General features: G+C 73.5%; 38 protein-coding genes and 3 pseudogenes. 27 read left to right on the forward strand and 14 right to left on the reverse strand.

Annotated features, from left to right (window positions below):
* Positions 1-456: 456 nt before the first annotated feature.
* From ACZ3IG_RS33505 to ACZ3IG_RS33520, 4 genes are read right to left on the reverse strand one after another with little or no spacing between them, the layout of a single operon-like run.
* On the reverse strand, positions 457-1,233 hold the full coding sequence (locus tag ACZ3IG_RS33505; protein ID WP_467436835.1) for a fumarylacetoacetate hydrolase family protein: 777 nt from the start codon (positions 1,231-1,233) through the stop codon (positions 457-459).
* 13 nt (positions 1,234-1,246) lie between these two features.
* Complete coding sequence (locus ACZ3IG_RS33510; protein WP_467436836.1) at positions 1,247-2,164, reverse strand: TIGR03619 family F420-dependent LLM class oxidoreductase; 918 nt, start codon at positions 2,162-2,164, stop codon at positions 1,247-1,249.
* A 5-nt stretch (positions 2,165-2,169) separates the two neighbouring features.
* Positions 2,170-3,846, reverse strand: a complete 1,677-nt coding sequence (locus tag ACZ3IG_RS33515) for a GH3 auxin-responsive promoter family protein (protein WP_467436838.1) — start codon at positions 3,844-3,846, stop codon at positions 2,170-2,172.
* Positions 3,847-3,884: 38 nt separating this feature from the next.
* Complete coding sequence (locus tag ACZ3IG_RS33520; protein WP_467436839.1) at positions 3,885-4,880, reverse strand: zinc-binding dehydrogenase; 996 nt, start codon at positions 4,878-4,880, stop codon at positions 3,885-3,887.
* A 638-nt stretch (positions 4,881-5,518) separates the two neighbouring features.
* Between ACZ3IG_RS33520 and ACZ3IG_RS33525 the strand changes: the two genes are divergently transcribed.
* From ACZ3IG_RS33525 to ACZ3IG_RS33595, 15 genes are all read left to right on the forward strand, one after another.
* The gene (locus tag ACZ3IG_RS33525; RefSeq protein ID WP_467436840.1) at positions 5,519-7,543 is read left to right on the forward strand and encodes a CoA transferase; all 2,025 of its coding nucleotides are present in this window, start codon (positions 5,519-5,521) and stop codon (positions 7,541-7,543) included.
* Entirely contained in the window at positions 7,540-9,159 is a 1,620-nt protein-coding gene (locus ACZ3IG_RS33530) for a thiamine pyrophosphate-binding protein (protein ID WP_467436842.1), read from the forward strand. Before ACZ3IG_RS33525 ends, ACZ3IG_RS33530 begins: the two co-directional genes overlap by 4 nt.
* An 11-nt stretch (positions 9,160-9,170) precedes the next feature.
* Entirely contained in the window at positions 9,171-9,989 is an 819-nt protein-coding gene (locus ACZ3IG_RS33535) for an alpha/beta hydrolase (protein ID WP_467436843.1), read from the forward strand.
* Positions 9,986-11,158: an enolase C-terminal domain-like protein gene (locus ACZ3IG_RS33540; RefSeq protein ID WP_467436845.1), complete on the forward strand. Its 1,173-nt coding sequence runs from the start codon at positions 9,986-9,988 to the stop codon at positions 11,156-11,158. Before ACZ3IG_RS33535 ends, ACZ3IG_RS33540 begins: the two co-directional genes overlap by 4 nt.
* Positions 11,155-11,907: an SDR family NAD(P)-dependent oxidoreductase gene (locus ACZ3IG_RS33545; protein WP_467436846.1), complete on the forward strand. Its 753-nt coding sequence runs from the start codon at positions 11,155-11,157 to the stop codon at positions 11,905-11,907. The genes ACZ3IG_RS33540 and ACZ3IG_RS33545 overlap by 4 nt, the downstream gene beginning before the upstream one ends.
* Positions 11,908-11,934: 27 nt before the next feature.
* Positions 11,935-12,720, forward strand: a complete 786-nt coding sequence (locus ACZ3IG_RS33550; RefSeq protein WP_467436847.1) for an SDR family NAD(P)-dependent oxidoreductase — start codon at positions 11,935-11,937, stop codon at positions 12,718-12,720.
* A 135-nt stretch (positions 12,721-12,855) separates the two neighbouring features.
* On the forward strand, positions 12,856-13,584 hold the full coding sequence (locus tag ACZ3IG_RS33555) for a thioesterase II family protein (protein ID WP_467436848.1): 729 nt from the start codon (positions 12,856-12,858) through the stop codon (positions 13,582-13,584).
* Between the two features lie 69 nt (positions 13,585-13,653).
* On the forward strand, positions 13,654-15,555 hold the full coding sequence (locus ACZ3IG_RS33560; protein ID WP_467436849.1) for a non-ribosomal peptide synthetase: 1,902 nt from the start codon (positions 13,654-13,656) through the stop codon (positions 15,553-15,555).
* 123 nt (positions 15,556-15,678) lie between these two features.
* Positions 15,679-17,445, forward strand: coding sequence for an acyl-CoA dehydrogenase family protein (locus tag ACZ3IG_RS33565; RefSeq protein WP_467436850.1), 1,767 nt, complete (start codon positions 15,679-15,681; stop codon positions 17,443-17,445).
* Positions 17,446-17,455: 10 nt separating this feature from the next.
* Positions 17,456-22,366, forward strand: coding sequence for a condensation domain-containing protein (locus tag ACZ3IG_RS33570; RefSeq protein WP_467436852.1), 4,911 nt, complete (start codon positions 17,456-17,458; stop codon positions 22,364-22,366).
* Positions 22,363-28,308: a type I polyketide synthase gene (locus ACZ3IG_RS33575; protein ID WP_467436853.1), complete on the forward strand. Its 5,946-nt coding sequence runs from the start codon at positions 22,363-22,365 to the stop codon at positions 28,306-28,308. Before ACZ3IG_RS33570 ends, ACZ3IG_RS33575 begins: the two co-directional genes overlap by 4 nt.
* Positions 28,305-29,579 (forward strand): MFS transporter, encoded by a 1,275-nt coding sequence (locus tag ACZ3IG_RS33580; RefSeq protein ID WP_467436854.1) that lies wholly within the window; start codon positions 28,305-28,307, stop codon positions 29,577-29,579. Before ACZ3IG_RS33575 ends, ACZ3IG_RS33580 begins: the two co-directional genes overlap by 4 nt.
* Positions 29,580-29,838: 259 nt before the next feature.
* On the forward strand, positions 29,839-30,600 hold the full coding sequence (locus ACZ3IG_RS33585) for a thioesterase II family protein (RefSeq protein ID WP_467436856.1): 762 nt from the start codon (positions 29,839-29,841) through the stop codon (positions 30,598-30,600).
* Positions 30,597-32,474, forward strand: a complete 1,878-nt coding sequence (locus ACZ3IG_RS33590) for an amino acid adenylation domain-containing protein (RefSeq protein WP_467436857.1) — start codon at positions 30,597-30,599, stop codon at positions 32,472-32,474. Before ACZ3IG_RS33585 ends, ACZ3IG_RS33590 begins: the two co-directional genes overlap by 4 nt.
* On the forward strand, positions 32,471-33,703 hold the full coding sequence (locus tag ACZ3IG_RS33595) for an argininosuccinate synthase-related protein (RefSeq protein ID WP_467436859.1): 1,233 nt from the start codon (positions 32,471-32,473) through the stop codon (positions 33,701-33,703). The genes ACZ3IG_RS33590 and ACZ3IG_RS33595 overlap by 4 nt, the downstream gene beginning before the upstream one ends.
* 651 nt (positions 33,704-34,354) lie before the next feature.
* Here the strand turns inward: ACZ3IG_RS33595 and ACZ3IG_RS33600 are convergent.
* Positions 34,355-34,999, reverse strand: coding sequence for a TetR/AcrR family transcriptional regulator (locus tag ACZ3IG_RS33600; protein ID WP_467436860.1), 645 nt, complete (start codon positions 34,997-34,999; stop codon positions 34,355-34,357).
* A 69-nt stretch (positions 35,000-35,068) separates the two neighbouring features.
* Between ACZ3IG_RS33600 and ACZ3IG_RS33605 the strand changes: the two genes are divergently transcribed.
* On the forward strand, positions 35,069-36,004 hold the full coding sequence (locus tag ACZ3IG_RS33605) for a zinc-binding dehydrogenase (RefSeq protein ID WP_467436862.1): 936 nt from the start codon (positions 35,069-35,071) through the stop codon (positions 36,002-36,004).
* Positions 36,005-36,364: 360 nt separating this feature from the next.
* Here ACZ3IG_RS33605 and ACZ3IG_RS33610 read toward each other — a convergent pair whose 3' ends face one another.
* Complete coding sequence (locus ACZ3IG_RS33610; protein WP_467436863.1) at positions 36,365-37,090, reverse strand: SDR family NAD(P)-dependent oxidoreductase; 726 nt, start codon at positions 37,088-37,090, stop codon at positions 36,365-36,367.
* Positions 37,091-37,195: 105 nt separating this feature from the next.
* On the opposite strand from ACZ3IG_RS33610, the gene ACZ3IG_RS33615 reads away from it, so the two are divergent.
* Both ACZ3IG_RS33615 and ACZ3IG_RS33620 read left to right on the forward strand, forming a co-directional pair.
* Entirely contained in the window at positions 37,196-38,149 is a 954-nt protein-coding gene (locus ACZ3IG_RS33615; protein WP_467436865.1) for a helix-turn-helix domain-containing protein, read from the forward strand.
* Positions 38,150-38,866: 717 nt separating this feature from the next.
* Positions 38,867-39,832, forward strand: coding sequence for a hypothetical protein (locus ACZ3IG_RS33620; protein ID WP_467436917.1), 966 nt, complete (start codon positions 38,867-38,869; stop codon positions 39,830-39,832).
* Between the two features lie 57 nt (positions 39,833-39,889).
* Here the strand turns inward: ACZ3IG_RS33620 and ACZ3IG_RS33625 are convergent.
* A pseudogene (locus tag ACZ3IG_RS33625) lies at positions 39,890-40,035 on the reverse strand (IS630 family transposase); the annotation flags it as partial.
* Positions 40,036-40,068: 33 nt separating this feature from the next.
* Between ACZ3IG_RS33625 and ACZ3IG_RS33630 the strand changes: the two are divergent.
* From ACZ3IG_RS33630 to ACZ3IG_RS33645, 4 genes and pseudogenes are all read left to right on the forward strand, one after another.
* Positions 40,069-40,959, forward strand: a complete 891-nt coding sequence (locus ACZ3IG_RS33630) for a LysR family transcriptional regulator (protein WP_467436866.1) — start codon at positions 40,069-40,071, stop codon at positions 40,957-40,959.
* Positions 40,960-41,210: 251 nt separating this feature from the next.
* Positions 41,211-42,125, forward strand: a complete 915-nt coding sequence (locus ACZ3IG_RS33635) for a TIGR03564 family F420-dependent LLM class oxidoreductase (RefSeq protein ID WP_467436867.1) — start codon at positions 41,211-41,213, stop codon at positions 42,123-42,125.
* A 50-nt stretch (positions 42,126-42,175) separates the two neighbouring features.
* Positions 42,176-42,631 carry a GNAT family N-acetyltransferase gene (locus ACZ3IG_RS33640; protein ID WP_467436869.1) on the forward strand — a complete coding sequence of 152 codons (456 nt, stop codon included), beginning with the start codon at positions 42,176-42,178 and terminating at the stop codon, positions 42,629-42,631.
* A 191-nt stretch (positions 42,632-42,822) separates the two neighbouring features.
* A pseudogene (locus ACZ3IG_RS33645) lies at positions 42,823-43,061 on the forward strand (IS481 family transposase); the annotation flags it as partial.
* 2 nt (positions 43,062-43,063) lie between these two features.
* On the opposite strand, the pseudogene ACZ3IG_RS33650 reads toward ACZ3IG_RS33645, so the two are convergent.
* Both ACZ3IG_RS33650 and ACZ3IG_RS33655 read right to left on the reverse strand, forming a co-directional pair.
* A pseudogene (locus ACZ3IG_RS33650) lies at positions 43,064-43,210 on the reverse strand (IS982 family transposase); the annotation flags it as partial.
* Positions 43,211-43,246: 36 nt separating this feature from the next.
* Complete coding sequence (locus tag ACZ3IG_RS33655) at positions 43,247-44,062, reverse strand: helix-turn-helix transcriptional regulator (protein WP_467436870.1); 816 nt, start codon at positions 44,060-44,062, stop codon at positions 43,247-43,249.
* On the opposite strand from ACZ3IG_RS33655, the gene ACZ3IG_RS33660 reads away from it, so the two are divergent.
* Positions 44,061-45,404, forward strand: a complete 1,344-nt coding sequence (locus tag ACZ3IG_RS33660) for an MFS transporter (RefSeq protein ID WP_467436871.1) — start codon at positions 44,061-44,063, stop codon at positions 45,402-45,404. The two genes, ACZ3IG_RS33655 and ACZ3IG_RS33660, sit on opposite strands and share 2 nt — an antisense overlap.
* Positions 45,405-45,751: 347 nt before the next feature.
* On the opposite strand, the gene ACZ3IG_RS33665 is transcribed toward ACZ3IG_RS33660, so the two are convergent.
* Both ACZ3IG_RS33665 and ACZ3IG_RS33670 read right to left on the reverse strand, forming a co-directional pair.
* Complete coding sequence (locus ACZ3IG_RS33665; protein ID WP_467436873.1) at positions 45,752-46,909, reverse strand: DUF4185 domain-containing protein; 1,158 nt, start codon at positions 46,907-46,909, stop codon at positions 45,752-45,754.
* Between the two features lie 89 nt (positions 46,910-46,998).
* A complete protein-coding gene (locus ACZ3IG_RS33670; protein ID WP_467436874.1) occupies positions 46,999-47,316 on the reverse strand; it encodes an SH3 domain-containing protein in 318 nt (105 codons plus the stop codon).
* 218 nt (positions 47,317-47,534) lie between these two features.
* On the opposite strand from ACZ3IG_RS33670, the gene ACZ3IG_RS33675 reads away from it, so the two are divergent.
* The 3 genes from ACZ3IG_RS33675 to abc-f all read left to right on the forward strand — a co-directional run bounded on the left by ACZ3IG_RS33675 (position 47,535) and on the right by abc-f (position 52,897).
* The gene (locus ACZ3IG_RS33675) at positions 47,535-50,417 is read left to right on the forward strand and encodes an nSTAND1 domain-containing NTPase (protein ID WP_467436876.1); all 2,883 of its coding nucleotides are present in this window, start codon (positions 47,535-47,537) and stop codon (positions 50,415-50,417) included.
* A 162-nt stretch (positions 50,418-50,579) separates the two neighbouring features.
* Positions 50,580-51,029 (forward strand): spore-associated protein, encoded by a 450-nt coding sequence (locus ACZ3IG_RS33680; protein WP_467436877.1) that lies wholly within the window; start codon positions 50,580-50,582, stop codon positions 51,027-51,029.
* A gap of 215 nt (positions 51,030-51,244) precedes the next feature.
* Positions 51,245-52,897 (forward strand): ribosomal protection-like ABC-F family protein, encoded by a 1,653-nt coding sequence (abc-f, locus tag ACZ3IG_RS33685; RefSeq protein WP_467436878.1) that lies wholly within the window; start codon positions 51,245-51,247, stop codon positions 52,895-52,897.
* A 909-nt stretch (positions 52,898-53,806) separates the two neighbouring features.
* Here the strand turns inward: abc-f and ACZ3IG_RS33690 are convergent.
* Complete coding sequence (locus ACZ3IG_RS33690; RefSeq protein ID WP_467436880.1) at positions 53,807-54,679, reverse strand: LysR family transcriptional regulator; 873 nt, start codon at positions 54,677-54,679, stop codon at positions 53,807-53,809.
* 179 nt (positions 54,680-54,858) lie between these two features.
* Between ACZ3IG_RS33690 and ACZ3IG_RS33695 the strand changes: the two genes are divergently transcribed.
* A complete protein-coding gene (locus ACZ3IG_RS33695) occupies positions 54,859-55,749 on the forward strand; it encodes an aldo/keto reductase family oxidoreductase (protein WP_467436882.1) in 891 nt (296 codons plus the stop codon).
* Between the two features lie 545 nt (positions 55,750-56,294).
* Here the strand turns inward: ACZ3IG_RS33695 and ACZ3IG_RS33700 are convergent.
* Together ACZ3IG_RS33700 and ACZ3IG_RS33705 are read right to left on the reverse strand one after the other, a co-directional pair.
* Entirely contained in the window at positions 56,295-56,879 is a 585-nt protein-coding gene (locus ACZ3IG_RS33700; protein ID WP_403540507.1) for a TerD family protein, read from the reverse strand.
* A complete protein-coding gene (locus tag ACZ3IG_RS33705) occupies positions 56,860-57,492 on the reverse strand; it encodes a hypothetical protein (RefSeq protein ID WP_467436883.1) in 633 nt (210 codons plus the stop codon). Before ACZ3IG_RS33705 ends, ACZ3IG_RS33700 begins: the two co-directional genes overlap by 20 nt.
* Positions 57,493-57,671: the final 179 nt, after the last annotated feature.

The following is a 57,671-nucleotide window of genomic DNA, read 5'->3' on the forward strand; positions in this document are numbered from 1 at the left end:
CCTCGGCCAGGCCTCCTGTTGTCAGCACGCCACAGCCTCGGGGGCCTGTTCGACGGCCCGCTTGTCCGGGCGCTGTAAGGACACCCCCCCCCCGCTTCAGGTACGTGCCCGCCCCTGATTCGGTCAGCCGCGCCCCGCGCCGCTTCAGAATCAGCTCGCCGATCAGCCGTCGCGTCCGCAGCTGCCCGCTCAGGCCCACGTCACCGGGCCGGTGATCGAGGACCGCCGGACGCACGGCGGCCCGCTCGGCTCCCCCAGCACGTGATGCGCCCCGACCGGCTAGCCCCTCGGCCGCATGACCAGTGCCTCCCCACGGCCGGCCAGCCACTTCGCCCGCCACCCGTCGACCGCCTTCAGCGACACCCCGAGCACCGCCGCCACATCCTCACGGCCCCACCCGCGGCCACAGGGCCTCCTGCGCCGACGGCGACATATCAGGGTGGAGATCGGCGTCCGTCAGGTCCGGGGCCGGGCCGCGCTCTCAGCGGGGCGGTGGTCCTCCACCGGGTGGGACAGGGAGCCGATTCCTTCGATCTCCACCGTGAGTTCGTCACCGGGGCGGAGTACGCCCGCGCCCGACGGGGTGCCGGTGAGGATCACGTCGCCGGGGAGCAGCGTCATCAGGGTGGAGCAGCGGGCCACCAGGGCGCGAACGTCCCTGTTCATCTCCTTCGTCGAACCGTGCTGGCGCACCTCACCGTTGACGGTCGTGCGCAGCACCAGGTCGGTGGGGTCGATGCCGGTGCGTATCCAGGGCCCCAGAGGGCAGAAGGTGTCGAAGCTCTTGGCCTTGGTCCAGTGGCCGTTGGCCGTCCCGATGTCCCAGGCCGTGACGTCGTCGGCGCAGGTGTAGCCGAACACCACATCGTCCGCGGACGCCTCGGGCACGTCCCGGCAACGGCGCCCGATGACGACGGCGAGTTCGCCCTCGTAGCGGACCTCCGCGGCTTCCGGGGGCAGCCGGACGGGGCTGCCGGGGCCGACGACCGAGGTGGAGGGCTTCATGAAGACGACCAGGTCCGGCGTGACGACGGCGCCGTAGTTGCGGCCCGCCACCAGTATCTTGCTGGGCTCCACCGGCGCGAGCAGGACGACCCCCGCCAGCGGCAGGCTCTCCCCCGTGGGCCGGACGCCGTCGAAGGGAGCGTCCGACAGCAGGTGAACCCGCTGGGTGCCGGTGTCCACGCGGGCGTAGGCCTGCCTGTCACCCACCGCGACGCGCGCGATCAGCATGGAGTTCTCCCTCTCACCAGGTGCCTGGGGCCAGTTCGCTGAGCAAGCTGTCGACGCGGTCGGTGTGCGCGGCGGCCGGTGCGTCGGGGGACCCGAACTCGGGGTCGAAGTTCGGGTCGACGAAGATCTCGGTGACGCCGGTGTCCGCAAGGCCGGCGAGGTCGGACCGGACCTGTTCCGCGGTGCCGGTGAACAACGGCCGGTCGGCGCCCGCTCGCGCGCGGACCCGTACCGGAGCACGGCAGACGAAGCGCAGGGCCGAGCTGTCCCGGCCGGCCTCCTCGGCGCTGTCGCGTACGGCGGCGACGGCCTTGCGGATGGTGTCGGGGGCCGCCTTGCTGCCGGCGATCCAGCCGTCGCACAGCCGGCCCGCGCGGCGCAGTGCCGCTGCCGAGGTGCCGCCCAGCAACAGCGGCGGATGCGGCCGCTGGACCGGGCCGGGGGCGAACACGGCGGGTGGGACGCGGTAGAAGGGGCCGTCGTGCTCCACCGGTGTCCGCCCCGACCACACGGCGTGCAGACAGGCGAGGAAGTCGTCCGCGCGCCGGCCCAGCTTCGCCGGGGTCACACCGGCCGCCGTGTACTCCTCGTCCACCGAACCGTTGCCCAGGCCCACGTCGAGCCGGCCACCGGAGAGCACGTCGAGCGTGGTGAGCTGTTTGGCGAGCACGGCGGGTGCGTGCAGTGGCATGGCCAGGACGGCGACTCCGAGGCGGATCCGCGTGGTCCGCGCGGCCAGGAACGACAGCGTGACCAGCGGATCGTGAACGCTGCGGTTCGCCTCGCCCCGGGAGCCGTCGGGGACGCCCAGGACCCGTTGGTAGGTCCACAGCGAGTCATATCCCCAACGCTCGGCGGCGAGGGCGACGTGCACCATGTTCTCCGGCGTCGACCAGGCGCCGGAGACCGGAGCGGCGAATCCGATGCGCATCCCTGTCACTCCCCCGCCGGACCGGGCCTGACCAGGCCGAGTTCACGCAGCGTGTCGTGGAAGGCCGCGTCCTTCTGCAGCCAGTGGTGTTTGATCTGGGCCCCGGCGGCACCCTGGCTGAACCTCCGCTCGGCGACCTTCCTGAACGCCCCCGGCACCAGCGGCGCCACCCGCACCGGGCGCAGCCGTCCGCTGCGCCGCTTGTCCGCGTACTCCACGTTCACCTCCTGGAGCACGGCGTCGATCCGGCCCGCGACGTCCTGCGGGTCGAGGGTCTCGTAGGCGCCGGCCCACTCGACGGCGACCGTGTAGAACGGCGGTGTGTCCCACACCGGGATGCCGGTGAAGTGGGGGTGGTCGACGATTGCGCTGCCCAGGACCCGGATCACCGCGGTCTGGATGTCGGACTCGGTGAGCTTCTCCCCGGTGAAGGAGCTCTGGAAGCCGGCGCGTCCCAGGAACTCCAGCCGGGGTGTCGAGCCGACCGTGCCCACGACGCGGTAGACGTCGCCCACGTCGTAGCGGTAGAGACCGTTGGCCTGGCTCATGACCAGCCGGTAGTCGGCGCCCGTGTCGAGTTCGTCGTAGGTGAGGGTCGGACTGTCCGCGGGCAGTGGTCTGCCGTCGTCGAGTTCGCTCCACGGCACGAACTCGAAGTGCCCCTGGTCGACGGCGAGCGGACCGGCGGAGGGGTGGTCGTCGACCGGCAGCGTCACGATCCCCTCGGTCCCGGTGGTACTGAAAGGCAACGTTGCCACGCCGGGTGCCAGCCGTGACAGCCACGGGCGGTAGAGCGCCGCGGAGGCGGAGTTCCAGCACACCAGCAGGCTCAGGCGGGGCCACAGGTCGGTGAGGAGGGGGCGGCCGTCCGCGCGGTCGAAGGCGACGGTCAGTCGGCGGGCGAGGGTGGGATCCGCCTCCGTGGAGCGGCCGTCGTGCAGCTCCCGCAGCAGCCGCTCGGCGTTCTCCCGCAGTGCCTCGGCGAGCGACACGATCTTGGACGGGTTCACGGAGACGATCAGCCGCAGGCCGCGGTGGGCCAGCCGCAGCAGCTTGCGGTAGAGCAGGGTGTCCATTCCGGCCGGCTGGGTGTCCCGTGCGAACCAGCTCTCCGCGCGCCACGGCGGGTCCCAGTCGCCGGGGTCGTCGGGGACCGGTCGCTCGGTGATCCCGTACACGGGGAAGCCGCCCACCTGGTCGCGCGGGGGCGCCGGCTCCCAGGACAGGTCGAGGACCTCGTCGCCGTCGTAGTGCTCGGTGCCGAGCTGCTCGAAGTACAGCCCCCATTGCGCGTACAGCGCGGGTCCCCGGTAGGCGCGGCGCCAGTGGGTGGTCGTGGGCACCAGCTTGGCCCGTCCGGTCGAGCCGGAGGTGCGCAGGAAGGCGTAGGGGTCGTCGGTGGTGAGAACGCGGCGCTCGCCGGCGAACTGCCGTCCGACGTAGGGGGCGAGTTCGTCGTAGCGGCGGATCGGCACGGCGTCCCGCCACTGCGCGGGCGTGCGGACCGCGCGCAGGCCGTGCTCGTGCCCGAAGGCGGTGTCGCGGGAGACCGCGAGGAGGTCTTCGAAGACCCGCTCGGCCGTCTCCGCGGGTTGTGCGCAGATCTTGCGCTGCACCGCCAGCGCGCTCTGGGTCCTGCGCAGGAAGTCCCGGTCTTGTGCGGTCTTGCCCGTCGTGGCCAAAGCTGTCTTCCTCCTGGGTCGGGCCGGCGGGAGTGGGGTCACGCGACGCGGACGACGACCTTCCCGAACGCCCGGCGCTCCTCCAGTTCGGCGACCGCCTCGTGGACGCGGGACAGGTCGAAGTGGGCGTGCACCGCGGGTCGGAGGGCGTCGGTGGTCACCAGGTCGAGGACGGTGTGCAGGTCCTGACGGCGCCAGGCGTTGGAACCGAGGATGTCCAACTGGCGCGACCACACGTACCGCAGGTCCGTGAGCGCCTCGTACCCGGTGGTCGCGCCGCAGGTGACGATGCGGCCTTCGCGGCGGGCACAGCGCAGGGAGAGGGGCCAGGTGTCCTTGCCCTGGTAGTCGACGACCACGTCGGCGCCGCCGTCCGTGAGCCGTCGGACCCGGCCGCGGATGTCGTCGGCGGCCGGGTCGAGTGTCTCCGCCGCGCCGAGCGCGCGCAGCCGTGCCCGTTTGGCCGGCGATCCGGAGCAGGCGATGACACGGGCGCCGGCGCGCACCGCGAGCTGGACGCAGGCCACCCCGACGCCGCCGGTGGCGCCGAACAGCAGGACGGTCTCGCCGGGCCGCAGCCGCGCCCGGGTGAACAGCATGCGCTGGGCCGTGCCGTAGGCGATGGGCAGGGCGGCGTACCGCGCCGGGTCGGAGCCGTTCGCGGCGGGCAGCGGGATGGCGTTGCCGGCGGGAACCACCACGTACTCGGCGAGCCCTCCCCAGTGGTGTTCGCCGAGGATGCCCCGGCCGATCATGGGGTCGAGCAGGACGCGCTCGCCCAGGAGGCGGTCGCCCGCCTCGTCGGTGGCCTCCTCCACGATGCCGACGACGTCGCCGCCGGAGACATGGGGGAGGTTCAGCCGGACACCGGGCAGTCCGTTGCGTACGTGGATGTCGAGGTGGTTCAGCGCGCACGCCTCGACCCGCACCCCGATCCATCCGGGTGGCGGGGCCGGCCGCGCGACCCGGTCCAGGGTCAGCCGGTCGGGACCTCCCCAGGCCCGTATCACGGCGGCCCGCATCAGTCGCGTCATGCGCCTGGCGTCCGTCGACGGGCGACGGAACGCGGCCGTCGCGATGCTTTGATGGGTAACGAAAGGCAAGGGCGCTTCTTCGTCATCACATCCGCCGGTAAAGGGAATTCAAAAAGCATCCCCTCGGGCCTCCTGTCGATTACCGAGGCCGTGAGCACATAAGCGGAACCTCGTGGAAGCAACTCCCATTCACCGTGGCAGTCGCTCCGGAGAGCTGTCAAAGCGGAGCGCGTGTGACCACCCTCACAAAAATTTTGCCCTCGGTGACGCAACTGATCGGCGCTCTCACCCGTGACGGGCGGGAGCGGTTCCCTGGCGAATCCGGAACCAAACTTCAGCCGGCTACAGACTCTCGAATTGGCCAATGTCGGCTTCTCTTCCCTCCCTTCAGGTGGTGTGACCACTGGTTCCGAGGAAAAACGGAACGATGGTTTCTCGCCGTCTTCGACACGAAGGGTCGACACCGGCCTGAAGCAGCGGGTTCTAATTGCTGCGAGGAACCGCTGCCGGAATACTTCGCTGACCTGCGGCCGCTGACGACCGAAGTCCCTTTCACGGCGGAATACCCGTCATTCCACAACCGACTGCCAGCCGGCCGCCGTCCGCGGCCGGTGCGCGTTTGCGCGAGGAGGACCCACATGACGGCAGCAGGGCCGCTCCAGGGCACCGAGGTGCTCCTGGCCGGCCGGCGCACGTCGGCCGCGCTGCTGGGCAGGCTGCTGGCGGACCTCGGCGCCCGCGTCGTACGGCTCGGTCCGCCACCCGAGGGCGACGGACCGTTCACGCGGTGGCTGCGCGCCGCCGCCGAACCGGCCGCCGAACCGGACGGGACGGCGCGGTCGCTGCGGCGAGCCGACGTACTGGTCCTCGACGCCGAGGGCGACACCCGCCTCACCGGCCTGGGGCTGCCCCCCGACGAGCTGACGCGGCGCCATCCGGACCTCGTCACCGTGCGGCTGAGCGCCTTCGGCCGCACCGGTCCGCTCGGCGGCACCCCGGCCACGGAGGTCACCCTGCAGGCGCTCGCCGGGCTGACCGCGGCGACCGGCGCGGAAGGGGACCCGCCGGTGACCTCCACGGTGGGCCTGGCCTCGCGCACGGCGTGTCTGTCCGGCCTGATCGGCGTCGTGGCCGGACTGGTGGGCCGCGAGCGCGGAGGCGGCGGCGACTTCCTGGACATCGCCGAGCTGGACAGCCTGCTCGCCCTCACCGGCACCCTGTTGCCGAGTGTGGCCCTCACCGGCAGCCCGCCGCGGCGCACGGGCAACCGGCACGGCATGGCGGCCCCCTGGAACACCTACCCGTGCCGGGACTCGCCGGTCGTCATCTGCACCATGGGCGACCCGATGTGGCGGCGGCTGGCCGACGTCACCGGCCACGGCGACCTCGGCGAGGACCCGCGCTTCGCCGACACCGGCGCCCGGGTCCGCAACGCGGACGAACTCGACAAGCTGATCGGCGAGTGGACCAGGGTCCGGCGGGCGGCGGACGTGGTGGCCCGCCTCCAGGCCTCGGGCATCCCCTGCGCGCAGATCGCCACGCCCGACGAGGCGCGCCACGGGGCCGCCGCCCGCCGGCGCGGCCTGGCCACCGGCGCGTCCGCCGCGCCGGGCAGCCCGCTGTCCTCGCTGGTCCCGAAGGTCACCGACGGCCCCTCGCCGCGGCAGGGACGGCTGTGGGAACGGATCCCGCGCGGCGCGCCTCCGCTGCGGGGCCTGCGGCTGCTGGAGCTGGGCTCGTACACGGCCGGGCCGCTCGCGGGCAGGCTGCTGGCCCAGCTCGGCGCCGACGTGCTGAAGGTGGAACCCCCGCACGGCGAGGGGTCCCGGCGGCTCGCCCGGCCGGTGGGCGGGGTCGGCTACCTCTACTACGTCAACAACGCGGGCAAGCGCTCCTGCCGGCTCGACCTGGCCGACGCCGGCGACCGCGGGACGTTCGACCGGCTGCTCGCCGGCTCCGACGTCGTCCTCACCAGCCTCGCCGCCGACACCCTCGCCGCCCAGGGCATCTCCCCCGCCCAGGTGCTCGCGCGCCACGGCACCGTGCACTGCACGGTCACCGGGCACGGCCTGGCCGCCGCCGACCGCAGCGTCGACACCGTCATCCAGGCCGAGTCGGGCATCATGCACCTCGTCGGCGGCCGCCGGGGAGCGCTGCGCACGCCGGTGTCCAGCGCCGACGTGCTCGGCGCCTTCCTCGCCGCCGCCGCCGTCACCGTCGCCACCTGGGTGCGGCTGCGCACCGGGCGCGGATGCGCCGCCGACGTCGCCCTGTTCGACAGCGCCGTGTGGACCACCCAGGAGCACTGGTACGACGACGGCCCCGCACCGGCCCCGCGGCTGCTGGCCGCCCCGGACGGCACCGTCCTGGCCGACACCGACCGTCCGCTGCCGGGCGGCGGCTCCGTCGCCGCCGTGCTCGACGCGGCGCACGCGCTCGGCGTGCCCGCCGCGCCCCTGCACGATCTGGCCCGCGCCGTGCGCCACCCGCAGGTGCGCGCCCGGCGCATGGTGCTCACCCAGAGGTACGCGGACACGGACGTGCTCGTCACCGGTGACCACCTGCGCTCACTGATCCGGGAGAGTCCGCCGCCGGCGTGCGCGCCCGTCCACCAGGACGATCCCACCTGGCTGCCGCCCGTACCCACCGGAGGAGAGCGATGAAGGTCTTCCACGTGCTGGCCGACACCCTGACCGCCCACGGTGTCGACACCGTCTTCGGGCTGATGGGCAACGCCAACCTGCTCTACCTGCCCGCGTTCGCCGAGGCGGGCGGCCGCTTCGTCCCGGTCGTCCACGAGGCGGGCGCCGTCGCCATGGCCGACGGCTACGCCCGGATGTCCGGCCGGGTCGGAGTGGCCTCCGTGACCCACGGACCGGCTTTCACCAACACCCTGACGGCGCTGGTCGAGGGCGTGCGCAGCCGGAGCCGGGTGCTGCTGATCACGGGCGACCCGCCACCGGTGCCCACCCACTTCCACCAGTTCGACATCTCCGCGGTCACCACCGCCGCGGGGGCCGCGTACGAACGCGTCCAGGGGCCCTCCTCCCTCGTGGCGGACCTGAACCGGGCCATGCAGCGCGTCGTGGCCGAACAGCGGCCCGTCGTGCTCAACCTGCCGATCGCCCTGGTCGAGGCCGAAGCCGGCGAACAGGCGCCCGTCGCCCTGCCCGTGGCCCCCGCCCCCTCGGCGGCCCCCGGGGAGGAGACCCTCGACGCCGCCCTGGGCCTGCTCGGCTCGGCGAAGCGGCCGCTGATCCTGGCCGGCCGCGGGGCGGTCCTCGCCGGGGCGCGCGACGCCCTGGTCGAGCTGGCCGACCGTACCGGCGCGGCACTCGCCACCACGGTGCTCGGCAAGGAACTCTTCGCCGGGCACCCGCGCGACATCGGCATCTTCGGATCGCTCGCGCACGGCGCCGCGGACACGGTCATCGCCGAGGCGGACTGCGTCGCCGCGTTCGGCGCCGGCCTCAACATGTGGACCGCGCTCAACGGCGACCTGTTCCGCGGCAAGAAGGTCGTGCACGTGGACACCGACCCCGCCCGGTTCGGCTCCTGCACCCCCGTGGACGCGCCCGTCGCGGGAGACGCCCGCCGGACGGCCGAAACCATGAACACGCTGCTGGAGCGGGCCGGCGTCACAGCGGCCAACCCCGCCTGGTCGCGGCGCGTCGCCGGACGCCTGGCGGGATACTCGCCCGAGGACGACGTCGAGGACCACAGCGGGCCGGACACCGTCGACATCCGCACCGCGATGATCCGTCTGGACCGGGTGCTGCCGGCCGAACGCACCGTCGTCAGCGACATCGGCCGCTTCGACGTCGGTGTCTGGCCCCACCTGAGGGTGGCCGACCCTTCGCACTTCACCGTCATGGGGGGCTTCGGCTCGATCGGGCTCGGCCTGGCCGGGGCGATCGGCGCCGCCATGTCCGGCACCGGCCGGCCGGTGGTCGCCGCCGTGGGCGACGGCGGCTTCATGATGCACCTGTCGGAGTTCACCACGGCCGTACGGCAACGGCTGAAGCTCGTCGTGGTCGTCCTGGACGACGGGGCCTACGGCGCCGAGCACTACAAGCTGCGCCGCCACGGCTACGACCCGGCGTACTCCGCGTTCGCCTGGCCCGACCTCGCCGGGCTGGCCACCGCGATGGGCGCCCGCGCCCTGACCGTCCGCAAGGCGGCGGAACTGGACGCCGTGGGTGACCTGTTGCCGGACCTGGACGGCCCGCTGCTCATCGACGTCCGGCTGGACCCCGACGTCAACCTCGTCCGGTACTGAGGAGGCCGGTCATGCACTCCACCCGCACGCTGACCGCGTCCGACGGCACCGCGCTGGCCCTGCACAGCTGGACTGTGCCCGGCGCGGACACCTCCCTGTTCTACTTCCACGGCATCCAGAGCCACGCCGGATGGCTGTGGGAGACCGGACCCGAACTGAACGCCCGCGGCATCGACGTCCACGCCCTGGACCGCAGGGGGTCGGGGCGCAGCGCCGGGCCCCGCGGCCACCTGCCGTCGGCCGGCCTCGTCCTCGACGACTACGCCCGCGCCCTGGCGGCCGTTGCGGAGCGGGCCGGCGGGACCCGGCCGGCCGCCCTGGGCCAGAGCCTGGGCGGCAGCGTACTGACCGCGCTGTGGTGCACGAGCGAGCTGCCCGTCCGCCGGCTGATCCTGTGCGCGCCCGCGCTGGGCCAGCAGCGGGCCCGGCACACACCCGCCGCGCTGGACGCCCGCCGGGCCGGCACGGGGACGGCACCGCACCCCGTGGGGCTCGCCGACGCCGACTACACCGGCCTGACGCGCTACCGGGAGTTCATGGCCGCCGACCCGCTGATGCTGCGGGAGGTGACCTCGGCGACGCGGGCGACGCAGGTGCGCCTGGAGGACCTCTACGCCACCGGGAGCCCGCGTACCCCGCTCCGCGTCGACCTCGCCGTGCCCAGGCACGATCCGGTCATCGACCTGCGGGCCGCCCGGACGACGCTGCGCCGGCTCACCTCCGACGTACACGAGGAGGTCTTCGCCGCGGACCGGCACTACCTGGAGTTCACCGAGGCCCGCACGGCGTACTGGGACTGGCTGGCCCTGCGGTCGAAGGAGGACGCATGATCCGCCGCGTGCGGCTGTACACCGCCACCGTGCCCATGGCCACGGCCTTCGACCACGCCACCCGCTCCCGGCGCGCCGCGGAGTCCCTGCTGGTCCAGATCGAGTTGGACGGTGTCGGCGGATGGGGGGAAGGAGCGCCCCGCGGCTATGTGACCGGCGAGACCCTGGACGGCGCGGTGCGCGCGGTGGGGAACCGCGACCCCGCGGCACTGGCCGAGCGGATCGACTGGCGGACCTTCGAGGGCGCCGTCGCCTCCGTCGCCGCGCTGCCGCCGGGCGCCCTGGCCGAGGGTCCGTCGGCCGCGGCGGCGATGGAGATCGCCCTGCTCGACGCCGTGTGCCGGAGCCACGGCCGGCCGCTGGCCGACGTGCTGCCGGTCCTGGACCCGCCCGCCGGCGTCGTGCGGGACGGACCCACGCACGTCAGCCTCGTGATCCACCTGGCCCAGGACGTGCCGTCCGTGCTGGACGCGCTCGCGCCGCAGACGGTGGCCGCGCTGCGGCACGTGAAGGTCAAGGTCGGGGACCCCTCCCACGCCGTGCGGCGGCTGGCACAGGCCCGCGCGCGGCTCCCGCGGGAGACGACCGTCTCCCTGGACGCGAACGGCGCGTGGACGGTGCGGGACGCCGAGCGGATCGCGGCCGGACTCGCCGGCGCGGCCTGGGTGGAGGAGCCCCTCGCGCCCCGGTCCTGGACCGAACTGGCCCGGCTGAGGAAGGCCACCGGACTCTCGGTCATGCTCGACGAGTCCTGCACCACGCCCGCCGACGTCCGCACCGCCGTCGCCACCGGCGCCGCCGACCACGTCAACGTCCGCCTGTCGAAGTGCGGCGGCTTCCTGGCCGCGGCCCGCCTTGCGCTGCGCGCCCACGAGCTGGGTGTCGGCTGCCAGCTCGGCGTGCACGTCGCCGAGGTGGGCCCGCTGTGGGCGGCCGGACGGACGCTGGCCACCGAGTGGGGGCTGTGGCGGACGGTGGAGGCGGGGAGGGCCGACGAGTGGTTCCCCACCCCGCTGACCCGACCCGTGTTCGCCGTCGACCGGTCGCTGTACCGCGTGCGGGCCCTGTCGGGACCGGGCACCGGCGTCGAGCCGAGCGGCGAACTCCTGCGGCACACCCGGTGCCTGGCCACCTGGGAACCGCGCGGCGCATGGCAGGAGGCGGCATGACGGCCCGGCCCGACGTCGCCCTGGTGACCGGGGCGGGCGCCGGCATCTGCGCCGAGGTGGCCCGCAGGCTGGCCGCCCGCGGCACGGGCGTCGTCCTGCTCGACCGGGACGCCGAGGCGGTGCGGCGCGTCGCCGCCGAGCTCGGCCCCCGCTGCCTGCGCGAGCCGCTCGTCGTGGACGTCACCGACACAGCCGCCGTGGAGGCCGCCGTGGGCTCGCTCGACCCGCGGCACCGGCCGGGCATCCTGGTCAACGGCGTCGGTGGCGACACCCGGGCCCGCCCGGTGACCGAGCTGACGGAGGCGGACCTCATGTCCGCCGTCGCGCACAACCTGACCAGCGTGTTCACCATGACCCGGCTGTGCGCGCCGGCGATGGTCGAGGCGGGGCGGGGCCGCATCGTCAATCTGGCGTCCATCGCCGGACGCACCTTCAGTTTCTTCAGCAACGCGGCCTACGTGGCCGCCAAGGCCGGTGTCATCGGGTTCACCAAACAGTGCGCCCACGAACTGGCCCCGCACGGCGTCACGGTCAACGCGGTGGCCCACGGCGTCATCGGCACCGAGCGCATCCGGAGCGCCTGGGCCGGCAAACCCCCGGAGTGGACCGCGGACCGGGTCGGCCGTATCCCCGTCGGACGGTTCGGCACCGTGGCCGAAGCCGCCGGCATGGTCTGCCAGTTGTGCGGCGAGGACGCGGGATACACCACCGGCGCGGTCGTCGACGTCAACGGCGGACTGCACATCTGACAGGCACGAGCGAAAGCTGGCATACGCATGACCTCACACTTCACCGACCGCGTGGTCATGGTCACCGGGGCGGGCAGCGGGATCGGCCGGGCCGCGGCACGGCTCCTGGCCGGGCAGGGCGCACGCGTCGTCCTGGTGGGCCGCGCCGAGCCGGCGCTGGCGGAGACGGCCGCCGGGCTGCCGCCCTCGCACCACTGGGTGGCCCCCCTCGACGTCGGCGACGACCGGCAGGTGGAAGCGTGCGTGGCGGAGACGCTCCGCCGGTTCGGAAGGCTGGACGGAGCCTTCAACAACGCTGGTGTCTTCGGGGAGTTCGGCCCGCTGCACGAGGACACCGCCGACAACTTCGACCGCGTGGTCGCCACCAATCTGCGCGGCGTCTGGTCGTGCATGCGCGGCCAGCTCGGCGCGATGCTCGCGGCCGGCGGCGGCTCGATCGTCAACTGTTCCTCGGTGTCCGGCCACATCGGGCACCCGCAGAGCCCGCTCTACTCGGCCACCAAGCACGCCGTCATCGGCCTGAGCAAGTCGGCCGCCCTGCAGTACGCGGGCGACGGCATCCGGGTCAACGTCGTCAGCCCCGGCTCGACCGACACCCCCATGCTGCGCAGCCTGTACACCGAGCCCGGTGCGCTGGAACAGCGGGCACGCCGGGCCCCGCTGGGCCGGCTGGGGGCCTGCGACGAGGTAGCCGAGGCCGCCCTCTGGCTGCTCGGTCCCCTCTCGTCGTACGTCACCGGGCAGACGATCGGGGTCGACGGGGGTGTCACGGCCGGATCGGCCGTCGCCCGCCCCGTCCGCGCCCCGTCCTGAGCACTGAGCACTGAGCACTGAGCACTGAGCACTGAGCACGGTCAGCCCCGGGGCCGTCCCGGTCCCGCCCTCCGTCCCGCGACGCCCGCCGCGCCGCTGCCCACCGATCGTCGAGCCGAGGAAGGTCTGGCGCTGATGAAACCGACACTTCTGGTCTCCTTCCCGCACGCAGGCGCGGGTCCGTCGTTCTTCTCCGGGTGGTGGAACCTCGCCTCGCACGGCCTGGACGTGGCGCCCGTGAGCCTGCCCGGCCGGGAGAAGCGCTTCGCCGAGGAGCCCCTGGAGTACGTGTCCGACGCCGTCGAGGACGCCCTGCCGCAGATCCGCGCGCAGGCCGGCGGCTATCGCGGGATCGTCCTGTTCGGGCACAGTCTGGGGGCGGTCCTCGCCTACGAGACGGCCTGCCGGCTGGCGGCCGACGCCGACGTGGCCGTCCTGGCCCTCGTCGTCAGCGGGTCGGCCGGCCCCGCGCACCGACACGACCTCGGCGCCACGGGTCTGCCCGAAGACGCCTTCCTGGACGCGGTGGAGCGGGCCACCGGCTACCGGCACGAGGCCCTGGACGACCCGGACCTGCGCGAACTGCTGCTGCCCGCCCTGCGCGCCGACATCGCCATGCACGAGCGGTACCGGTCCGCCGGCCCCACCGTGCTGGACGTCCCCGTCCTCGCGGTCCGCGGTGCCGAGGACGGCCTGATCGACGCGGAGCTGCTCGGCCAGTGGCGCGCGGTGACCGCCGCCGGCTTCGAGGCGCGGTCGCTGCCCGGCGGCCACATGTACCTCGCCGACTCCCCCGGCCCGCTGCTGCGCCTCATCGGCGACAGCCTGGAGCACATCCTCCCGCCGGACACGCCCCGCGCGTGACCCGCGGGCACCGTCCCGTCCGCGGCACGAGAGAGAAGGGCCATGGAGCAAGAACGGCAGGAAAGGGCCATGGAACGCACACAGCAGGAGCAGACAGCACCGCCTCGGGGGCCGGCCGCGGCCGGCGGCACGGCGCCCGGCACCTCCGCGGTGGCCGGGCCGCGGATCCCGGTGGAACGCGGCACCCGCATCGACGACCTGCTGCGGACGGCCGCCCGGACACACCCGGACCGGACGGCCGTGACCGGCGGGCACCGGCCGCTCACCTACGCCGAGACCGACCACAGGGCCGACCGGCTCGCCCGCACGCTGCGGGCGGCGGGAGCAGGGCCCGGCACCCGGGTGGCGGTGGCGGTGGAACGGTCGCCGGAGATGCTGGTGGCGATCTTCGCCGTCCTCCGGGCGGGCGCCGCGTACGTGCCGGTGGACCTGGGCCACCCGCCCGCCCGCAACGCCTACGTCCTGCGCGACAGCGGCGCCCGGATCGTCGTCGCCGCCCCCGGCACAGTGGAGCAGCCGGACGGCGCCGTGACCCTGGTGGACCCGTACGCGCCCGGGTCCTACGACGCGGACGACACGCCCCTGCCGCGCACCGGGGACGGCACCGACGTCGCCTACGTCATCTACACCTCCGGCTCCACCGGCGAGCCCAAGGGCGTGATGGTCGAGCACCGCTCGGTGCTCAACCGGCTGCGGTGGATGCAGCGCGCCTATCCGCTCGGCGCCCGGGACGTGCTGCTGCAGAAGACCCCGGTCGGTTTCGACGTCTCGGTGTGGGAGCTGTTCTGGTGGACCCTCGCCGGGGCCTCGGTCCACCTCCTGACGCCCGGCGGCGAGCGCGACCCCGACACGATCGCGGCGGCCGTCGACGACCACGGCGTCACCGTCGTGCACTTCGTGCCGTCGATGCTGCACGCGTTCCTGGAGCACACGGACAACGGCACGGAACGCGGGCACCGACTGTCCACGCTGCGCCGCGTGTTCGCCAGCGGGGAGGCGCTGAGCCCCCACCACGTCCGCCGCTTCCACGAGGTGCTGGGCGGCGCGCCGTCCCGCCCGCAGCTGGTCAACCTCTACGGTCCGACCGAGGCGACGGTCGACGTCACCCACCACCCGTGCACCGACCCGGCTCCGCGCACCGTGCCGATCGGCCGGCCCATCGACAACGTCCGCCTCTACGTCCTCGACGACGCCATGCGGCCGTGCCCCGCCGGCGAGGCGGGTGAGCTGTGCATCGCCGGAATGAGCCTGGCCCGCGGCTACCTGGGGCGCGACCGCCTGACGGCCGAGCGGTTCGTCGAGGACCCCTTCCCGGGTGAGCGGCGCGTCTACCGCACCGGCGACCTGGCGCGGCTGCTGCCGGACGGCTCCCTGGAGTACCTGGGCCGCAACGACCACCAGGTCAAGATCCGCGGCGTCCGGGTGGAGCCCGGCGAGGTCGAGAACACCCTGCTGGCCCATCCCGCGGTCGTCAACGCCGCCGTGATCGCCCGGCACACGCCGGCCGGCGAGGCCTACCTGTGCGCCTACACCGTCTGCCGCCGGGAGGTGCCGGCCGGCGAACTGCGCGCCCACTGCGCCCGGTCGCTGCCCGCCGCGCTGGTCCCGGCCCACGTGGTGGGGCTGGCCTCGCTCCCGCTCACGCCGAACGGGAAGCTGGACCGTGCCGCGCTGCCCGCGCCCGCGGCGCCCGCCTCCGGAACACCGGACCCGGCCGGCGGCGGCCGGCCCACCGCGCGGGCGGAACGCCTGATCGCCTCGGCGTGGGCCAAGGTGCTCGGCATCCCCGTCGAGACGATCGGACGCGCGGACGACTTCTACGACCTGGGCGGCACCTCGCTCGCCGTCCTCGCGGTGGCCGCCGAACTCCGCGGCCACCTGCGGCTGAAGGACCTCATGACACAGCCCCGGCTCGGCCCGCTCGCCGACACGCTGGCACGGCACGCCGCCGGTGAGGGACACCGTCCGTGACGCCCCGCGGGCCCGTGCGACACCCCGCCCGCCGGGCGTGCCCACCGGCCGTCCCCCGGCCGACCGCCCCCGCACCCCGCCGTGGCCCCTGCCCCACGCCTTCCGGAACGGAGACCCCGCACGATGGACAAGCGCCCGAGCAACCCCTGGTACAGCGCCGAGACACCCAGCGTCCTGGAACACCTGTACCGCGGTGAGCTGCGGTGGGACCTCATCAGCCGGTTCCCCCGCCAGGACCCGGCGGACCGGGCGGCCGGGGACGCGGCCCTCGCCGGCTTCGCGGACCTGCTGCGGGAGCGGGTGGACCCGGCCAAGGTCGACACCACCGGGCGGTTACCGGCCGGCCTGCTCAAGGCCCTGTCGGACGGCGGGTACGACCGGCTCCAGGTCGACCCGTCCCTGGGCGGCCTCGGGCTGTCCGCCCTCAACACCTTCCGGGTGGTCGAGACAGCGGCGAGCTGGTCGATGCCCACCGCCCAGATCCTCTCCGTGCAGAACACCATCGGGGTCGGCCCGTTCCTGCCGGCGCTGCCCCCGGGCCCCCTGCGGGACACCATCGAGGCGCGGACCCGCGCGGGCGTCTTCAGCGGCAACAGCGACACCGAACCGCACGGCGCCTCCAACCAGCGGCGCTACACCACCGCCACCCCGATCGAGGGCGGCGCCGCCTACCTCCTCAACGGGACCAAGGTCTTCTCGGGCAACGCCCCGATCTCCGACATGGTCAACGTGACCGCCACGGTGCGCGACGGCGACGCCGAACGCGTGCGGCTGGTCTTCGTCAGCACCGACAGCCCGGGCGTCCGGATCAGCGCCCACCACGACTTCATGGGCCTGAAGGGCTTCCCGTCGGGAGCCGTCACCTTCGACGACGTACGGGTACCGGCCCACATGGTGATGGTCGAGGGCGAGCACAACCGGCGCCTGACGCCCGAACTGTACCGCCGTCTGGTCGTGGGCCGCGTGCACACCATCGGCGCCCCCTCCCTCGCGATGAGCCGGCTCTGCCTGCGCTGGGCCCGCGAGTTCGTCGCGCGCAGGCAGATCGACGAACGCCCGCTGGCGTCCTACGACGAGATACGGCGCAACGCCGCCGACACCCTCGGCGAGGTCTTCGCCCTGGAGACGCTGGTCCAGTGGTGCCTGCTGGCCGAGCGACAGGCAGCGGCCAACCCGGCCTTCGAGCAGGTCGCGGCGAAGAACCTCTCGTCCATGACGGCCTGGCGGGTGGTGGAGCGCACCATGTCCCTCTACGGGGCCGAGGGGTACGAAACCGAGGTCAGCAAGGCCCGCCGCGGCGTGCCGCCGGTGCCGCTGGAGCGGGTCTTCCGGGAGGCGCGCGGGCTGCGCATCTCCGGCGGCGTCGAGTTCATGCTGGACATCTGGATGGCGCAGAAGGCCATCTTCTGGTGCTACTACCCGCTGCCCGACACCATCGACGCGATCGAGTCGGCCGAGCCCGACCTGAGCTGCCTGGACGAGGCCGACCTGACCGAGGCCAACCTGGACCACCTCCGGTTCGCCGTCACCGAGATCAAGGCCCTCGCCCGCACCTGTGCCGCGCTGGCCCGCCGCCATCCCGACCAGAACGAGCTGTTCGAACGGGAGCGCCTGCTCGTCCCGCTGACGCAGATCGGCAACGAACTGCTGCTGGTCTCCCTCGTCCTGGGCCGGACGTCGTCCCTGGGCACCGAGGGGGACGGGACCACCCAGGACCTCGCGGACGTCTACTGCGCGGAGGCCCGGCTGCGGATCGCCGACGCGTGGCGCCGGCACCGGGCGGCGGACTCCCCGGCCGCGTCCCGGGTGGCCGACGACTGGTTCGCCGGGGAGCGGTTCGCGGAGCTCCTCCCGGACGCCGCGGTCGACTCGCTGATCGCCGGAAAGTGAGGGAGGAGCGATGACGTCCCGCACCCAGCGCGACAGCGTTCCGCTGTCGGTGGGCCAGGAGGCCATGTGGATCTCCTGGAAGGTCGATCCGGACCAGCACACCCACATCGTCTCCAGCCCGTTCCGCGTCGAGGGCGAACTGGACACCGCCCGGCTCGCGGCGGCCGTGGACCGCCTGGGCCGGCGCCACCCGACGCTGCGCGCCCGCGTGGTCCGCGACGCCGACGTCACCCGGCTGACCTGGGCCGGGGCCCCGGCGATCCCGGTCACCGAGCACAAGACGGACCAGTCGCTGGACGCGTTCGTCCGGGCCCTGTGGCAACGTCCCTTCGACCTCGACTCGGGCCCGCTCGCCCGCGTCGACGTGGTGCGCGGCCAGGACGCGACGGTGCTGCTCGTCACGGTGCACCACCTCGTCTTCGACGGCTCCTCGATCCTGCTCCTCCTCGCCGGGCTGCGCCGGGCCTACGCGGGGGCCGATCTGGGCGGCCCCGAGGACCCCGAGCCGCTCGCCGCGCACGCCCGGCGCTCGCACGCCTACGCCGACGGGCCGGAGGGCGAGGAGCTGCGAGCCTTCTGGCGTGGCCACCTCGGCGACGCCGTACCCGCCCTCCGGCTGCCGGCCGGTTCCGACCCGGCCGGCTACACCGTGCACCGCAGCGACCTGGACCCCGAGCTGTCCGCGGGGGTGAGCCGGTGCGCGGCCGGGCTGGGCGTCAGCCGGTTCACCGTGCTCTACGGCGCCTACCTCGTGCTGCTGCGCCAGGTCAGCGGCCAGGACGACCTGCTGGTCTCAGCGCCCCACCACGGCCGGGACACCCCGGACCTGAAGGACCGCATCGGCTTCTTCGTCAACGCCCTGCCGATCCGTCACCGCCTCGGCGGCGACGACACCTACGCCTCCTTCCTGCGCCGGCTCCGCGCCGACGTGCGCGCCTGCCAGCAGCACGGCGCTCTGCCGCTGCCCGCCATCCAGCGGCAGGCGGGGCTCACCGGGCGCGCCGGACGCGACCGGTCCCACCAGGCCGTGTTCGCCTTCTGGGACGCCTCGCGCGACGCGAACGTCGACGTCAAGGCGTTCCCCTTGGAGGCCGACGGCACCTCGTGCACACTGCGGCTGCTCGACCAGGAGGGCACGGCGGACTACACGCTGACCACGATGGTCCGGGAGGACGGCGGCGCGACCAGCGTCCTGTGGAAGGACCCGCGGGGTGCGGTCGGCCCCCGGCTGGTCCAGGAGCTGGCCGCGCAGTACCTCCACACCCTGGCGGAGATCGTCGCCGACCCGCGACGCCGGCTCCCGGCGCCGTCGCCGGCCGCCTCGCCCGCCGGGCAGGAGGCGCCGGCCACCGGGACGCGGGGCCCTGAACGCCCGGAGGGGCAGGGCGCCGGCCCGGTCGGCGGAGCACACCTCGACGCGCTGGCCGGGATCTGGGCCCGCACCCTGAGCTGCGACCCGCCCGGCGAGGACGACGACTTCTTCGACCTCGGCGGGCACTCCCTGATCGCCAACACCCTGCTGGAAGCGGTCGACCAGCACTTCGGGGTGCAAGTCCCGCTGCGCGACCTCTTCGAGTTCTCGCGCTTCGGCGACTTCGCCGCACTGCTGCTGAGGCGTCTGCCGCAACCGGACCCCACGGCGCGGAGCGGCCCGGCCGTGTTCCCGGCGTCCGGGTTCCAGGAGCGCATCTGGTTCGCGCAGCGCCTCGAACCCGGGACGGCCCTGTACAACGTCCCGCTGTGCTGGACGGTCGACGGACGGCTGGACGCGGACGTGCTGGAGCGGGCGCTGGCGCTGCTGGTGGAGCGGCACGAGATCCTGCGCACCCGGTTCGTCCAGGAGGACGGGCGGCTGCTGCAGCGGGTGGGCGGGGCCTGGGCGCCGCGGGTGGAGACGGCCGGTGTCGGCGAGGACGGGCTGGCGGACTGGGTTCGGCAGGCGGCGGGAGAGGCGTTCGACCTGGAGTCCGGGCACCTGCTGCGGGCGGCCCTGCTCGACCTGGGCACCCGGCACGCCCTCTTCCTCTGCTTCCACCACCTCGTCCTGGACGGCGAGTCCGCCGCGCCCCTGCTGCGCGAACTGGACCGCTGTTACGGCGAGGCCGCCGGGGTGGCCGCCCACGCCCTGCCGGAGAATCCCGCGGGCAGCGCGGAGGCCCACCGGTCGCCCGTCCGGACCGAGGTGTCCCGGATGTGGTCCGACGTACTGCGCACCGACGGTCCCCCTCGGGCGGAGGACTCCTTCTTCTCCTCCGGCGGCACCTCGCTGCTGGTCACCACGCTGGTCCGCCGGATCAACGACCGGCTGGGCTGCGGCCTGAAGCTGCGTGATCTGTTCGAGCACCAGCAGTTCGCGGACCTGGTCCGGCTGGTCGAGAGCCGGCTCGGCGGGGCGCGGGCGGCATCCGCGCGGGCCCTGACGGCGGACGAACTGGCGGCGGCGGTGCCGGCGTCCGGGTTCCAGGAGCGCATCTGGTTCGCCGAACGCCTCGAACCCGACGCCCTCTACAACGTCTCGCTGTGCTGGACGGCCGACGGACGGCTGGACGCGGACGTGCTGGAGCGGGCGCTGGCGCTGCTGGTGGAGCGGCACGAGATCCTCCGCACCCGGTTCGCCGAGCACGACGGACGGCTCCTGCAGCTCATCGGCGAACCGTGGGCGCCGCGGGTCCGGCGGGCCGGACTGGCGGAGGCGGGACTGGCGGACTGGACCCGGCAGGCGGCCCGGCAGCGCTTCGACGTCGGCTCGGGGCGCCTGCTGCGGGTGGCTCTGCTCGACCTGGGCACCCGGCACGCCCTCTTCCTCTGCTGCCACCACCTCGTCCTCGACGGCGAGTCGGCCGCCGTCCTCCTGGACGAGCTGAGCGCCTGCTACGCGGCCGCGGCCGGGGACACCGCCGATCTCCCCGAGCCCAAGCAGTACCGGACCTACGTCCAGGACGCCGCGGACAGCCACCGGACGTCCGGCGCGGCTTCGCTCGACCACTGGGCGCGGGCCCTGGACGGCGCCCCCAGCGCCCTGACCCTCCAGCACCCCGCCCCCGAGGGGCCGCACGGCGCCGTGCGGGTACCGCTGCCGGCCGACCTGCCGGCGCGTCTGAAGGACGTCCTCAGGCAGCGGAAGGTGTCCTGGTTCATGGTGATGGCGACCGCCCTGGCCGTCCTGCTGCACCGGCGGACCGGCAGGGACGACATCACCTTCGGCACCTTCGTCTCCGACCGCCGCACCGGCGACGCCCGCATGGTGGGCCCCACGGTGAACACCGTCGCGCTCCGTTCCCGGCACACCCCCGAGGACACCCTCGCCGACCTCCTCGCGGCCATGCGCTCCACCGTGCTCGACGCGGTGCAGCACCAGGGCGCGCCGTTCGACGCGGTCGTCGAACGGCTCGCGCCCCCGCGCCGTCCCGGGCGCACCCCGTACCTCGACGTCGCCCTGAACATGAACGTCGCCGCGCGCTCCCGCCTCTCGCTGGACGGGACCGAGCTGACCCCCGCGCCGGTCGGCTCCCGGTGGGAGGACGACCTCAAGTTCGGTCTCACGGTCAACGTGCACGTGGTGGACGGCCGCCTGGAGGCGGCCCTGTCCTACCGCGGTGACCGCCTGTCGGGGCAGGCGGTGCGGGAGCTCGCGGCGGGCCTGGCCGAGGTGGTCGAACGGCTGCCGCAGACCCTGGACCGTCCGGTGGCCTCCCTGCTGCCCGGCCTGACGCCGGTGCGCGACGAGGAAGCCGCGCCCGCCGGGCCGCCGCAGTTCCGCGACACCCTCCGGTCAGCGCCCGGCGCCCCCGAGGACGGCCCCGGCCTGGACTTCTGGAGCCGCTACCTCCACGAGGCACCCGTCTACCTCCCCATGCCCGTGCCGAAGGAGCCCGAGCCGCACCGGTCGCTGGCCGTGCCGCTCGGCGAGGGCGTCCTGACCGGTCTGCGCGCGCTCCAGGCGGAGCACGGGGTGTCCCTCTACATGGTGGCCGCCGCCGCGCTGGCCACCACCCTGTACTGGTGGACGGGGCAGAACGACATCGTCTTCGGCACCCCGGTCTCCACCCGCGAGCAGGGCTTCGAGGACGTCCTCGGCCCCTGCCTGAACACGGTGGTCATCCGGTGCCGGCGCGGCCGTTCGGACACGCCCGCGGCCGTGCTGCGCCAGGTCCGCGAGTGCGTGCTGCAGGCCTTCGAGCACCAGCGGGTCCCCTTCGAGAGGGTCGTCGAGCGGCTCAACCCACCCCGCCGGCCGGACCGGGCCCCCTACATCGACGTGACGCTCACACTGGAGCCGGCCGGCGGCGGCGCGGCGCTGCACGGACACCGGCTGGAGCCGGTGGAGGTCGCCCAGACCCACGACACCCTCGGCAAGTTCGGGCTCGCCGTCGCCGTCACACAGACCGGGGACCGGCTGTCGGTGCTCCTCAACCACCGCGGCGACCGCGTCGGGGCCGCCGACGCCGACACCTTCGCCCGGGTGCTCGGCCAGGTGTGGGAGGCGTTCGCGCTGGCGCCGGACCGGTCGCTCGGCGCCCTGGACCTCGCCGCTCCCGCGGCCACGGCGGCCGACGACGACCGCGGCGGACCGGTGGTCACGGTCGCCGGCATGTCCACGGCCCAGCTCGAACGCCGCATCGCCGAGGTCTGGCGCGAGGTGCTGTCCGTGCCCGACGTGGGCACCGCGGACAACTTCTTCGACCGGGGAGGCAACTCCGTGCTGCTGTCCACCCTGCACCACCGGCTGCGCGCGGAGCTGCGGGTGGACCTGCCGATCAGGCACCTGTTCCAGTTCCCGACGGTGGGCTCCCTCGCGGCGGCCCTGAGTGGCGCTTCCCCGCAGTCCCGGGCCCCCTCGGACGACGAGTTCCGGCAACGGGCGCGCCGGGGCCGGCGGGGCCGGCCGGGCGCCGGGCGCGGCAGGGGGAACGGCCGGTGAGCGAGAACGAGACGATCGCGATCGTCGGCATGGCCTGCCGCTTCCCCGGAGCGGCGGACACGGACGCCTACTGGTCGGCGCTGCGCGACGGCAAGGACGGCATCAGCCGCTTCAGCTCCGGCCAACTGCTGGCGGCCGGGGAGGACGCCGACCTCGTACGGCGGGCTGAGTACGTGCCGGCCCGCGGCGTACTGGACGGCGGGGACCGCTTCGACTGGGCCTTCTTCGGCTACAGCCGGGCCGACGCCGCGCGCATCGATCCGCAGCAGCGGGTCTTCCTCGAATGCGCCGCGACGGCCCTGGACGACGCCGCCCTCGACCCGCGCCGTTTCCCCGGGTGGATCGGCGTCTTCGGCGGCGTCGACGCCGGCACCCCCCGGACGGAGGACGAGGGCGACCCACTGGTGCGCATGGTCGGCCGGGAGAAGGACTACGCGGCCACCCGCATCGCCTACAAGCTGGGGCTGCGCGGCCCGGCCATCACCGTGCAGACGGCCTGTTCCACCTCCTTGGTGGCCACCCACATGGCCTGCCAGAGCCTGCTGTCCTACGAGTGCGACGCCGCGCTGGCCGGTGGTGCCGCCCTGTGGCTGCCGCAGACCCGCGGCTACCTGTACCGGGAGGGCCACGTTCTGTCCCGGGACGGTCGCTGCCGCCCGTTCGACGCGTCCGCCACCGGCATGCTCACCAGCAGCGGCGTCGGCGTCGTCGTCCTGCGTCGGCTGTCCGACGCCCTGGCGGACGGGGACCGGATCGTGGCGGTCATCCGCGGTTCGGCCGTCAACAACGACGGCGAGGAGAAGGTCGGGTTCACCACGCCCGCCTTCGCCGGGCAGCGCGACGTCATCCGCATGGCGATGGCACAGGCCGACGCGGACCCGGCCGACATCTCCTACGTGGAGGCGCACGGCACCGGCACGCGGGTGGGCGACCCGGTCGAGGTGGCCGCGCTGGCGGCGGCCTTCGGGGACGCCCCGCGCCCCGAGCGCTGCTGGCTCGGCTCCGTGAAGAGCAACCTCGGCCATACCGGGGCGGCCTCCGGCGTGGCCGGTCTGATCAAGACGGCGCTGATGCTGCGGGCCAGGGCGTTGGTCCCGACCCTGCACTACCGCAGCCCCAACCCCGAACTGCGCCTGGAGGAGACGCCGTTCCGCATCGCCGCGCAGGCGGATCCGCTCCCGCAGGACGGTCCGCTGCTGGCCTCCGTCAGCTCCTTCGGGCTCGGCGGGACCAACGCCCACGCCGTCCTGGAGGCCCCGGCCGTGGACCCCCGGCCGCCCGCGCGGCCCGTCCCGCGCCTGTTCGTCCTGTCCGCGGCGACTCCGCGGGCCCTCGAACGGCTCCGCGAGGAGACCGCCGGCAGACTGGAGGAGGACGGAGCGCCGCGCATGGACGACGTCGCGCGGACCCTGGCCGCGGGCCGCCGCGAGCGCCCGCACCGCCTCGCCGTCCGCGCCACCGACCCCGCCGGACTCGCCGCCGCGCTGCGCGACGCCGCCCCCTCCCCCGCCGCGAGGACGGCGGCGCGGACCGCGTTCCTCTTCCCCGGCCAGGGAACCCTGCGCCCCGGCGCCGGCCGGGCCGCCCACGACCTGCTGCCCCGGTTCCGGGAGACCTTCGACGAGGTGGCGGAGCTGGCCGCGGACGGCTTCGGCACCCGGCTGACCACGCTCCTCTCTCCCGACACCGCCCCGGACCGCGTCCATGACATCGGCTTCCAGCAGGTGGGGCTGTTCGCCGTCGGCTACTCCCTGGCGGAACAGCTCAAGGCCTGGGGCATCGAGCCGCGGGGGATGCTGGGGCACAGCCTCGGCGAGTACGTGGCCGCCACCTGCGCCGGCGTCTGGACGGTGCCCGACGCCCTCGCCCTCGTCCACGAACGCGGCAGGGCCATGCGCGAGGCCCCCGAGGGCCGGATGCTCGCCGTGATGGCGGACCGCGAGACCGTCCGGCGCCTGCTGGAACGCACCGCGGGCACCGGCGAGTACTGGATCGCGACGGACAGCACCGACCACACGGTGCTGTCCGGACGGCCGGACGACATCGCCGCCCTGCACCGGGCCCTGGAGGCACAGGGCGCCACCACCCGGCCCCTGGACATCGACCGGGCGGGGCACTCCCCGCTGCTGGACCCCGCCACCGCCGCCCTGCGCGCCGCGGTCGCCGCCGCCCCGGCCCGCGACGGCGCCCACCGCGTCGTCTCCAACCTCACCGGCACCTGGGCCGGTCCCGAAGACCTCGGGGACCCGGAGTACTGGGCTCGGCACTTGTGCGACACCGTGCGGCTGACCGACGGTTTCGACACGCTGCTGGCCGACGGGTGCGAGGTGTTCATCGAACTCGGCCCCGGGGTCTCCCTCTCGCGCGGCGTGCGCCGGCACGGGCGGTGGGATCCGGACGGGGCGGCCGTGACCCTGCTCGGCCCCAAGCCCCAGGACGAGCGGGCGGCGCTGCTGCAGGCCCTCGGGACGCTGTGGCAGCACGGCCTGCCGGTCCCGCTGGAGGAGCTCACGGCGGAACCGGGGGCGAGGCGGGCGGCGCTGCCCCCGCATCCGCTGGAACCCAGCCCCTGCACCCCGCCGTCCACCGGCCCGGCGTCCCCGGCCGGACGGGAACGCGGCGCGGCGGTGGAGTCGGCGGCCGGGGAACCGCTGACGCACGAGCGCTGGGTACAGACCCCGTCGGCCGCCGCCGGCCACCACGACCTGGTCCTCCTCGCGGACGCCTCGGACACCCTCCCGGAGGGTTTCGCCGCCGCGCTGGCCGGTCCGGAACCGGCCGGGCCGCCGGTCCGCCTGGAGGCCGGACAGGAGGACGGCGCGTCCCGGGCGGCCGCCGAACGGGACGCCGCCGCACCCCTGATGGTCGTCGTCGCGAAGGGACCGGTCGACGGGGCGTACGTGGACGGCCTGGACGGGCTGGCCGACCGCTGCGGGACCGACCTGCTGGTCGTCGCCCCCGGCGCGATCGGGTTCCCCGAGCCCGGCGGCGCCCTGGCGGCGTGGGCCGAGTACCGGGCGCGCCGCCCCGGTGCGCGGCCGGTGTACGTACTGGACCCGGGGAGCGGCACCGCCCCCGCCCTGCCGCCCGCGCTGTCGGCCGACGCCCGCGTCTACGCCCACGACCACGGCCACTGGTGGGCGCGGGCCCGGGGCCCGCTGCCGCGGCCGGCCGCAGCGGCGCGCACCGCGCCGAGGGCGGCGGTCGTGGCCGCCGGACGCGAGGGGGCGCGGCACGCCGCCGCCCTGGCCGCCGCGGGACTGCGGGTCGGCGCGTTCACCGCCCTCCCGGGGACCGCCGGGCCCGGGCCGGTCACCGCGGCGGCCGTGGACGAGACGCCGTGGAGCGAGCAGGGGCCACGGCTGTCCCGGCGCCCGGACCTCAACCGCGCCCTCGACGACTACTGCGCCGCGCTCATCGCCCGCCTCGTCCTGGACCGGGCGGCACTGCGGCCCGGCTCCGCCACGGGCGAGGACGGCCTGCGGCGGCGGCTCGACCCGGACGGCCGGCTCCCGGCGGTGGTGGACTTCCTCCTGCGCACCCTGGTCTCCCGCGGCTGGCTGCACCGCGCCGGCACGGAGGTCACCGTGGACGCCGGGGCGGCGGCCCTGACGGAGACCGCGTGGCAGCGCCGGGAGTCCCTCGGTGAGGTGCCCGGGCTGCGGCTGATGCTGGAGGAGGTCGCCGCGGCCTTCCCCGATGTCCTCGACGGGCGGCGCGAACCCGTCTCCGTGCTGTGGCCGGACGGGGAGGAGACGCTGCTGCGGGAACGGCTGCGGGACAACGAACTGGCCGTGTACGACGCGTCGGCGGCCCTCGACGCCCTGGCCGCCACGGTGCGCGCGGCGGGTGCCGGGCGGTCGGGCGGCGACGCGCCGCTGCGGGTGCTGGAGGTCGGAGCGGGCCACGGCACCTTCACCTGGCGGCTGCTGGAGCGGTGGCCGGAGCGCGGCGCGGCCGAGTACCACGTCACCGACGTCAGCCCGTTGCAGGCGCGCAGGGCCGAGGCCCGGGCCCGTGAACTCGGCCTCGACGGGCTGCGGTTCGGTACCTTCGACATCACCGCGGACCCGGTGGAGCAGGGGCTCGCTCCCGGCACGTACGACCTCGTCGTCGGCTACAACGTCGTCCATGTCGCGCCCCGGGTCCGCCAGGCGCTGCGGGGCCTGGGCGGACTGCTGCGGCCGGGCGGGCTGCTCGGCCTGGTCGAGCTGACCGAGGTCCCGCTGTGGAACCACCTGCTCAACAGCCTGTCGCCCGGCTGGTGGGACTTCGACGACGACCTGCGCCAGGACTCCATCCACCTGGACCAGGCCGCCTGGCGCCGGGCGCTGGAGGACACCGGGTACACCGGCGTCCGTGTCCTGCCGGAGGACGGGCAGGCCGATCACGCGCTGCTGCTGGCCACCGCGCCCGGCCGCCCGGCCCCGGACGGCCCGCTCCCCGCCGGGACCGGACACGCGCCGGGCGACGAGGCGGTGGACGCGGTCGTCGTGCTGACGGACGGCACGGACCCGCTGCCGCCGGCGGAGCGGCTGGCGGACCTGTGCGGCGCCCCGCTCGCCCCGGGGGCCGGTATCTGGTGGGTCAGCGAGGACCCGCCGGCCGGCGCCGGCTGGCGCGCGGAGGCCGCCCGGTCCCGGCTCGATCCCCCGCACGGCGCGCGGTCCGTGCACCACGTACGGCTCCCCCGGCTGGACGCCCCGCACCTGCGGCACCTGCCCCCGCTGATCGGCCGGGACGGGGTGCCGGACGTCGTCCGGGTCTCCGCCCCGCTCCTTCCCACGGCCCCGCAACCCCTCCGCGCCCCGGACGCCGGCGGGACCTCCCAGGCCGCCGTCCCGCCCGCGAGGGCCGCGCGGGACTCCCAGGAGGACCGTCCGGCGGCCCTCCTGGCGGAACTGTGGTGCGAGGTCCTGGGTGTGCCGCGCGCCGAGCCTTCGGACGAGTTCTTCGCCCTCGGCGGCGAGTCCCTGATGGCCGTCCACTTCCTCACCCAGGTCCGCGAACGGCTCGGCGCGGAGGTGACCATGGCGGACTTCGTCGCCGCGACCACCTACGGACGCCTCCTCGAAGAGGTCCGCCGGGCCCTGCCCCGGCAGACGGAGGCCGCGGCGACGCGGCGCGCGCCGGCCGGCCTCGTCCCGTTCCGCACCACCGGGAGCAGGACACCGGCGTTCTTCGTCGCCCCGGCGGCGGGCAGCTCCCTGTGCTACCGGGAGCTGGCCGCTCTCCTCGACGACGACCAGCCCTTCTACGGGCTCGACTCGCCCGGCCTGGAACCCGGCACCCGTCCCCTGCACCGCTTCCAGGACCTGGCCTCCCACCACATCGCGGCGATCCGGCGGGTCAGGCCGCACGGCCCGTACGTGCTCGGCGGGTGGTCCATCGGGGCGATGGTCGCCCACGAGATGGCCAGACAGCTCCAGGCCGCGGGCGAACGGGTCGAGCTCCTCCTGCTGGTCGACGGGCTGCTGCCGCACACCCACGGCTGGCCCGTCGCCACCCGCCCCAAGCACCTGGCGCACAACCTGTGGTACCACCTCCAGGCCAGCGCCGGAACCGTCCGCGGCCTCGGCCGCGGCACCGGCCTGGGCAAGACGCTCGCCGTCACCGCCGAAGGGCAGGCGGGCGGCCCACGGAGCGCTCCGGCCGGGGAGGGGCCCGGCCCCGCGTTCGTGCGGGTCCACAACGCCGGCATCCGCGCCATGCTCCGCTACCGCCCCTACCCCGCCAGGTGCCGGACGGTCCTGTTCAAGACCGGCATGGACGCGCCCGGCCTGGCGCTGCTCCGCGACAGGCTGGCCCCCCTCTACCCGGCGGGCCTGCGGGTCGAGCCCGCCGCCGGGGACCACTGGACGCTGCTCTCGCACGACCACGTCGGCAGCCTCGCCGCCGCGGTGGAAAGCGAGTTGGCTGCCCTGGTCGAGGTGCGCCGGTGACCGGCGGGCCCGGCCGCGGACGCCGGGAGGTGGCGGCGCTGCTGGCGGCCGAGGTGGCGTCCCTGACCGGGTCCCAGCTCAACACCGTCGCCCTGCCCTGGTTCGTGCTGACCACCACCGGTTCGGTGGTCCGGATGAGCTGGGTCCTGGCCGTCTACTTCCTGCCGGCCGCGCTGTTCGGCATCGTCGGCGGCGGCTGGGCGGGCCGGGTGGGGGCCCGGCGCTGGATGATCCTCTCCGACCTGTGCCGGTTCCCGCTGACCGCCGCGGTGCCGGTCCTGCACGGCCTGGGCTGTCTGTCGTTCCCGCTCCTGCTCCTGCTGGTCTTCCTGACCGGCGCCTTCTGGGCGCCCTACATGGCCAGCCAGCAGACCGTGCTCGCCACCGTGACGGGCGAGGACGAACGGGCCCTGGCCCGCTCCGGATCGCTCCTGCACGGTGCGACCCGGACCGCCGTCGTCCTCGGCCCCCCGGCCGGTGCGGCGCTGGTGGCGGTGGTCGGGGCACCGACCGTGCTGCTGATCGACGCGGTGAGCTTCCTCGTCGCCGCGGCGCTGGTGGGCTGGGGGGTGGCCGACCGCGGGCACGAGAGGCAGGACGGCCCCGCGCGGTCCAGGGTCCGCGAGGCCGTCGGCGTCCTGCGGCGGGACCGGCTGCTGCTGTTCTGGTCCGTCGGCACGATGGTCACCGAGGCCGCCGGACAAGCGCTCCTCGCGTCGTTCCCCATCCTGGTCACGCTCCATTTCCGGTCCGGCGTGGGCCTGGTGGGCGTGCTGCTGGCGTGCTTCGGCGCGGGCGCGCTCGCCGGCAGCCTGCTGGCCCCGCTGGTCCTGCGGCGCACCACCGCCACGGGGCTCGCGACCTGGGCCAAGGTCGTCCAGGTGGTGACGCTGGTCCCGCTGGCCTTCCCCCTCCCGCCGCCGGCCTTCGGCACGGTCCTCGTCGTCTGGGGGATCTTCGTCGGGCTGACCAACGGCCCGGCGACGGCGGTACGGCTGCTGCGCCTCCCCGTCCGGCTGCGGACCGAGGCGATGGCCGTCGTCACCACCGTCACCCTGCTCGGCGGCACCGCCGGCCTGCTGCTGGTGGGCGTCTCCTTCGAACGGTTCGGCACCCGGGTGCCACTGATCATCATGATCGCCGTCCAGGGGGCCGGGGCCGCCCTGTTCCTCATCGGAACCGTCCGCTACGGCGCCGGCCGGCCCCCGCACACGCCCCCCGCGGACCCCGGTCGCGGCCCCGAGAGGGCGCCCGCCGGGAGAACCGGCTGACCAGGCGCGACGGCCGCAGCCCGGTCCCCCGCCCCTTGCCGCCACGACCCCCACGACCCGCCGCCGGACCGGTCCGGCGGCGGACGCACCGAAAGGTACCGACCTTGTCCGATCCGAAAACCCGCCCCCCGGCTGTCCGCGCCGCCCGCCGCGCCGGACCCGGCCGCCCGCCGTACAGCGGCACAGCCGCCGCCCCCGCCCGGCACGGTGCCCTCCCGGTCCGCTCCGCGGCGGCCCCGGGCGCCGGCGAGGTGGGCGCATGACCGGCAAGCCCTACACCTTGGGCGGCGCCGCCCCGGACGCGGCGCGCCTGCGCGTCCTGCTGGTCCCGCACGCCGGCGCCGGCTCCTCCAGCGCCCTGGCCTTCCGCCGGCACGTCCCGGAGACCTGGGCGGTGGCGGCCGTCCGGCTGCCCGGCCGGGAATCCCGCATCCGCGAACCCGTGCCCGGTCTGCCCGGCCTGGTGGCCGAGGTGACCGCCGTCGCCCGTGCCCTCCCGGGCAGTGGACCGCTTCTCGTCGTCGGCGTCTGCTCCGGGGCCGTGATCGCCCTGGAGGCCGTCCGCGAGCTGCAGGTCACCGATCCCGCCCTGGTCGGCGGCTTCGTCGCCGTCTCCCAGTGGGCCCCCGACCAGCCCCCGGAGACCACCACGGGCACCGGCTCCGGCGACGAACAGGACCTGCGCGAGGAGCTGCGCGCCTACGGCGCCCTGCCCGGCGCCATCGCCGACGACGACCTGCTGCGGACCTACCTGCCGGTCATCGCCGCCGACATGCGGGCCGTCCAGGACCATCGCGCCGGCCCCGAGCCCACCCTGGCCTGCCCGTTGCTCGTGGTGGCGGGCGAGGACGATCCGCTGTGCGGCGAGGACCGGCTCGCCGGGTGGTCGCTCTACAGCGGCACGACACGGCAGGTCCTGCTGCCGGGCGGGCACATGCTGCTCACCGAGGCACCCGAGCCGCTCGCGCACTGCGTCGCCGGCAACCTCGATCTCTTCACCGGTTGGGAGGCCGGAGCATGAGCACCACCGGTTCCACGGGCCCGGCGCCCGCCCGGCGCGAGCCCGCTCCCGACCGGCCCGCGGCGCCGTTCGGCCGCTCCCGGAGGGTCGACACCCTCCTGCTGGAGACCTGGGACCGCGACCCGCACCACGCGGCGCTCATCGATCCCGAGACCGGCGCCGTGGTGACCGCCGCCGACCTCAAGCAGCGGGTGCTGTGGACGGCCCGCGCGCTGCGGGAACACGGCGTGCGCCCCGGCGACCTGGTCGTGGTCCACCAGAAGCGTTCCGTCGCCTTCGTGGTGTCGATCCTGGGAGTGCTGTTCGCGGGCGGTGCCCAAGTGGCCCTGGACGTCGACGACCCGCCCGAACGGACGCTGGAGACGATCGCCGACTGCGCCCCCCGCCTCGTCGTCACGGGCCCCGCCTCCCGGCTCTCCACCCCGGTGCCCACGCTGGTCGTCACAGGAGCGGAGCACACCCCCGACGTGCCGCACGGCACACAGGACGCGCCGCACGGCACGCAGGACGCCGCCCAGCCGGCCGTCGTGCTGTACACCTCGGGCTCCACCGGGCGCCCCAAGGCGTCCCTGATCAGCCATGACGCCCTGGTCTCCCGGCTGAGCGCGCTCCAGACGACCCATCCGATGGGGGCCCACGACCGGATCGTCCACCACACCACCTGCACGTTCGACATGTTCCTCGTCGAGACCTACTGGCCACTGCTGGCGGGCGCCACGGTGGTGGTCGCGGCCCACGGCAGGCAGCGAGACACCGACTACCTGGCACGCCTGATCCGGGAGTACGACGTCACCACCTTCTACTGCGTGGTGTCCCTGCTGGAGCTGTTCCTGCTGACACGCGGCCCCGACGAACGCTTCGACGGTCTGCGCCAGGTCCTGACCGGCGGCGAACCCCTCAGCCCGGAACTGGTCAAGCGGCTGTACGCCCGGTCCACCGCCTCCCTCACCAACCTCTACGGCCCCAGCGAGTGCACGATCTACTGCACCGCCTGGGAGTGCCCGCGCGATCCGGACCTCGAAACGGTGCTGATCGGCTCCGCCATCGCGGAGACCAGCTTGTGGATCCTCGACCCGGACGGGAAACAGGTCCCGGACGGGGAGGCCGGCGAGCTGTACATCGGCGGCGCCGGTCTCGCGCTCGGCTACCTCGGCCGGCCCGAACTGACCCGGGAACGCTTCGTCCCCGACCACCTCGGAACGCCCGGTGGCCGGCTGTACCGCTCGGGCGACCTGGTCCGCGCCCGTCCTGACGGCGCCCTGGAGTACCTCGGCCGCGCGGACCGTCAGATCAAGGTGCGCGGGGTACGCGTCGAGCCGGGCGAGATCGAGTCCGCCGCCGTCCGCTGTGCGGGCGTCCGACAGGCCGCCGTCGTCGCGGAGGGACAGGGCAGCGCCAAACGGCTGGTCGCCTTTCTGGTGGCCGAACCGGACCAGGACGGCACCGGGCTGGTGGAGACCGTACGCGCCCACCTGCGCTCCGCGCTGCCCGCTCGGCTGGTCCCCCCGAGCATCCGTCTCGTCGCCCGCCTGCCGCTGACGGCCAACGGCAAACTCGACAGCGCCCTGCTCACCCGGTGGGCGGCGGACGCCCGCGCCGACACGGCGTCGGGCCTCGACGGCATCGACACCGACGGTCCGCTGGAGGACGTGGTCGCCCGGATCTGGCGCGCCGTCGTGGGAGCGGACGACATCGACCCGGACGACGACTTCTTCGACATAGGCGGCGACTCCTTCAAGGCCGTGCGGATCGTGGAGGAGACGCAGCGTCTGCTGGCGGTGGCCACCCCCCTGGAGACCCTGCTCCAGGAGCCGACGGTCCGCAGCTTCTCCACGGCATTGCGTCAACTGATCGAACAGGAGCAGGCATCTTGACCACCACCACGTCACTCGGCGGACCCGGCACCGGTCCCTTCCCCGGCGGCGCCTCGCCCGTCAGGTCCTTCCACGACATCGAGTCCGGCGGCCTGGACCGGGGCAGCCCCGTGGTCGTGCTCTTCAGCGGCGGCCTGGACAGCACCTACCTGCTGCACCGGCTGACCGCGGCCGGCTTCGAGGACATCCACGCCCTCTACGCCGACCTGGGCGCGGGCGAAGACATCGAGGAACAGAAACACGTGGCCGAACAACTCTCGGTCCACCTGCACGTCCTCGACGGACAGCAGGTGTTCGCCGACGAGTACGTCCGGCCCGCGGTGGCCGCGCAGTCGTTCTACCTCGGCACCCACCCCATCAGCTCTTCCCTGAGCCGTCCGTTCATCGTCAAGCTCGCCGTGGAGCTGGCCACCTCCCTGGGCGCGGAGAGCATCCTGCACACCGCCAACCGGTCGCAGAACACCATGCGCAGGCTCAACGGCGCGCTGCGCGACCTCGGCTGGAAGGGCGCCTACGGCAGCCCCTACTACCTCGACCCCGTCGAGCGCGACCGGAAGGCCCGCGAACTCGAGTCCCACGGGATCGTGCACATGAGCAAGCGGCTGACCAGCGTCGACTCCAACCTGTGGTGCCGTGAGTTCGAGTCGGGCGTGCTGGAGGACCCCGAGGGGCACGCCGTCCCGGAGCACCTCTACCGGTGGAGCGTGCTGCCCGCGCTGGGCGCCGAGACGGAGTTGGAGATCGGGTTCGACCGCGGCGTGCCGTGCTCGGTGGACGGCGCCGCGCTGCCCCTGCGCGAGGTGGTCGACATCCTCAACCACCGGGTCGGGGCCTGCGGCATAGGCCGGTTCAGCGGCCTGGAGCACCTGGAGGGCGGCCAGAAGGTCCTGGAACTGCGTGAGATGCCGGCTGCCTGGATCCTGCTGCGCACCTACCGTCACCTGGAGACCGCGACGCTCGACGCGGAGAGCATCCGGGAGAAGATGCACATCGAGCAGATCTGGGTGCGCGAGGCACTGGAGGGACGCTGGTTCGCCAGTCTGCGCCGGGCCAGTCAGTCCTTCATCGACGTCTGCGCCGCGCAGGTGTCGGGGACGGTCCGCTGGCGCCTGCGGAACGGGACGGCCGACACACTCTCCATCCGGGCGGCGGCCCCGCTCTACCTGACGGACCGGGAGGAATGGGAACGGCAGTTGACAGCGGAGTCCGCGGCGCCGGCCGCCGGGTGACGCGAGACGTACTCACCCGCCCCGGAGACGAGTGACGTGCGCTGGGAGGCGGCCGGGGCGACCGAGGACGGGTCTCTCGCCTCCGTGCGCGGCCCCATCCAGCCCGTCGCCGACCTCATGGCCCACGAACAACGGCCCACGAACAGTCGTCCTGTGACAGGCAGCAGGGAAGACGATGGGCGGTGCCCGGTCGAGGAGGAGGCCGCATCGGGCCCCGCACCGTCCCTCCTCTCCGAGCTGCTTGCCCGTCGCGGGCGCGACGCACGAGGGCGTCCAGCGCCACGACTCCCTTGCCGTCCAGTCCGACCGGGAGCGGATCGGCCTCGGCCTGCACGAGTTCCGGGTGGTCGGTCGGCGGTGACGCTCGCGGGGACGGGCGTTCCCGCCTCACGCATGCGCGCCCCGAGCGCGGAGCCGGGGGCGTCACGCTCAGTGCGCGCAGGGCGAGCTGGTCGACCAGGACTGTGATCACCGTCGGCGACGGTTCCCGCTCCCCGCGGTAGGGCGGGTACGAGTGGTGAGGCCGCTGCTCCCGGCGAACGGATTCGAGGCCGCACCGCCTTCGATTCCCGAGCCGATGCCAAGTATCCGCCGCCGGCGCTTCGGCCTGAGACGGTTCCGTCGTCCACGGGATCGGCAGCGGAGCATGTCCTATGCGCCTGGCCGTCCTGTTGCCAGTGCCGCGACCTCGGGGATCGTGTCGAAGGCCGTACGGATGTGTCGGACGAGCCCCGCGCGGTCCTGGCGCGCGGCGTCCGACGAGATCCACGTTTCCAGTGCGCAGTGCCAGGCAGCCAGCATGAGGTCGAGCAGCAGGCGCAGTTCGGTACGGCTGTGGAGCTGGCCGGCGGGCCGGTCCGCCACGATCCGAACGACGCTCGCGGACACCTCTGAACAGTGCCGCAGGCTGTGCGCGGCCAGCGCCGGGGTGATGTCCGCCAGACGGCGGCTGGCCAGGAAGCGCCGCTCCCAGCCGTCCGCCATCTGATCCAGCGCCACGAACAACGCGTCTTTGTAGGCGTCGAACAAGGGCTCACCACTCAGGGGTCGCGCCTCGATGTCGGTGAGGTAGGCGGCCCACAGTTCCTTCTCCGGAGCCAGGGCCACGTCTTCCTTCGACGTGAACGTGCGGAAGAACGTGCGCTTGGAGACCTCTACCGCATCGACGATCTCATCCAGGGTGACCCCAGCGAAACCCCGTGCGGTGAACAGCTCCAGGGCCGTATCGACCAGAGCCTGGCGAGTCCGCAGCTTCTTGCGCTCACGCAGCGGCAGTTCCTTCAGATCCTTCTGCACAAGCAGCAGTCTACCAATCCGCGATTGCCCCTTGTAGGCACATGCCATCGAGTGGCACTATCTCTCTTCATGCAAGCACTGATGATCGATCACTCAGCTCCGGGTCACCTCGCGCTCACCACGGTCGCCGACCCCGAACCGGCCGCCCACCAGGCCTTGGTGCGGGTCCACTCCTTCTCCCTGAACTCCGGCGAGGTCCACCACGTGATCCCCGAAGGCGAACCGGGCACGGTGCCCGGCTGGGACGCCGCGGGCGTGGTGGTCCAAGCAGCCGCCGACGGCACCGGTCCCGCGGCCGGCACCCCCGTCGTCACCGTCGGGGCGGACGGCGCCTGGGCCGAACTACGCGCCGTGGACACCGCTCTGATCGGCACCGCGCCCGCTGGGGCCGACCTCGGCCCCATCAGTACGCTGCCGGTCGCAGCGGGGACGGCCCTCCGCGTCCTGCACCGCGTCGGCCCGATCCTGGGGCGACGTGTCCTGGTGACCGGGGCAGGCGGCGGCGTGGGCCGGTTCACCTTGCAACTCGCGGCCCGAGGCGGCGCACATGTCACCGCGATGACCAGCGATCCGGCGAAGGCAGACGCACTGCGCGCACTCGGCGCCCACGAGATCGTCACCGACCTCGCCGCGCTCCAGCACCTCGAACCGGTACACGGCGTGGTCGAGCTGGTCGGCGGTGCCCACATGGTCGGCGCACACGGCGCCCTGGCCGAGCACGGTGTGCTGGTCGCCGCTGGTCATATCTCCGGCGACGGCGAGCAGTTCCCCTACCGAGCTTTCTTCGGCGACAGCCGTCGACACAACCGCCAGATCGTCACCTACTTCCTGCTGGACGACGCCGCGGGACTGGGCGACGACCTCACCTGGCTCGCCGCGCTCACCGCCCGCGGCGAACTGGACCCGCAGGTCGCCCTGCGTACCGACTGGTCGGAGGCGGCGTGGGCAGTGGCCGAACTGGCAGGCCGCCGGGTGCCGGGCAAGGCCGTCATCGACATCCCCTGACCCTGCTCTTCAACCCGTGAGGTGGTTGCGGGTCTCGACGCGTTCCGCAGGTCTCCGGGCTCGAAACGCTGAGCGCTCTCCACCCGTAACGCCGGGTTCGTGGCAGGCGGGCGGAACAGACGCGTGCGGCGCGGCCAACTCGGCTCCTGCCCCGGCCGTACCCGCGGTGGTGGTACACCCCGGCTTCCGGCTGCCGCCCGAGCAGCGCTTCTGACAGCAGGGCCTCTTGGCAGGTCGGGGGTACGAACCAGACCGATGGCCAGGAGGCCCTTTGCCGCGGTCTTGTCGCGCTTGCATGGTTCCAGGGGCGGGGCGGGCGGCCCGAGGGCCGGCGCCAGGTGGAAGTCGGGTGAGTCAGGCTCAGGACTCGACGAACTTGTCCGCCAGGCCCAACTCCGCGTAGTTGTCCGGCAGGTCACGGATGACCAGCTCGGCCTCGGTCCGCTCGTTGTGCAGTCGCCAATAGGCGTCGGCGATGGTCTGCGGCTGGGAGTCGTGGCCGCCTTGGCCGATGTAGGCGGCGATCGCCACATGCGCGGCGTACACGCCGGTCCCGGAGAGTGCCTCGTGCAGATTGAGGATCCAGTTGCGCATCCCAGCGGTGGCGATCTGGACGTTCGCCACGTGAGGGACGATCATCGGCCCCGAACCCGCGCCGCTGGTGACCAGGACCGTCCCCGAGCCACGGGCCAGCATGCCGGGCAGGACGTGCTCGACCGCCGCGACGCCGCCGAGCAGGTACAGGTCCAGCTGGGCGAGGACCGAGTCGACGGTGACCTTCGTGGCCTCGACGATCGGGGCCCGGCGCAGGTCTTCCACAGACGGCGCGGGCGAATACTCGAGCACGTCGATGGGTCCCAGCCGATCCTCGACGGCGGACAGCGCCGCGTGCAGAGCAGGACGGTCGGTGACGTCGGCCGGGAACACCTCGACCCGGGAGCTGCCGCCGGACAGGCTGTCGGCGACAGCCTCCAGCGTCGTACGGTTGCGGGAGACGAGCGCCACGTCGAACCCCTCGGTGGCGAATCGTCGGGCGATCGCTCGTCCCAGCTGCGGGCCTGCGCCCACGATCGCGATCGTGCTCATGTCTCACCTCGGTGTCAGTGCGGCGGTTACGCCGAAACCATAGGAAGGTCTCGACGTGAGGGCTCGGACCGGTGCGACAAGCTGGATGGAAGATGCGCGACAACGATGAACAGCACGATCTCGGTGGACCTGAGCGGCGCCCACGCGTTCCGGGACTTCGCACAGGAATGGCGGGCCCGGATGGGTGAGACCTTCGCGCTGGCGTCCTACAGCCGGGCGACCGTCGGCAGCTTTCGCGCACGGTCCCGCGGGTTCCGGCTGCGGGACGTGATGTTCAACCGCTTCGAGAGCGCCGCCGCCCTCCGGACGACGGGTCCCCGGGCCGGGGCCGATGATCACGTACGACTGTGGATCGTCCACCGCGGCACCTGGCGCTTCGCAGAGCCGGGGGGAGCCGAGCACACGGTCCCGGCCGGCCGTTTCCTGACACAGACGGGGCACCTGTCGCATTTCGCCACGACGCCGGGCCACACCGTCCAGGTGCTGGTACTGCCCGCCGCCGAGATCCTGCGCGGAGAAGGCACGGCGGCCTCCGGTCCGGCCGACTCCCCCGAAGTACGGTTGCTGACCGCGCACGCCACCATGGTGAGCCGGGTGCTGGACGGCCTGGGACCCGCCGGGATCGACGCCGCCCGGGAAACCCTGCTCGAACTGGCCCGGGCCGCCCTCCGCGGCGGCCTCGACGATGTCGAGCCTCGGCTGGCGCCGGCGCTGGCCCAGGCCGCCCGGGACCTGGCCGACCGGCGGCTCACCGACCCCGCCCTCTCCCCGGCGGCGCTCGCGCGGAAACTCAATGTCTCCGTGCGCACCCTGCAACGCGCCTTCGCCTCCGAAGGCCAGTCACCGGGCGCCTACATCCGGGATCGCCGCCTGGAGGAGGCGCGCCGCGCGCTCACCGCACCGCACCGGCGGATGACCGTCTCCGAGATCGCAGCCCGCTGGCAGTTCGCCGACAGCGGCCATTTCGCCCGCGCCTTCCGCAGTCGCTACGGCCGGACCCCGAGCGAGTACGCCGCGCTCGCCGCTTCTGGAACGGATGCCGCGCAGCTGAAAATGTGACCGGGCACCGTCCGCGCCGGGCCACCCGTACGGGACCACTACCAGCAGACGAAGAACCTCCTGGTCTCGTACTCCGCGAAGAAGATGGGCTTCTTCTGAAGCCCGTGCGTCCGGCGCCGCCGCGCCGGCCAGCTTCCGGACGCGTTCGCGCACTCCGGGCGAGCACCGCCGGATTCGGTGCGCGCGGGGGAACGCGGGATGCGGAGCGCCGCGGTTCCGTCTTGTCCGGAGCCTCGCCCGACGCCTGCGCCTGCATGCGTCGAGGACCGTCCAGTGAGCGTACGGCCTGTCTCGCATGCCTACGCGGCGCGCGACTTGACCGGGGCAGAAGGGCGCTGCCCGGCGCTCCTCGGCTTGGCCTCAGTGAGCGTGGCGAGGACCAGGGACAGCAGCCGGGGCAGCTGCGGCGCATGACCCCCGACTCCAAGGCGGGCAAGGCCCACCACCGGCTCTGAGACCAGGCCGGAGGTCCCTACGGACACCTCGCCACTGCCCGCGAGGACAGTACTCTCACCCTTTCACCCGTTGTCTCGCTGTGACAGCCTTGTGGGCTGAGAAAGACTCCGAGCTGCCTCTCACCGCCGCAATGGCCGACCTCGGCCGGGCCCGGATCAGGGCGAGAGCGGCAACTCACGGCACCATGGAGGGCCCGGGTTGAGGGAACGAGAGCGGCAGCAGGATTCCCGGCACTCGTCGGCCCGGCTTGCCCCACCTGCCGTGACGCGTGATACGCCGCCAACCGGTATCGGCGCCGGGGCGGCTCCCGGCCCGCGCGAGGTGATGGTGCTCCAGAGGCTGGCCGGCAACGCCGGCACCACCAGGCTGCTGGCTCAGCAGAGTGCGGGCAGTGGTCGCCCCGGCCCCCAGCAGCGGCCGGGTACGGCGCGCCTCGTACAGCGCGCGGTCGGCCGGGACGCCGACGCGGGAACCCAGGTCCGCACGGTAGAGGGGCGAGCGGGCGCCGGCGTGACCGCTGCCGCTCGGGTCGTCCAGCGGGTGCCGTGGCCCGACCCTGCCGCGGCCCACCAGCGCATACTGGAGCAGGGGTGGCGGGTAACCGAGGACGGCGGGTACACCAGGGCTCAGCAGCCGGAGACCGGAGAGACGGCCGGCGGCCGACAAGCGGAGACCGCGCAACAGGAGCAGGAACAGAAGCAGGAACAGAAGCAAGAGCAGGAACAGAAGCAAGAGCAAGAGCAGGAGCAAGGCGGGGACGACCGCATCACGCTTCGCGTATTGGTACGGAAGAACGCCAGTTTCCGTGACGAGGACTACTTCGATCAGGTCGGTCACTCCTGGGTGGCGTTCTACAAGAACGACAAGTTCCTTTCCTCCGCGGGCTTCTATCCCAGAGACGGGCGGATCAACGAGGCAGCACCGTTCCGGAGTGTGCCCGGCGAGGTGCGGATAAATCACGACGATCCGAGCAACGCGACCACCGAGTTGTCCGTCCCCCTCACTCAGAAGCAGTTCTCGAAGGCGCAGAAGTACATCGACACAAATCTGTACCGCGACTACAACGTGTTGCGCCACAACTGCACCGACTTCGTGATCGGGGTGCACAAGGCCGCCACCGGCCACAGTCCTCCCGGCCGCAACCTGCTGATACCGAACAACCCCAACGATCTGCACTCCGGCATCAAGAAACACAAGAAAAGGGCAAGTAGGGCGGGAGCCGGGTAGGGGCCGGGCCGGTTCCGGCTGTGAAGCCGTCGAGGGTGTCGGGCGGTGCCGAAGGCAGACTGGCACGATCGGCACCCTGAGGAGCTGGTGGACGCCGTCGATCAGTGCGATGAAGTCCCGCTCTCCCGTGCTGCGACGTTTGCCCTTGCCGGCGGGCTGGGCCGCAGACGGTGGCACAGCCGAGTCCGGGAACCGGGCCGCACCGTGCGGCGAAGCGCATCGTCTATCGTCGTAACGTGCCCGATCTAGAGCTGCGACACCTCAAGTACCTCATCGCCGTGGCGGAAGCCGGCAGCATCACGCGGGCGGCGCAGCGGCTCATGATGACCCAGCCGGCGCTGTCGCGGGCGATCAAGGCGCTGGAGCGCACGGTCGGCGTCCCCCTCTTCGTGCGCCGCTCCCACGCCACGGAACTGACAGTGGCGGGAGGGGCGTTGCTCTCCGAGGCGTACGAATTGGTGGGCCGTTCCCAGGCCGCTCTTGAACGCGCCCGCGGCATGCGGTCCGAGGCGGAGACCCTCACCGTGACCGCTCCTCTGTGTGACGTCGTGGCCGTGACGGCGGCGAGCCGGTCCTTCGAGGCGGACCGTCCGGGTGTGCGGGTGAATGTCGTCCCGCGCGAGTGGCTCGCCCAGCTGCACGAGTTGCGAGCGGGCGCGGCGGACGTGTCGTTCCTGCGGGACCGCCACGACCGGGACGGACTGACCGTCGACCGGCTCGCGCGCGAAGAACGCAAGGTTCTGCTCCCTGCGGACCATCCCCTGGCCGCCCGCGAGAGGCTGACCCTGTCCGACCTGTGGGACGAGCCGGTCACCCACTGGGCCGGCATGTCCCCGGAGGAGGCGGACCACTGGACCGCAGCCGACGCCGACGGACGCCCGAGACGGCACGGCCCTCTGGTGCGGAACGCGACCGATGTGCTCGCCGCTGTCGCCCTCGGCCGGGCCGTCGCCTTCGTCCACGGCTCGACCCTGCCGGACACCGAGCTGCCCGGGCTGCGCGTGCGTCCGGTCGACGGCCTCTCCTGGAGCAGTCTCGAGATCGGAGTGCCGGCCCACAACGCACACCCGATCGCCGAGGAGTTCGTGGAGCACGCGCGCGACCAGTGGGCTCCGACAGGCCGTTGACCGCCACACGCGGCGAGACGCCACGCACGGCACGGCGGCCCTGTCCCGGCCGGGCATGCCGACCGGGCATGCCCGGCGCTGCCGCATCGGCGTTACCGGGGGGACCGTTGCCACTGGTTGGATCACGGGTGAACGTCCGACGTGCCGACCGGACGGAGTTCCGCGCGGACGCGTAGGCCCCGCACCGTGCCGGACCCCGTGGCAACCCCTTGGTGCGACACGGCGAGCCGTCGGCACTTGGAGGAGACAGGATGCGCATCGGGCTTGTCGTGGATGAGAGCGGACCGTCCCTGGAGACGATCGTCGATCAGACCCGGGCCGCCGCCCGGGCCGGCTTCGGCGGGGTGTGGATGAGTCAGCGTACGGGCCGGGACACACTGACCACACTGGCGGTCGCGGGGCGGGAAGTGCCGGGTCTCGAACTGGGCACAGCGGTGATTCCCACACACCCCAGACACCCACTGGCACTCGCCGCACAGGCGTTGACCGTGCAGGAAGCCGTCGGCGGCCGCTTGGTGCTGGGTCTCGGCGTGAGCCATCGGCCCCTGGTCGAAGACCAGTACGGCTACTCCTTCGACCGTCCCGCCCGTCACCTGCGCGGTTACCTGTCCGCCTTGATGCCTCTGCTGCGCGGTGAGAGCGTCTCCTACCAGGACGAGACGCTCACGGCGGCAGGTGCGGTCCAGGTGCCGGTGGCGAGGGCGACCTCCGTGCTCGTCGGCGCGCTCGGCCCGGCCATGCTCCGGGTGGCCGGTGAGCTGGCCGACGGAACCATCACGACGTGGACGACTCCGAAGGCTGTCGCCGACCACATCGTGCCGCGGATCACCAAGGCGGCGGGGCGGCGCTCGCCCCGTGTGGTGGTGTCCGTGCCGGTCTGCCTCACGTCCCAGGAGGACCAGCGGCGCGCGTGGGCCGCCGAGAGCTTCGCGATGGTCGCCGAGATCCCCGGCTACCGCGCCATCCTCGAACGTGGCGGCGCCGACGGCCCCCAGGACGCGGTCGTCCTCGGGGACGAGGCCCGCGTCGAGCGGCAGATCCGGAGCCTGTTCGACGCGGGTGCGACCGATGTCGTGGCGATGCCCGTGGGGCCGGCCGAGGAGCGGGCCCGGACGCTCGATCTGCTGAGCGCTCTGACCACTGCGGGCCCTCAGGAACTCGGATGACCGACGCGTCCCCGACAGGGCTGCCGCCCGGACGACTTGACTGGAGTGACATGACGTTCACCATCTCGCAGGAGCCCTGGGACTGTGCCGACGGCGATCGACTTCGTCGTGCCATGGAGACGGAGCTGGCCGCCCGTTATGGCATCCCGGACCAGGAAACCGACAAACCGACCGCGGAGAACGTCGACGTGTTCCTGGTCGCCCGTGACGCCGCCGGAGTCGCGACCGGCTGCGGCGCCCTGCGCCTGCTGCCCGACGGCACCGGGGAGATCAAGCGCATGTACGTCTCTCCGGAGGCTCGCGGCACGGGCGTGGCCGCAGGCATCCTGCGTGAACTCGAGGAGCACGCACGCCGACGCGGGATCCTCACCGTGCAGTTGTCGACCGGCGTCAAGCAGCCCGACGCGATCCGCCTCTACGACCGCGAGGGCTACCGGCGCACCGACGGCTACGGCCCCTACAAGGGCCACCCCATGGCCGTCTGCTTCGCCCGCACCCTGGTCTGAGGCGGCCGCCGCCGGACGCCTGGCCTCAGAAGAAGTCCAGCCCCAACCGCACCTGTCCGACCGGCTTTCGCCGGCCGGCATGGGGCGGGGGACCGGGGCGTCCGGCGTCGAGGACGGCCTGGACGGCGGCGTGGGCCCGGCCGGTGGTGTCGATCTAGTGAGGGCCTTCTGGGTCCGGTGTACATCGCGACATCCACGCCCGACCGCAGGAGGCCCTGTGTGCCGTGGACGACCGCTGGCCGTTGCGGCGGGCCGCGGAACGATTCCAGGTCAGCCGTACGACAGCCGCACACCGGGCCGGCCGCTACCGGAAGCAGGGCGGGGCCGGGCTGCAGGATGGCCGGCCCACCGCACCCCGGCCGCCATCGAGGCACAGGTTCTGCGGCTGCGACGCGAGCACCGCATCGGCCCGCCGCGGCTGGCCGGAAGGGGTCAGTGACCACAGGCGGTCAGTGAGCGCAGGACGGGCTGTCCGGTGTGGTCGTCATGCCAGATCGCGGCGGCTATTGCGAGAACGCGCTCCGGAATGCGGGCGATGACACCACCGGGGGCACGTCCTCGGTACTGTTCGAGGTCGAGAGTCGGCCTTTGGCTCACGAACCCTGGCTTGGGAATTCACCCACCGGGTGTGATGCGATAGGTTCCCGGTGTCTGGCCCATGGTGCGGCTGAACGTGTCGATGAACGCACTGGTCGTGGCCCATCCGCACTGACGTCCCGTTTCGCTGACGCTTGCTCCTTCCGCCAGCAGCACCATGGCGTGAAACACCCGGACGTTGGTTCTCCATTGCGGATAGGTCATGCCGAACTCGCTCCTGAACAGCCGGGCCAGGGTGCGCTCGCTCACGCCGACGCTCCGCGCCAGCCAGGCGGCGGTCCGCGGCTGCCGCAGATCGCCGGTCACCAGCGCGCACGCCTGCCGCAACAGGGAGTTGTCGGGGGTGGGCAGCGTCAATGGCTCCACGGGGGCTCGCCGCAGCCGGTCCCGCAGGACGGCGCGCAGGTGGCGTGCCTCCTGCTGCGGAAGAGACGGTTCGCTGCACGCGATGATCAGTTCGCGCACCAGGCTGTCCACGGCCACGACGACCGGCGTCCGGGACCTCAGCAGGACGTCGTGGGCGGCGAAGCCGAGCGTGTGCACGGAACTGTGCCCGTGCACCCGGTGCTGATGCCAGATGCCCGCCGGAATCCACACGGCGCGCGCCCTGGACGCCACCCAGGACGCCTCGCCCGTCTGCACCGCCAGCACACCGGCGCTGACGTAGAGAAGCTGGTGATAGCCGTGCTGGTGGCGGCCGATGACCTCGCCCGCGAGGTGGGCGTGCGAGGTGTCCCTGGGCTCCGCCGCCTCCTCCGTCTGACTGTTTTCCGACATACGACGGCAGAATAACGGAAGCGGTACACCGCGCGATCCTGCCAGCGTGGTGGCCATGCCCACGACATCCCCCACCCCGCGCGAGCTTCCTCCCACGGCCCCGCCCGCACTGAAGGCCCGGCTGATCTCCAGTCTGCGCGGTATCGCCCTCGACACCCGCCCGCTGGCGCACCCTGCCTTCCGTCGCCTGCTGATCGGGCAGGGCGCGGCATACATCGGGACCATGGTCACCAGCGTCACTGTCCCGGTACAGGTGTACGCGCTGACGCGGTCGTCGCTGTTCGTGGGGCTGACGGGGCTGGCCGGCCTCGTACCGCTCGTGGTCTTCGGCCTGTACGGCGGCGCCATCGCCGACCGGTTCGACCGCCGTACGCTCTACCTGGCGTCGGCCTGCCTCACCTGGGCGATCACACTCGCCCTGCTGTTCCAGGCGCTCGCCGATCTGCGCTCGGTGCCCCTCATCCTCGCCCTCGTCGCTGTCCAGGCCGGCGCCTTCGCCGTGTCGTCCGCCGCCCGGGGCGCGATCATTCCCCGCATCGTCCCCACCCCGTTGGTGCCCGCCGCGAACACGCTGTACCTCACCGCCGGCAATGTCGGGCAGGTCGCCGGGCCCCTTGTGGCGGGCCTCCTGATCTCGCTGCCGAACGGCTACTGCTGGGCCTACGGCGCCGACGCCGTGCTGTTCTCCGTCCTGCTGTACTCGGCCGTTCACCTGCCCCCGATCCTGCCGACCGGCTCGGGGGACCGCACCGGCGGGCTGCGCTCGGTCTTCGACGGGCTGCGGTTCATCGCCGCCGCCCCCGTGCTCTGGATGTCCTTCGCGGTCGACATCGCGGCGATGACGATGGCCATGCCGACCGCCCTGTTCCCGGAAGCGGCACAGCTGCGCTTCGGCGGAGGAGTGGGACTGTTGTACTCGGCCATCGCCATCGGGTCGGTCGCGGCGGGGCTGTTCAGCGGATGGATCGGACGAGTGCGCCGCCAAGGCCGGGCGCTGGCGATCGCCGTCACCACCTGGGCGGCGGCCATCGCCCTCGCGGGCACCGTCCACCACCTCTTCGCGGCCGCGGCCCTGCTGGCCGCTGCCGGAGCGGCGGACCTCGTCAGCGCGGTCTACCGCGAGACGATTCTGCAGACCTACGCACCAGACGCCATGCGTGGCCGGCTGCAAGGCGTCTTCACCGTCGTCGTCGCCGGCGGTCCGCGCCTCGGAGACCTGCGTGCCGGCGCCATGGCCTCCGCCACCGGTCTCGGTGTCGCGTGGACAGGCAGTTCGCTGCTCTGCATGATCTTCGTCATCGTCGGCGCACTGCTTGTACGACCGTTCTGGCACTACACCGTCACCATCGCACAGCCGCCATCCCCACCGACGCGACCCGAAGCCGCACACCAGCCGTAGAACTGGCGCGTCACGGCCGTCTCTCGTCAGTGGACATCCGCTACGCGCGGCACCGGCTGAGAGCAGGCGCGGTGCACCCGGAGGGGTCCGGCGTCCACGTGTGCCGCCTCCTCCGGGCGCCCGCACCCGAAGAACAGGACGGTCTCGCCTATGGGTTCACCGGCCTCAGCCCGCGCCGCGCGCGCCTGGACGAAGGCGTTGCGGATGCCCTTCCCCCCTGTCGGCCATGCCGTAGCGGCGGGACAGCACCGTCCGGTCCCGGTGCGACAGCAGCACCACGCCGGGAGAATCTGCCCTCGACGGGAACCACTGTCCCGGCGGCGTACGCGACACCCCGCCGCGCGCGCTCAAGCACCGCCGCCCTCCCCCGGACCGCCGCCGGAGGCGAGGCCGCGGACGCGGAACTGCATGACGCGGTAGGGCCAGCCCTCCTCGGTGTTCCACTGGCTCACCGACAGGTGCAGGTCGTCGAGGGTCGACCCGGGAATGACGTAGCCGCCGTACAACTGGGCGACGTGGGTGTCGTCCTCGTGGCCCCAGGAGGTGCCCCACAGCAGGGTGCGGCGGCGGGCGGCGGGCAGGTCGGCCGTGGGGTGGTCGGCGACCAGGGCGTCGATCCGGTAGTCGGCCTGGTTGAACCAGGTCAGGAGCCACCGGCCGTCGAGCGGCCGCAGGCACAGCTCGCCGAACGTGCCGTGCAGGACGGGTGCGGGCGCCTCGCCCCAGGCCCAGCGGCCGTCGGGGGCCCGTCCCCAGGGTTCGTAGGCGGCGGGGTCGGTCAGGCGGGCGGGACGGACCCGGTGCAGGATCACCGGCTTGTTCCGCTGGAAGCCGGTGGACAGTACGTAGACGTAGCCGTCGTCGCCGAGGGCCCAGGTGAGCAGCTGGAACATGCCGTCGTGCAGGTCAGGGGCGAACACGGCACCGGTTGGGCGCCAGGTCGCGCCCGAGTCGTCCGACCGCCGGATCTCGGTGCGGACCACGTTGCCGAGTCCGTTGTTCACCATGACGTGCAGGTACATGACGTCCCCGAGGGTGATCACGTCCGACGGGAGCATGGTGGAGTACTCGGGGTTGTCGTGGTCGTACGGCCAGAGCTGCCGGGCGTGCCGGCCGCCCACCGCGCCGGTCCAGGCGACCGGCCGGCCGGAGCCGGCGGAGCGCCCGTACAGCGCCACGGGTGAGCGCCACCACCCGCCGCCGACCCTGGCCTCCTCGAAGGTGTCGCCGAAGACGAACAGGAGCCGGCCGTCGGGGGTCCGCGCCGGCACGCCCAGGTCGGTGGCCTCCATGCGGAACCGGGTGGTGAGACCGGGGCCGGTGAGGTCGGCGACCTTGGAGACGCGGAGGGGGTCCGCCGCCGCGTGGGCGGGGGTGCGGAGCAGCGGGCCGCCCGCGAGGGCCGCCGTGGCGGTGGCCCGCAGGAAACCGGCCCGGCTGAGGTGGACGGGGCGGATGGGGGCGCGGGGCGGGCGCACGGCGCCGCCCGGTGTGTTGTCGTGCATCGACGCTCCTGTGGGGAAGGGGGCACGGGGTGCCGACAGCCATGTGAAGGTGTCGGCACCCCGTGGTATCGACGGGAGGGACGGTGCGGTCAGCAGCCGTCGAGGTAGGCGTCGTGGATCCAGACACCGGTGCGTCCGCCCACCAGGTCACCCATCACCCACTCGCCCCTCTTGTCCCGGTAGTTGAGCTGCTGCCCCTTGTTCACCTGGCCCAGGACCTGGTAGTTGGTGCCGGGGCCGCTTCGGAAGTTGACCCCGTTGTCGTTGACCGCGCAGACGACGACCTGCTGCCGCGCGGCAGCGGACGGTACGGCCGCCGTCGTGGCCTGCGCGCCCTGCGCGAGGGGGCCGGCGGTCAGCGTGAGTCCGCTGATCAGGACGGCCGCGGCCAGCGTGCGCTTGTTCATGGGTTTCCTCTTTCCGTTCGCTGTCGGGTCCCGGTGCGGGACCTGATGCACCGTTTGTAGCCGCTAATCTGTTGTTCAGGTCCGGCCGGCCGATGCTGAACAAACGGATGCCGAACAATCCGCGTGACCGGGGGAAAGGCGGGAGTGTGCCACGGGGAGAAAGCCCTCTGGATCCGAACGGTGGTCCGCTTTTCGAATTCGCGGCCGGTCTGCGGAAAGTGCGGGAGCAGGCGGGCCGCCCCACCTACCGGGACCTCGCGCGGACCACGCACTACGGGATCGCGACGCTGTCCCAGGCCGCGGCGGGCCGTCAGCTGCCCAGCCTGGCCGTCACCCTCGCCTACGTCCGCGCCTGCGGCGGTGACGAGCGGGAATGGCGACGGATCTGGCAACGGACGGCGGACGCGTGTTCCGGTACGGGCGCGCCGGTCCCCGTCGGCGGGAAGAGCGGCCGAGAAAGCGACACCAAGCCCCCCTACGCCGGTCTGCGCGCGTTCGGACCGGGCGATGCCGGGTTTTTCTTCGGGCGGGAGAAACTCACCGGCACGCTCGTCGAACATCTGAAGGAGAAAAGGCTCCTCGTATTGTTCGGGGCGTCGGGATCGGGGAAATCGTCGGTGCTGCGCGCCGGTGTGCTCCCGGCTTTTTCCGGTGTTCCCTCCCTCGTCTTCACGCCCGGCCCGCGGCCGCTGGAGGAATGCGCCGTGCGGCTGGCGGCCCGGGCCGGCATCGAGCCCGGGGCGGTGCGGGACCTGCTCACCGCCGAGCCGTGCGGCCTGCACCGGATCGTGCGGCAGATCCTCGCCGGACAGGAGGGAGAACAGGGGGGTGGCGCGGCGGACGAACTGATCGTCGTCGTGGACCAGTTCGAGGAGGTGTTCACCGTCTGCCGCGACGCGCGGGAACGGGAGCGGTTCACCGCCGCGCTCGTACGCGCGGCACAGGTCCCCGACAGCCGCACCCGGGTCGTCATCGCCGTACGGTCCGACTTCTACACCCACTGCACCCGGCTGGCCCCCCTCGTCGACGCCCTGCCCCACGCCCACCATCCCGTCGGCCCGATGACCGCCGAGGAGTTGCGGGCGGCGATCGTGCGGCCCGCCGCCCGCTGCCGGCTCACCGTCGAGACCGCCCTGCTGACCACCCTGACGGCCGACGCCCACGGCCGGCCGGGGGCGCTGCCGCTGCTGTCGCACGCCCTGCTGGAGACCTGGCGGCGACGGCGGGGCAACGCCCTCACCCTGGCCGGCTACCGCGCGGCGGGCGGCATCGAGGGCGCGCTCGCGCAGACCGCCGAGGAGTTCCACGACTCCCTGGACGACAGCCGGCAGCGGGCCGCGCGGCGGCTTTTCCTGCGGCTGGTCGCGCTGGGCGAGGGCACCGAGGACACCAAACGCCGGGTGCCGCGCCGCGAACTCGACGAGGGTCCGGACACCGAGTTCGTCCTCGAACAGGCCACCAGGGCCCGGCTGCTGACCGCCGACGCCGGCCACGTGGAGATCGCCCACGAGGCGCTGATCCGCTGCTGGCCCCGGCTCGGTGCCTGGCTGGCGGAGGACCGCGGCCAGGAACGTCTGCACCGCGCGCTCACCGAGGCCGCCACCTCCTGGGAGTCCCTGGACCACGACCCCGACACCCTGTACCGCGGGGTGCGCCTGGCCGCCGCCGGTGACCTCCCGCGACAGGCGCTGACCACCCGGGAACGCGCCTTCCTCGACGCCAGCCTGGCGGCGGCCCACCAGGAGCAGCAGCGTGACCGCCGACGGCTGCGCCGCCTGCGCCGCCTGGCCGGGGCGCTGGCCGTCCTGCTCGTCTGTGCCGTGGCGGCCGCCGGTTTCGCCGTACGGGCCCAGAGCACCGTCACCCGGCAGCGCGACGAAGCCGTGGCGCTGCGCGCCGCCGACGCGGCCGTCCGCCTCAGCCCGCACGATCCGTCACTGGCTGTCCAGATCGCACTGGCCGCCTACCGCGAGGCCCCGCAGGGCCGTACCCGGGACGCCCTGCTCACCGCCCTGTCCGTCGGTTCGACGGAGCCCCGGCCTGCCGGGTCCACACCGGCCGGGCGCGCGCCGGTGGAGAAACCCCCCACCGGGCACACGCCGGCCGTGACCGCCGACGGCCGCGTGCTGGCCATGGCCGACGGCTCGCACGCCGTCCTGTGGGACATGACCGATCCGCGCCGGCCCCGCCGGCTCGGCCGCACCGGCGCCGGCCCGGCCGGCCTGGGTCCGATCCAGTTGACCCCGGACGGCCGCACGCTGCTCGGCGCGGACGGCGACCGCACCCTGTGGACCTGGGACGTGTCCGACCCGCGGCGCCCCAGACTGCTGTCGAAGCTGCCCACCGGCCACACCGAGGCCGTCTACGCCATCGCCGTACGCCACGACGGCGGCCTGGCCGCCACCAGCAGCTACGACGACATCGTCCGCCTGTGGGACACCACCGACCCGGCCCGCCCCCGCCCGCTCGACCGGCTCACCGGACACACCGCCAACGTCAAAGCCGTGACGTTCGGCCCCGACGGCACAACCCTGGCCTCGGGCTCCGACGACCACCACATCCGCGTCTGGGACGTGACCGACCCCCGCCACGCCGCCCCCGTCGCCGTCCTCGCAGGACACCGGAACTTCGTGGACGCCCTCGCCTACAGCCCCGACGGCCGCACCCTGCTCAGCGGCAGCGACGACCGCACCGCGAGACTGTGGGACGTCAGCGCCCTTCCCCGCCACCGTGAGCCGGCCGAACTGGCCGGCCACTCCGACATCGTCACCGGCGTCGCCTTCGCCGCCCACGGACGTACCGCGGTCACCGTCGGCATCGACGGCACAGTGCACATCTGGGACCTCACCGACCGCACCCGCCCCTTCGCACGCTCCCGCCTCACCAACCCCCGCGGCACCCTCAAGGAAGTACGCCGCCTCGCCGCGGACGGGACCTTCCTGACCGTGACCGCCCACCACACCGTGCAGATCTGGTACACCGACCTCGGCCGGGCGCTCGCCGACGCCTGCGCCCACTCCCCCACCACCATCAGCCGCGCCCAGTGGGCCCGCCACTTCCCCCGTCTCGACTACGCCCCGCCCTGCCCGCGCCGAACCTGACACGCCGACAGAAACGCGTACCACGTGGCCTGTTCCGTTCGTTCATCCCGTCCCGGAGCGCACAGCAGCGTCGAAAAGCCGCGACCGAAGCACAACCAATCCCCTCTGTCCGCCGTCCCACTGGACAGGAGCAAACGTCTCCTACGACCGCAAGGGGGAAATATGACCGCCAAACGATCCATTCTGTCCGTCGCCGCGGTGGCGGCCCTGGGCCTGGGCACCGCCACCGCGCTCGCGGCACCCGCGTCCGCCGCCCCCAACACCACGCCGGAGAAGGTGTGCGGCAGCGGCTACAAGACCGTCAACTCGGCCGCCGTCGGCTCCCGCGGCACCGTCTACCTCACCTACAACGCCACCACCGGAAAGAACTGCGTAGCGACCATCCGCAGCACCCCGGGCACCGCGACCGACATGTCCGCGTGGATCTACGTACCGGACACCGAGGACTACGACGAGGACTACGGCCGGTACACCTCGTACGCCGGGCCCACCTACGTGTACGGCAAGGCCCACTGCGTGGACTGGGGCGGCAGCATCGGCAACGTCAACGTCCAGATCACCGGCTCCAACTGCGCGACCCTGAAGGAACACCGGGTGACCACCACCGGGTGATCCACCACTGCCGTGGCCCGTACGCTCCCCGGGGAGCGTACGGGCCACGGCTGGAGGGGCGGGGCGGGACGAAGCGCGACGGGCACCACTTGAGACGAGACGCTTCGTCTTGTTATGGTGAGGGCATGGCTTTCCTCTTCTTCGTCTGAGCCCGGGCACGGCCCCAGCCGCCGTTTCCGCTGCCCGCAGACCCACGCATGCCCAGGGAAAGTCCTATGCGCGACCGCGCTCACACCGCCCTGCCCACCGCCGCCTCCGATGTGGCCCAGCTGTCGGTCAGGTCCGTCACCAAGTCGTACGGCACCCGGACCGTCCTCGACCAGGTCTCCTTCACCGTCCGGCCGGGCGAGAAAGCCGCCGTGGTCGGCGACAACGGCTCCGGCAAATCCACCCTGCTGCGGCTGCTCGCCACAGCCGAGAGGCCAGACGCCGGAGAGGTCACCGTCCGCTTCCCCGGCGGAACCGGCCATCTCGCCCAGACCCCCGGCCTCGATCCGGACCGCACCGTGCGGGACGCCGTCGACCTCGCCCTGGCCGAACTGCGCGACATGGAGCGAAGACTCCGTGCGGCAGAGGAGTCCCTCGCCGACGCGCCGGACGAGGAACTCGCCGCGTACGGCGAGCTGCTGACCGCGTACGAAGAACGCGGCGGATACCAGGCGGACGCCCGTGTGGATGCCGCCATGCACGGACTCGGACTGGCCCGGATCACCCGGGACCGCCCGCTCGGCTCGCTGTCCGGCGGCGAGCAGGCACGCCTCGCGCTCGCCTGCACCCTGGCCGCCGCCCCCGAACTGCTGCTCCTGGACGAACCGACCAACCACCTCGACGCCACCGCCGTGCGCTGGCTGGAGGAACACCTGCGCGCGCACCGCGGCACCGTCATCGCGGTCACCCACGACCGCGGCTTCCTCGAACGCATCGCCACCACGATCCTCGAGGTCGACCGGGACGAGCGCACGGTGCGCCGGTACGGCGACGGATGGACCGGCTACCGCGCCGCGAAGGCCGCCGCCCGGCGCGCGGCGCAGCAGCGGTACGCGGACTGGGCCGAAGAGGTGGCCCACGCGGAGGAGCTGCTGGAAGCCGCCGGCAGGCGGCTGGCCGCCACCGGCCGCGACCCGAAGCAGGGCTTCGGCAAGCACCGCCGCTCCAGCGAGGCGAAGCTCGGCGGGCAGGTGCGCTCGGTGCGGGAGCGCCTGGACCGGCTGCGGCGCAACCCGGTGGCGAAGCCGCCGGTACCGCTGCGGTTCACCACGGCGCCGGCGTCGGCGGCCGACAGCCCTGCCCAGGGCACTCTCGCCGAGCTCGACAACGTACGAGTCGGAGAACGGCTGCACCTGGACGGACTCCTGACGATCAAGCCCGGAGGGCGCCTCCTTGTCACGGGCGAGAACGGCGCGGGCAAGTCGACACTGCTTCGCGTCCTGGCGGGCGACCTCCAGCCGGACGCGGGCACGGCGCGCCGCCCTGCCCGGACCGGCTACCTCGCCCAGGAACTGCCCGCCCACGCCACGCGGCTGCCGCTGCTCGCCGCGTTCGCCGCCGGGCGGCCCGGGCTGCCGGACGAGTACGCCGACCAGTTCCTGTCCCTGGGCCTGTTCCGCGAACAGGACCTGCACGTCCCGGTTGCCGCCCTGTCCGTGGGACAGCGACGACGACTGCAGATCGCGACCCTGGTGACCCGGCCCGCAGACCTCCTCGTCCTTGACGAGCCGACCAACCACATCGCCCCCGACCTGGTCGAGGACCTCCAGGCCGCGCTCGCGGCGTACCCGGGGGCGGTGGTCGCGGTCTCACACGATCGCGACTTCCGCGCACGCTTCGAAGCTGAACGGCTGGAACTGCGCGCCGGCCACCGGCCCTGACCGGGCCCGGCCCGCCCGGTCCACCCCCGCCCCCGCCCTTGCCCTTGCCCTTGCCCCGGACAGTCCGCTCCCGCTCCACGTCCCAACGCTGTCTCGGCGGGCGCCGTCCTCGCAGACCGCTGTCGGCAGGCACGCCGCGGCCGGCTGCCTCCGGAGCGCGGGGTGCGCCGCAGGCGCGGTCGCCGCCGTCGGGTCCGGGGAGCCGGGGCCCAGAGCAGGTCGAGGCCGAGGTGGTGGAGAACCCAGGAGATGGGAGTGGCGAAGGATATCCGGGTGAGGGGGTGTCCTCCGACCAGCAGGCTCACCGGGTTGACGGTCGAGTCGCAGGCCCGGACGACCGCACCCGAATCGCCGAACGGGAGCAGGTCGTGAAGGAGTTGCGCGTACCCTGAAACAGGGCAAGAAGAACGATTCGGGCCTGTTCATGGCCGGCTTCCCCGCACCGGTTCCTCCGCCGTGGTCCATGCGGTTTCTCCGTCGCGTCCGACGCAGGCCGCTGTGCGCCCAGCCGTCCGGCCCCTGGGCTTCGAGGAGACATCATGGCCACGTACGCCAAGCCCGCGCTCGATCCGGAGACTTCCGAGCAGTTGATCCAGCGGCTGAGGCAGGACGAGGAGGAACGCCGCAGGGCGATCGGGATCGTCCAGAAGGGGGGCGTCCTGGCGTATACCGATCTCCATCATCCCGCTGAAGACGGAGTCGTCCATCGACATCGGCATCCACACGGAGGACGTGGACATCGACATCCACATCGAGTGCCCCATCTGAGACACCCCTCCGCCCCGGGCCTCGGGCGCCGTGGTTCGCGAAGACGCAGCCCGTAGAGACCGGCGTGCGTCCAAGGGACCGACGGCCGCCGGCACGGTCGGGTCCGGGCGGATCGCGTGGTGGGCCGGGGCGGGGGGTCGGTCACAGCCGGGTGGCCGTGCGGACCAGTCCGGCGAGGGCGAGGGAACGGCTGTGCGCGGGCCAGGCCAGGTGGGTGACGACCGGGGGCGCGTCGGTCAGGGGGACGGCGGCGTGCTCGGCCCACAGCCAGGCGCGGGCCGACTCCGGGTAGACGGCCATGGTGCGTCCGAGGGCGATCAGCTGGGCCAGCTGCGTCTGGTCGTGGATCTCGGGGCCCGGGCCGGGCGGGTACGTGCCGTTGCTGGACCAGCGGGCGAGCGGGAGTCCGGGGACGTCGCTGATGTCGGCCAGGGACAGGGTCCGGTGGCTGGCGAGAGGATGCTTGGCGGGCAGGACGGCGATCTGGCCCTCGGACATCAGTACCTCGCTGTCGAACCCGGTGAGGGAGTTGAACGGCGCGTGCATGAGCGCGGCGTCCGCACGGCCGTCGCGGAGCATCGCTCCCTGCTCGCACGTGCCGCTCGGCAGCACCTCGATCTCGGCGGCGTCGAGCTCGGCCGCGTAGGCGTCGAGGAGCTTGTGCAGCAGTTCGTGGGAGTCGCCGGCCTTCACCGCCAGCACCAGGCGGTCGCGAGGGCCGCACGGGCTGTCCGCGCCACCGGCGCGACGGGTGCGGCGCGCGGCGGCGGTGACCGCGTCGAGGGCCGCGCGGCCCTCGTGCAGCAGCATCTCTCCGGCGCCGGTCAGGGCGACGCCGCGGCGGTCGCGGTCCAGCAGGCGGACGCCCAGGCGCCGTTCGAGCTGCTGGATCGCCCGGGACAGCGGCGGCTGGGCCATGCCGAGGTGTTCGGCGGCGCGGCCGAAGTGCAGTTCCTCGGCGACGGCCAGGAAGTACCTCAGCTCGCGGGTCTCCAGGGTGTCCAGGGTGTGCATGTCCAGAGCGTAACTCGGTGATACCCGCCCGGTATGACAGAGCACCGCATCCGTATTGGCCGCGCTTCACCCCCGGGCGAACATCGACGACAGGTGCGAGCGAGGCCCGCCCGATGCGCGGGCCTGTCAAGTGGCAAGCACCTTCCCGTGATCCGGTCCAGCAGGAAAGACACGACAGCATGAACGCTTCTCCCGCGTCGCTGCCCGGCGGCACCTGGTCCCTGGGCGATCTGACCGTCACCCGCTTCGGCTACGGCGCCATGCAACTCGCCGGCCCCGGGGTGATGGGTCCGCCCTCCGACCATGACGGTGCGCTCGCCGTGCTGCGCGAGGCCGCCGATCTGGGGATCACCCACATCGACACCGCCGACGCGTACGGACCGCACGTCACCAACCAGTTGATCCGCGAAGCGCTGCACCCCTATCCCGAGTCGCTGCGCCTCGTGACCAAGGTCGGCGCGGTCCGGGACCAGCAGGGCGGCTGGCCCCCCGCCCGGCGGCCCGAGGACCTGCGCCGCGCGGTGCGCGCGAACCTGGAACACCTCGGCCTCGACGTCCTCGACGTGGTCAATCTCCGGCTCGGCGACGCCCAGGGCCCCCAGCCGGGCTCCCTCGCCGAGCCGTTCGAGACCCTCGTCGAACTCCAGCGGCAGGGCCTCATCCGGCACCTCGGAGTGAGCAACGCGACCGCGGAACAGGTCGCCGAGGCGCGGGCGATCGCACCGATCGTGTGTGTGCAGAACATGTACAACCTCGCTCACCGCCAGGACGACGAGCTGATCGACGATCTCGCCGGCGAGGGCATCGCCTACGTGCCCTTCTTCCCGCTCGGCGGTTTCACCCCGCTGCAGTCCACGGCGCTCTCCACCGTGGCCGCCCGGCTGGAGGCGACGCCGATGTCGGTCGCCCTGGCCTGGCTGCTGCGGCGGTCGCCGAACATCCTGCTCATTCCCGGTACTTCTTCGGTGGCGCACCTGCGCGAGAACGTCAGCGGCGCGGGACTCCCGCTCTCCGACGCGGACCTCGCCGAGCTGGACCGAATCGGCGCTGAGCGCGGCGGCACCGCCTGACAGCAGCGCGGTGATGGTGCCGGGCGGGCCGGGCGGGAGCGGTGCGTGCGCGCTCTCGGGCGCGCACGCCCGGCCCGCGGGTTCCGTCGAGGAGGAGGACGGTGCGGCGGTCGTGGTCTGCCGGCGGAGGCGGGGACCAGGGGCTCAGTCCGCGCCGACCGCCTGTCCCGCCCTGTCCCGGTTCCCGCGCGGCTTCTCCAGGTACGACCGCGCCTGGTCGCCGGGGGCCGCGCCGCGGGCGGAGGCGGGCATCGCGGCCGGGCCGGCGTTGTAGCCGAGGGCCAGCAGTTCGCCTCGTTGCGGAGGATCGCCATGAACAGCCGCGCACTGACGCCGGTCTCCCGCGCGCGGGCCCGGACCTGGGACGCGTGGTGGGCGGGGTCGTACGACGAGGAAGGGGCCGGGGCCGACGGGGAGGAGGCGGACGGGGTACCGGAGGGGCCGGCCGAGGGCGGCGGCCCGTCCGGCAGCAGCGTGCCGGTGGCCCGTACGGCGGCGCACAGCACCAGGGCACAGGCCGCCACGAGGAGCCATCGTCGCACGTGTCAGAGGTGGGTGGCGATGGCCGGGAGCAGGTCCTGGAAGGTGCGGCCGGTGGCGGGTTCCCCGATGGCCTTCAGTTGCCAGCCGCCCCTCTCGCGGTGGAGCGCGGCCATGATCTGGGCCGTGTGCGGACCGCCGCCGCTGAGGGTGTAGCGGGCCAGTTCCTCGCCGGTGGTCTCGTCGACCAGACGGCAGAAGGCGTTCTGTACCTCCGCGAAGGTCTGCCCGGTGAAGGAGTTGACCGTGAAGACGATGTGGTCGACGTGTCCGGGCACGCGTCCGAGGTCGACGAGGACGGTCTCGTCGTCGCCGCCGGCGCCGCTGCCTCCGGTGAGGTTGTCACCGAGGTGCCGTACGGAGCCGTCGTCACTGCTCAGGTGCTGGAAGAAGACGACGTCGGCCAGTTGTCCCCGGGAGAAGAGGAGCGCGGAGGCGTCCAGGTCGATGGCCCGGGGGCCGGTCAGCTTGGCCAGGAAACCCTTGCGGGGCGCGGACTGCCAGCCGAGGCCCATGCGGACGGCGGTCAGCGCGGTGCCGTCCGCCTTGCTCAGACTGACCTGCTGTCCCTTACTCAGATTGACCGACACGGGTCGTCTCCTTGTCTGTGGTGGATGTGGTGGGTGCGGGCGCTGTTCCCGGTCGGAGTGCAGCTGAGCGCGGGGCCAGGGACGAGCGGCGTTCGAGATAGGGCAGCAGGCCCCGGTCCAGCAGGGCCCGCCGCCACCGCTCGCGGGCGGCGGTCACCGCCGCCTCGCCGTCACCCGGGTCCGGCGCGGGCCGGTTCAGGGCGGTGCGCAGTACGGTCCACAAGCCTACGGCGCCGGAGACCACGGCGACGAGGGCGCACAGCCATCCGGTCGTCACCATCGTCGACGCCCAGTGGGCGGCCGTGCCGGCGAGCCGCAGGATGTAACCGGCCAGCAGGAGGAGGGCCGCCGCGGTGGCCGACACCAGGGGCGTGAGCACGGCGAACGCGTCCCACAACGGGCGGCGGGGCGCGGGGCGCGCGCCCTTGGCCCTGAGGTAGGCGTGGTACTCGTCGCCGGCGGCGGCCGCGATCTCGTCGGTGTCCCGCAACGCCTGGAGCAGCACATGCGCGGCGTTTCCCCCGGCGGGACCGGCTCCGGCGTCCAAGGTCTGGCGCACAAGCCGCTCGACGTCGGCGCGGTCCTCCGGCCGCAGGCGCGGCTCACTGGTCATCCGGCCGCGCTCCGCCCGTCTCGGTACCGATGCGCCGAGGGCCGTTTCCGGCCCGGGCGGCGGAGAACCCCCATGTCTCATCCCTCCATGCCGTCCCGGCGGCACGGGTGGGTGCCGCCGACATGAACGGAAATCTACAGCACTGTAGAAACAACTTCAGCATGCCTGCCCGGTGACGT

This window comes from Streptomyces sp. NPDC016677, assembly GCF_055562815.1.

Bases quoted from the DNA above. Each gene is read 5' to 3' on its own strand.
- ACZ3IG_RS33505 (WP_467436835.1), bottom strand. From the start codon at position 1,233: ATGCTGATCGCGCGCGTCGCGGTGGGTGACAGGCAGGCCTACGCCCGC.
- ACZ3IG_RS33510 (WP_467436836.1), bottom strand. From the start codon at position 2,164: ATGCGCATCGGATTCGCCGCTCCGGTCTCCGGCGCCTGGTCGACGCCG.
- ACZ3IG_RS33520 (WP_467436839.1), bottom strand. From the start codon at position 4,880: ATGACGCGACTGATGCGGGCCGCCGTGATACGGGCCTGGGGAGGTCCC.
- ACZ3IG_RS33525 (WP_467436840.1), top strand. From the start codon at position 5,519: ATGACGGCAGCAGGGCCGCTCCAGGGCACCGAGGTGCTCCTGGCCGGC.
- ACZ3IG_RS33530 (WP_467436842.1), top strand. From the start codon at position 7,540: ATGAAGGTCTTCCACGTGCTGGCCGACACCCTGACCGCCCACGGTGTC.
- ACZ3IG_RS33535 (WP_467436843.1), top strand. From the start codon at position 9,171: ATGCACTCCACCCGCACGCTGACCGCGTCCGACGGCACCGCGCTGGCC.
- ACZ3IG_RS33540 (WP_467436845.1), top strand. From the start codon at position 9,986: ATGATCCGCCGCGTGCGGCTGTACACCGCCACCGTGCCCATGGCCACG.
- ACZ3IG_RS33545 (WP_467436846.1), top strand. From the start codon at position 11,155: ATGACGGCCCGGCCCGACGTCGCCCTGGTGACCGGGGCGGGCGCCGGC.
- ACZ3IG_RS33550 (WP_467436847.1), top strand. From the start codon at position 11,935: ATGACCTCACACTTCACCGACCGCGTGGTCATGGTCACCGGGGCGGGC.
- ACZ3IG_RS33555 (WP_467436848.1), top strand. From the start codon at position 12,856: ATGAAACCGACACTTCTGGTCTCCTTCCCGCACGCAGGCGCGGGTCCG.
- ACZ3IG_RS33560 (WP_467436849.1), top strand. From the start codon at position 13,654: ATGGAACGCACACAGCAGGAGCAGACAGCACCGCCTCGGGGGCCGGCC.
- ACZ3IG_RS33565 (WP_467436850.1), top strand. From the start codon at position 15,679: ATGGACAAGCGCCCGAGCAACCCCTGGTACAGCGCCGAGACACCCAGC.
- ACZ3IG_RS33570 (WP_467436852.1), top strand. From the start codon at position 17,456: ATGACGTCCCGCACCCAGCGCGACAGCGTTCCGCTGTCGGTGGGCCAG.
- ACZ3IG_RS33585 (WP_467436856.1), top strand. From the start codon at position 29,839: ATGACCGGCAAGCCCTACACCTTGGGCGGCGCCGCCCCGGACGCGGCG.
- ACZ3IG_RS33590 (WP_467436857.1), top strand. From the start codon at position 30,597: ATGAGCACCACCGGTTCCACGGGCCCGGCGCCCGCCCGGCGCGAGCCC.
- ACZ3IG_RS33605 (WP_467436862.1), top strand. From the start codon at position 35,069: ATGCAAGCACTGATGATCGATCACTCAGCTCCGGGTCACCTCGCGCTC.
- ACZ3IG_RS33610 (WP_467436863.1), bottom strand. From the start codon at position 37,090: ATGAGCACGATCGCGATCGTGGGCGCAGGCCCGCAGCTGGGACGAGCG.
- ACZ3IG_RS33615 (WP_467436865.1), top strand. From the start codon at position 37,196: ATGAACAGCACGATCTCGGTGGACCTGAGCGGCGCCCACGCGTTCCGG.
- ACZ3IG_RS33635 (WP_467436867.1), top strand. From the start codon at position 41,211: ATGCGCATCGGGCTTGTCGTGGATGAGAGCGGACCGTCCCTGGAGACG.
- ACZ3IG_RS33640 (WP_467436869.1), top strand. From the start codon at position 42,176: ATGACGTTCACCATCTCGCAGGAGCCCTGGGACTGTGCCGACGGCGAT.
- ACZ3IG_RS33660 (WP_467436871.1), top strand. From the start codon at position 44,061: ATGCCCACGACATCCCCCACCCCGCGCGAGCTTCCTCCCACGGCCCCG.
- ACZ3IG_RS33655 (WP_467436870.1), bottom strand. From the start codon at position 44,062: ATGGCCACCACGCTGGCAGGATCGCGCGGTGTACCGCTTCCGTTATTC.
- ACZ3IG_RS33665 (WP_467436873.1), bottom strand. From the start codon at position 46,909: ATGCACGACAACACACCGGGCGGCGCCGTGCGCCCGCCCCGCGCCCCC.
- ACZ3IG_RS33670 (WP_467436874.1), bottom strand. From the start codon at position 47,316: ATGAACAAGCGCACGCTGGCCGCGGCCGTCCTGATCAGCGGACTCACG.
- ACZ3IG_RS33680 (WP_467436877.1), top strand. From the start codon at position 50,580: ATGACCGCCAAACGATCCATTCTGTCCGTCGCCGCGGTGGCGGCCCTG.
- abc-f (WP_467436878.1), top strand. From the start codon at position 51,245: ATGCGCGACCGCGCTCACACCGCCCTGCCCACCGCCGCCTCCGATGTG.
- ACZ3IG_RS33690 (WP_467436880.1), bottom strand. From the start codon at position 54,679: ATGCACACCCTGGACACCCTGGAGACCCGCGAGCTGAGGTACTTCCTG.
- ACZ3IG_RS33695 (WP_467436882.1), top strand. From the start codon at position 54,859: ATGAACGCTTCTCCCGCGTCGCTGCCCGGCGGCACCTGGTCCCTGGGC.
- ACZ3IG_RS33705 (WP_467436883.1), bottom strand. From the start codon at position 57,492: ATGACCAGTGAGCCGCGCCTGCGGCCGGAGGACCGCGCCGACGTCGAG.